Annotated in this window: 51 protein-coding genes and 2 pseudogenes (1 of these 53 running past the window's edge); 30 read left to right on the forward strand and 23 right to left on the reverse strand. The window is 61.8% G+C overall.

The features are described 5' to 3' along the window. Window positions 1–1746 (forward strand): hydantoinase/oxoprolinase family protein (locus tag FJ426_RS28850; protein ID WP_140825668.1); only part of this gene is annotated, 1746 nt, incomplete at its 5' end. Window positions 1747–1810: 64 nt separating this feature from the next. Here FJ426_RS28850 and FJ426_RS31920 read toward each other — a convergent pair. From FJ426_RS31920 to FJ426_RS28865, 3 genes and pseudogenes are all read right to left on the reverse strand, one after another. Beyond that, window positions 1811–2066, reverse strand: a pseudogene (locus FJ426_RS31920) (zinc-binding dehydrogenase); the annotation flags it as partial. Between the two features lie 74 nt (window positions 2067–2140). Continuing rightward, the gene (locus FJ426_RS28860) at window positions 2141–3196 is read right to left on the reverse strand and encodes a hybrid-cluster NAD(P)-dependent oxidoreductase (protein ID WP_181176998.1); all 1056 of its coding nucleotides are present in this window, start codon (window positions 3194–3196) and stop codon (window positions 2141–2143) included. A gap of 89 nt (window positions 3197–3285) precedes the next feature. Next, entirely contained in the window at window positions 3286–4143 is an 858-nt protein-coding gene (locus tag FJ426_RS28865) for a LysR family transcriptional regulator (RefSeq protein ID WP_140649345.1), read from the reverse strand. Window positions 4144–4267: 124 nt separating this feature from the next. Here FJ426_RS28865 and FJ426_RS28870 point away from each other — a divergent pair, with 124 nt between their 5' ends. The 5 genes from FJ426_RS28870 (at window position 4268) to FJ426_RS28890 (ending at window position 9565) form a co-directional block, all read left to right on the forward strand. After that, the gene (locus FJ426_RS28870; protein WP_140500737.1) at window positions 4268–5350 is read left to right on the forward strand and encodes an amidohydrolase family protein; all 1083 of its coding nucleotides are present in this window, start codon (window positions 4268–4270) and stop codon (window positions 5348–5350) included. Window positions 5351–5359: 9 nt separating this feature from the next. Beyond that, a complete protein-coding gene (locus FJ426_RS28875) occupies window positions 5360–5713 on the forward strand; it encodes a Rieske (2Fe-2S) protein (RefSeq protein ID WP_140500687.1) in 354 nt (117 codons plus the stop codon). Between the two features lie 99 nt (window positions 5714–5812). Continuing rightward, window positions 5813–6847, forward strand: coding sequence for a glycine betaine ABC transporter substrate-binding protein (locus tag FJ426_RS28880; protein WP_140763594.1), 1035 nt, complete (start codon window positions 5813–5815; stop codon window positions 6845–6847). Between the two features lie 86 nt (window positions 6848–6933). Next, complete coding sequence (locus tag FJ426_RS28885) at window positions 6934–8064, forward strand: betaine/proline/choline family ABC transporter ATP-binding protein (RefSeq protein WP_318013590.1); 1131 nt, start codon at window positions 6934–6936, stop codon at window positions 8062–8064. Next, window positions 8051–9565 (forward strand): ABC transporter permease subunit, encoded by a 1515-nt coding sequence (locus FJ426_RS28890; RefSeq protein WP_140825669.1) that lies wholly within the window; start codon window positions 8051–8053, stop codon window positions 9563–9565. The genes FJ426_RS28885 and FJ426_RS28890 overlap by 14 nt, the downstream gene beginning before the upstream one ends. An 80-nt stretch (window positions 9566–9645) precedes the next feature. Here the strand turns inward: FJ426_RS28890 and FJ426_RS28895 are convergent, their stop codons facing one another. The 3 genes from FJ426_RS28895 to FJ426_RS28905 are packed head-to-tail and all read right to left on the reverse strand — an operon-like array spanning window position 9646 to window position 16126. Next, on the reverse strand, window positions 9646–11202 hold the full coding sequence (locus FJ426_RS28895; protein ID WP_246675626.1) for a trimethylamine methyltransferase family protein: 1557 nt from the start codon (window positions 11200–11202) through the stop codon (window positions 9646–9648). Between the two features lie 14 nt (window positions 11203–11216). Continuing rightward, window positions 11217–13682, reverse strand: a complete 2466-nt coding sequence (locus FJ426_RS28900) for an FAD-dependent oxidoreductase (protein WP_140521274.1) — start codon at window positions 13680–13682, stop codon at window positions 11217–11219. Beyond that, window positions 13679–16126, reverse strand: a complete 2448-nt coding sequence (locus FJ426_RS28905) for an FAD-dependent oxidoreductase (protein WP_140825670.1) — start codon at window positions 16124–16126, stop codon at window positions 13679–13681. Before FJ426_RS28905 ends, FJ426_RS28900 begins: the two co-directional genes overlap by 4 nt. 119 nt (window positions 16127–16245) lie before the next feature. On the opposite strand from FJ426_RS28905, the gene FJ426_RS28910 reads away from it, so the two are divergent. The 23 genes and pseudogenes from FJ426_RS28910 (at window position 16246) to FJ426_RS29015 (ending at window position 39982) form a co-directional block, all read left to right on the forward strand. Beyond that, window positions 16246–17223: a LysR family transcriptional regulator gene (locus tag FJ426_RS28910; protein ID WP_140500683.1), complete on the forward strand. Its 978-nt coding sequence runs from the start codon at window positions 16246–16248 to the stop codon at window positions 17221–17223. Window positions 17224–17320: 97 nt separating this feature from the next. Further along, complete coding sequence (locus FJ426_RS28915) at window positions 17321–18652, forward strand: aspartate aminotransferase family protein (protein WP_140500682.1); 1332 nt, start codon at window positions 17321–17323, stop codon at window positions 18650–18652. A 154-nt stretch (window positions 18653–18806) separates the two neighbouring features. Then, a pseudogene (locus tag FJ426_RS31925) lies at window positions 18807–18917 on the forward strand (integrase); the annotation flags it as partial. Between the two features lie 223 nt (window positions 18918–19140). After that, entirely contained in the window at window positions 19141–20622 is a 1482-nt protein-coding gene (locus tag FJ426_RS28920; RefSeq protein WP_140500681.1) for a PLP-dependent aminotransferase family protein, read from the forward strand. Window positions 20623–20751: 129 nt separating this feature from the next. Continuing rightward, window positions 20752–21516, forward strand: coding sequence for an ATP-binding cassette domain-containing protein (locus FJ426_RS28925; RefSeq protein ID WP_140500680.1), 765 nt, complete (start codon window positions 20752–20754; stop codon window positions 21514–21516). Window positions 21517–21541: 25 nt separating this feature from the next. Next, window positions 21542–22333, forward strand: a complete 792-nt coding sequence (locus FJ426_RS28930; RefSeq protein WP_181172169.1) for a transporter substrate-binding domain-containing protein — start codon at window positions 21542–21544, stop codon at window positions 22331–22333. 77 nt (window positions 22334–22410) lie between these two features. Beyond that, window positions 22411–23109 (forward strand): ABC transporter permease subunit, encoded by a 699-nt coding sequence (locus tag FJ426_RS28935; protein ID WP_140500678.1) that lies wholly within the window; start codon window positions 22411–22413, stop codon window positions 23107–23109. Continuing rightward, window positions 23106–23840, forward strand: a complete 735-nt coding sequence (locus FJ426_RS28940; RefSeq protein ID WP_140500677.1) for an ABC transporter permease — start codon at window positions 23106–23108, stop codon at window positions 23838–23840. Before FJ426_RS28935 ends, FJ426_RS28940 begins: the two co-directional genes overlap by 4 nt. Beyond that, entirely contained in the window at window positions 23827–24636 is an 810-nt protein-coding gene (hisN, locus tag FJ426_RS28945) for a histidinol-phosphatase (RefSeq protein WP_140500676.1), read from the forward strand. Before FJ426_RS28940 ends, hisN begins: the two co-directional genes overlap by 14 nt. Window positions 24637–24656: 20 nt before the next feature. After that, complete coding sequence (locus FJ426_RS28950) at window positions 24657–25781, forward strand: aminotransferase class I/II-fold pyridoxal phosphate-dependent enzyme (protein ID WP_140500675.1); 1125 nt, start codon at window positions 24657–24659, stop codon at window positions 25779–25781. A gap of 11 nt (window positions 25782–25792) precedes the next feature. After that, complete coding sequence (locus FJ426_RS28955) at window positions 25793–26779, forward strand: ornithine cyclodeaminase family protein (protein ID WP_140558732.1); 987 nt, start codon at window positions 25793–25795, stop codon at window positions 26777–26779. Window positions 26780–26793: 14 nt separating this feature from the next. Further along, a complete protein-coding gene (locus FJ426_RS31560; RefSeq protein ID WP_181170980.1) occupies window positions 26794–26955 on the forward strand; it encodes a hypothetical protein in 162 nt (53 codons plus the stop codon). Window positions 26956–26966: 11 nt separating this feature from the next. After that, on the forward strand, window positions 26967–28226 hold the full coding sequence (locus FJ426_RS28960; RefSeq protein WP_140500672.1) for a cysteine desulfurase-like protein: 1260 nt from the start codon (window positions 26967–26969) through the stop codon (window positions 28224–28226). Window positions 28227–28237: 11 nt separating this feature from the next. Then, window positions 28238–29359, forward strand: a complete 1122-nt coding sequence (locus FJ426_RS28965; RefSeq protein ID WP_140565706.1) for an aminotransferase class I/II-fold pyridoxal phosphate-dependent enzyme — start codon at window positions 28238–28240, stop codon at window positions 29357–29359. A gap of 937 nt (window positions 29360–30296) precedes the next feature. Beyond that, window positions 30297–31442, forward strand: a complete 1146-nt coding sequence (locus FJ426_RS28975) for a glycosyltransferase family A protein (protein WP_181165248.1) — start codon at window positions 30297–30299, stop codon at window positions 31440–31442. Further along, window positions 31439–32455, forward strand: a complete 1017-nt coding sequence (locus tag FJ426_RS28980; protein WP_140521285.1) for a glycosyltransferase family 2 protein — start codon at window positions 31439–31441, stop codon at window positions 32453–32455. The genes FJ426_RS28975 and FJ426_RS28980 overlap by 4 nt, the downstream gene beginning before the upstream one ends. After that, entirely contained in the window at window positions 32452–33444 is a 993-nt protein-coding gene (locus FJ426_RS28985) for a glycosyltransferase (RefSeq protein WP_140517477.1), read from the forward strand. The genes FJ426_RS28980 and FJ426_RS28985 overlap by 4 nt, the downstream gene beginning before the upstream one ends. Beyond that, window positions 33428–34531: a Gfo/Idh/MocA family oxidoreductase gene (locus tag FJ426_RS28990; protein ID WP_181165249.1), complete on the forward strand. Its 1104-nt coding sequence runs from the start codon at window positions 33428–33430 to the stop codon at window positions 34529–34531. The genes FJ426_RS28985 and FJ426_RS28990 overlap by 17 nt, the downstream gene beginning before the upstream one ends. Further along, window positions 34528–35622 carry an NAD-dependent epimerase/dehydratase family protein gene (locus tag FJ426_RS28995; protein ID WP_181167683.1) on the forward strand — a complete coding sequence of 365 codons (1095 nt, stop codon included), beginning with the start codon at window positions 34528–34530 and terminating at the stop codon, window positions 35620–35622. The genes FJ426_RS28990 and FJ426_RS28995 overlap by 4 nt, the downstream gene beginning before the upstream one ends. Further along, a complete protein-coding gene (locus tag FJ426_RS29000; protein WP_140517474.1) occupies window positions 35619–37190 on the forward strand; it encodes a glycosyltransferase in 1572 nt (523 codons plus the stop codon). The genes FJ426_RS28995 and FJ426_RS29000 overlap by 4 nt, the downstream gene beginning before the upstream one ends. Window positions 37191–37231: 41 nt before the next feature. Continuing rightward, window positions 37232–38176 carry a polysaccharide deacetylase family protein gene (locus FJ426_RS29005; protein WP_181176999.1) on the forward strand — a complete coding sequence of 315 codons (945 nt, stop codon included), beginning with the start codon at window positions 37232–37234 and terminating at the stop codon, window positions 38174–38176. Further along, window positions 38169–39047, forward strand: a complete 879-nt coding sequence (locus FJ426_RS29010; protein WP_140825672.1) for a glycosyltransferase — start codon at window positions 38169–38171, stop codon at window positions 39045–39047. Before FJ426_RS29005 ends, FJ426_RS29010 begins: the two co-directional genes overlap by 8 nt. A gap of 14 nt (window positions 39048–39061) precedes the next feature. Continuing rightward, complete coding sequence (locus FJ426_RS29015) at window positions 39062–39982, forward strand: glycosyltransferase (protein ID WP_181177000.1); 921 nt, start codon at window positions 39062–39064, stop codon at window positions 39980–39982. 9 nt (window positions 39983–39991) lie between these two features. Here FJ426_RS29015 and FJ426_RS29020 read toward each other — a convergent pair whose 3' ends face one another. Further along, the gene (locus FJ426_RS29020) at window positions 39992–41221 is read right to left on the reverse strand and encodes an ABC transporter ATP-binding protein (RefSeq protein WP_140825674.1); all 1230 of its coding nucleotides are present in this window, start codon (window positions 41219–41221) and stop codon (window positions 39992–39994) included. Window positions 41222–41224: 3 nt separating this feature from the next. Further along, a complete protein-coding gene (locus FJ426_RS29025) occupies window positions 41225–42034 on the reverse strand; it encodes an ABC transporter permease (RefSeq protein WP_181177001.1) in 810 nt (269 codons plus the stop codon). Between the two features lie 629 nt (window positions 42035–42663). On the opposite strand from FJ426_RS29025, the gene FJ426_RS29030 reads away from it, so the two are divergent. Further along, window positions 42664–43653 carry an NAD-dependent epimerase/dehydratase family protein gene (locus FJ426_RS29030; RefSeq protein ID WP_140825676.1) on the forward strand — a complete coding sequence of 330 codons (990 nt, stop codon included), beginning with the start codon at window positions 42664–42666 and terminating at the stop codon, window positions 43651–43653. A 337-nt stretch (window positions 43654–43990) separates the two neighbouring features. Here FJ426_RS29030 and FJ426_RS32100 read toward each other — a convergent pair whose 3' ends face one another. The 15 genes from FJ426_RS32100 to cyoA all read right to left on the reverse strand — a co-directional run. Then, window positions 43991–44116 (reverse strand): hypothetical protein, encoded by a 126-nt coding sequence (locus FJ426_RS32100; protein WP_263486168.1) that lies wholly within the window; start codon window positions 44114–44116, stop codon window positions 43991–43993. 226 nt (window positions 44117–44342) lie between these two features. Further along, entirely contained in the window at window positions 44343–44729 is a 387-nt protein-coding gene (locus FJ426_RS29035) for a c-type cytochrome (RefSeq protein WP_226880554.1), read from the reverse strand. 1 nt (window position 44730) lies between these two features. After that, a complete protein-coding gene (locus tag FJ426_RS29040) occupies window positions 44731–45609 on the reverse strand; it encodes a cytochrome c oxidase assembly protein (protein ID WP_140825677.1) in 879 nt (292 codons plus the stop codon). Next, a complete protein-coding gene (locus tag FJ426_RS29045) occupies window positions 45606–45947 on the reverse strand; it encodes a hypothetical protein (protein WP_140500656.1) in 342 nt (113 codons plus the stop codon). Before FJ426_RS29045 ends, FJ426_RS29040 begins: the two co-directional genes overlap by 4 nt. 1 nt (window position 45948) lies before the next feature. After that, window positions 45949–46554, reverse strand: a complete 606-nt coding sequence (locus FJ426_RS29050) for a cytochrome c oxidase subunit 3 (RefSeq protein ID WP_140500655.1) — start codon at window positions 46552–46554, stop codon at window positions 45949–45951. After that, the gene (gene ctaD / locus FJ426_RS29055; protein WP_140728355.1) at window positions 46551–48521 is read right to left on the reverse strand and encodes a cytochrome c oxidase subunit I; all 1971 of its coding nucleotides are present in this window, start codon (window positions 48519–48521) and stop codon (window positions 46551–46553) included. The genes FJ426_RS29050 and ctaD overlap by 4 nt, the downstream gene beginning before the upstream one ends. Beyond that, a complete protein-coding gene (coxB, locus tag FJ426_RS29060; RefSeq protein WP_140728356.1) occupies window positions 48518–49531 on the reverse strand; it encodes a cytochrome c oxidase subunit II in 1014 nt (337 codons plus the stop codon). The genes ctaD and coxB overlap by 4 nt, the downstream gene beginning before the upstream one ends. Further along, a complete protein-coding gene (locus FJ426_RS29065; protein ID WP_140500652.1) occupies window positions 49528–50061 on the reverse strand; it encodes a c-type cytochrome in 534 nt (177 codons plus the stop codon). The genes coxB and FJ426_RS29065 overlap by 4 nt, the downstream gene beginning before the upstream one ends. Further along, window positions 50058–50927, reverse strand: a complete 870-nt coding sequence (locus tag FJ426_RS29070; RefSeq protein ID WP_140728357.1) for a substrate-binding domain-containing protein — start codon at window positions 50925–50927, stop codon at window positions 50058–50060. The genes FJ426_RS29065 and FJ426_RS29070 overlap by 4 nt, the downstream gene beginning before the upstream one ends. Continuing rightward, a complete protein-coding gene (locus FJ426_RS29075) occupies window positions 50908–52668 on the reverse strand; it encodes a methanol/ethanol family PQQ-dependent dehydrogenase (protein ID WP_348640081.1) in 1761 nt (586 codons plus the stop codon). The genes FJ426_RS29070 and FJ426_RS29075 overlap by 20 nt, the downstream gene beginning before the upstream one ends. 122 nt (window positions 52669–52790) lie before the next feature. Beyond that, a complete protein-coding gene (locus FJ426_RS29080; RefSeq protein ID WP_224519043.1) occupies window positions 52791–53513 on the reverse strand; it encodes a heme-binding protein in 723 nt (240 codons plus the stop codon). Window positions 53514–53942: 429 nt separating this feature from the next. Continuing rightward, complete coding sequence (cyoD, locus tag FJ426_RS29085; RefSeq protein ID WP_140558713.1) at window positions 53943–54353, reverse strand: cytochrome o ubiquinol oxidase subunit IV; 411 nt, start codon at window positions 54351–54353, stop codon at window positions 53943–53945. Continuing rightward, complete coding sequence (gene cyoC / locus FJ426_RS29090; protein WP_140500647.1) at window positions 54350–55024, reverse strand: cytochrome o ubiquinol oxidase subunit III; 675 nt, start codon at window positions 55022–55024, stop codon at window positions 54350–54352. Before cyoC ends, cyoD begins: the two co-directional genes overlap by 4 nt. After that, the gene (cyoB, locus tag FJ426_RS29095; RefSeq protein WP_181165253.1) at window positions 55021–57024 is read right to left on the reverse strand and encodes a cytochrome o ubiquinol oxidase subunit I; all 2004 of its coding nucleotides are present in this window, start codon (window positions 57022–57024) and stop codon (window positions 55021–55023) included. The genes cyoC and cyoB overlap by 4 nt, the downstream gene beginning before the upstream one ends. 2 nt (window positions 57025–57026) lie before the next feature. Then, window positions 57027–57671, reverse strand: partial view of a ubiquinol oxidase subunit II gene (gene cyoA, locus FJ426_RS29100; RefSeq protein WP_348640075.1) — the 3' portion only. The gene runs 447 nt beyond the window's last position; the window shows 645 of its 1092 coding nt (coding positions 448–1092); the start codon falls outside the window, past its right edge; the stop codon is at window positions 57027–57029.

Below are 57671 nucleotides of genomic sequence, written 5' to 3' on the forward strand. Positions count from 1 at the left end.
CTGGTGATGATCGGCTTCACTGAAGCCGACCTTGCCCGGAACGGATTGTCAAAAGCCCTTGGCTCCGATCCCGTGATCTTTTGCCCGGGCGGACATGACGTCCACGGAGATCCGCGTGAGCTGGTGCTCGACGCTCTCGTGGCTGCGCTGCCGTTTCTCGCCGACACGGTTTCAGGCGTCGCCGTGGCCTCCTATTTTGCCGTTCGCAATCCCGAACACGAAATCGCGGTACGTGACGTCATCCGCGAGCGCATCGGGCTCCCGGTGACCTGTTCGCATGAATTGTCGTCGAAACTCGGCGGCCCGCGTCGGGCGCTGACCACGCTTCTCAACGCCCGGTTGATCTCGATGATCGATCGCCTTGTCGACGCCACGGAGGGATTTCTGGCAAGACGCGGAATCGTCGCTCCGCTCATGGTCGTGCGCGGCGACGGCGCGCTCATTACCGCAGAATTCGCCCGCGCTCGGCCGATCGAGACCATTCTGTCAGGACCAGCGGCAAGCCTGGTGGGGGCGCGGTACATGACCGGCATCGATGATGCGGTGGTGTCCGACATCGGCGGCACCACCACCGACATCGCAGTTCTGGACGGCGGCCGCCTGCGGCTCGATCCGGAAGGCGCCACCGTCGGCGGAATGCGAACCATGGTGGAAGCCGTGGCCATGCGCACCTTTGGCCTTGGTGGGGATTCGGAAGTTTCGCTTCATGAGCAGTCGTTGGCTTCGACGATCGTGCTCGGGCCCCGGCGGCTGGTACCGCTGGCGCTCGCCGCGGTGAAACACGGCGATACCATATGCCAAGGTCTCAACCGGCAATTGCTCAGTCCCAACACCAGCCGGCTGGACGGCCGCTTCGCATTGCGCACAGGTGTGCCCGAACGTCTAGCCGCAGGCCTGACGGTTACCGAGACGCGGCTCTATGCTGACATTTCGGCAATTCCCGCCGCGCTCGACCGGCTGCTCGTATCGACGTCACAGGTCGCGACGCTCAATCGCCTCGTCGCACGTGGCCTGGTGCATATCGTCGGCTTCACGCCATCCGATGCAGCCCATGTGCTCGGCCGGCAAGGGAACTGGGATCCTGTCGCGGCTCGACTGGGCGCCGAATTGTTCTCACGCAAGCGCGACGGCCAGGGGCATCGTGTCGCCAAAGGCGCAGAAGCGTTTTCCGAGATGGTTCTTGCCGCCGTCACCCGGCGTTCTGCCGAAGTAATTCTTGAATCGGTATTTGCCGAGGACGGGCTGGAGGGCGGCGTCTCCGTTGCCAACCCGCTGGTTCAGCGGGCGGTTGGCGGGCGAGGCGGCATGGCGCGGCTGTCGATCGCGCTCGACCGGCCGGTGATCGGCCTCGGGGCGTCGGCTTCGCTGCACTTTGCCGGGCTGCCGCAATTGATCGGCAATGAATGCAGCATTGCCGAACACGCCGATGTCGCAAATGCGTTGGGCGCCGTGGTTGGACAGGTGCGAATGTCAGCGGAAGCGCGCGTCAGCCAACCGGAGATCGGGCTTTTCCGTCTCAATTCCGGTGAGCGGCTGGACGACTATGACACCGAGGACGAGGCGATGGCCGCAGCCGAAGCCCACATTCGAGTCTTGGCGGCAGGTCTTGCCGAGCGCGCCGGGACCGATCAGGCTCGGATCGAGATCACACGCGACATAAGAGTTGCTACAATCGAAGGCGAGCGCAGTTTCGTGGAAGCCATCGTCGTCGCGACAGCCACCGGGCGACCGCGAATCGCGTCGTGACATGCACGCGTTGTTGTGGTGGAGCGTTGTCGGGTGACAATGCTCTGACAGTATTTTTTCCTGAGGCGGCGATCGCCTCGTCGAGATCGCGACCTTGCCAATGTTCATCCGCAGCCGCCCGTTCCGCACCTGCTGGACGATCTCGCTCAACTGGCCACGACCGGACTCGACGACGAAATCGACCGCCAAGCCATCCGCGGGCTGCGCCTCGGCTGGTCCGACGACGGTCACCAGCATACCTCGCCCCGGATCAGGGCTGCAGACCGCTTCTGGATGTTGCCACCGATGACGTCGAACACCAGATCGATGCTGCCGACGTCTTATCGGTGCCTTCCACGACAATATCGGCACTGAATTGCTTTGTGATTTGCACGGCCGCGGTGTGCGCCTGCAGTTACAAGTCTATCGACACCGCTCCCATGGGATGAGTGCAGCAGGCGAGCACATATCCGGCGTCCTTCTCCTGTGCGCTGAGTCCGCCGAAATCAGCCATTTCCACGTCGCCGCTGACCTTCAGCACACGACAGGTCCCACAAATCCCTTGCTGGCAAGCGCTTGGCAGGTACAGACCAACGCTTCGAGCGATTTCGAGCAGGGTCTGTGTCGAACGGCATTGGTGGGTGACACCTGTGCGAGCAAAACGCACGGAAGCGGCCTGGGCTGTTTGCAACACCGGTGCAGGCTTCAGCAGGCCGCCAAAGCTCTCCTCATGGTACCGACCAGGATCCAAGCCGATGCTGTTGAGGGCGTTCCGGACTGCGTTCATGTAAGGCTCGGGCCCACAGGCATAAACGGTGCGCTCCCTAATGTCGGGAGCAAACTTCAGCAACATGGACTCACCAACCAATCCAGTTGGACCGGCCCAATTATGCACAGCTTCGGCGCAGACGACATGGACGTGAAAATTGCGATGGTCCCGTGCCAGGTTGTCAAGCTCGTCACCGAAGATGATGTCCTTCGGCGAGCGTGCGCTATGAATGAAGCAGACATCCTTGTCGGAGCCACTGTCGGCGAGCGTGCGCAGCATCGACATCACCGGTGTTATGCCGCTGCCGCCGGAGAGGAAAAGCGGCCGGTCGCTCCGCAGGTCATCCCAGTTGAAGCTGCCGGACGGGCCGTCGATCTCTATTTCGCTTCCCTGTTCGAGATTGTCATGCAGCCAATTGGAAGCGAGGCCGCCGGGGACGCGCTTGACGGTTATCCTGAGGTCTCCCGCCCGGGTTGGCGGCGAAGAGATCGAGTAAGTCCGGACGGCCGGAGCGCCGTCGATCACGAGGTTCAGAGTGATAAACTGCCCGGCTTTGAACTGGCCGGCCTGCCCGCGCTTTGGACAAAAGACGAAGGTCTTCACGTCGTGCGTCTCCTGAACGATGCCGCGACAGATCAGCGTGTGACGTCCGCTGACGCGGTCGGATCGGCAGGAGGGAGCGAAAGAAACGAGGGCGTTCATCATCTGGCTCCCATTAAGGGGCCAAGAATGCCAGCAGGCCTACGTTCGATACAGGAGGAACCTCAAGCATCTATGATCGACAATATCGATCAACCTTCCAGCGACATGACCGCAAGATGAAGCGCGCGAATGCCTTTCTTTATGATTGGCTCATGCCGGCGTCGCGCGAGAATTGCGGTGTAGACGGGCTGATGCAGAGTTGGAGCACCTTCCACAATGTGGGAGGGTTGCTCGGCGGCGAAGCGACGCGCATCGTCGGCGCGCATGTAGCAGGTGCCGCCTGCGCGTCTCAGCATATTGTCGGCCAGCGTTTCGGAGCCCATCGAAAGCCGGCACGCAGTCAGATTTGGCAACGCCTCGGCATGAGCCTTCTCGAGCGCAACGGTGTAACCCGGCCGGATGTAATTGTCCGGGCTTACATCGCTAAGCCGGCGTGCCTTGGTCGAGACCATTGTATATTCCTCGACCATCAGTTGGTCATATGTGATCTCGGGCAGGTAGCGTGGAGCATAAATAACAGCAATATCGAGGTTTCCCAGGCTCAGATCAGATATCATCTGCGGCGAGTAGTCGGATTCGACATGGATCGAGGACCGCGGCAAGACTTGCAGCAGCATTTCCAACCAACCCGGCAGGATCGAGCGGGTCATTCCAACCTGGGCAGCGACCCGAAGGCTGCCTTCGAATCTGTTAAAGGCGCGCACGTCGTGACGGGCCTGGGACCAGGTCGACAGCATTGACCGCGCGTAAACCTCAAACCGCCGCCCTGCCGCGGTCGGCTCGGCACCGGCGCGGCCGCGATGGAAGAGCTCGGACCCCACGGCGGCCTCCAGGTTCTTGACACGGGTGCTGACCGTCGATTGCGTCAGTCCGAGGCGCTCCGCCGACCGGTTGAAGTTTCGCGATTCAATGATGTCGAGAAACGTCTCTATTTGTTCCAACTGCATAGGCGAGCCATCGATTTTTGCGATCGTATCTAGCTGTTCATACGCTTGATCCGAGCACTATCAAAGCGGAAGTTCGGTGCAGAAGCCACGGTCTGTGACGGCCGCATCAAAGGGAGAGGGAAAAGTGTTCATAGTCGATTGCGATTGCCACAACTATTGGTCCAACGCGACGGTGCTGGAGCCCTACCTGTCCGGTGTCTGGAAAGACATGTTCATCGAGGGCGAGAAGACCGGCCCGGTCGGCGCTTTTCCGCACGGCCATCGCCCCTGGTTTCATCCGCAGGATTTCTCCCGCAAGGATGTGCGACCGAAGGTGGAGGCGGACAACTACCTGATCATGAAGGAGAAGCACCTCGATAAATACAATGTCGGAGTGGCAATCCTAACTGGCGACGAGCCCATCGAAGCGTCGACACTCGCAAATCCCTATTACGCTAGCGCGCTGGTAAGCGCCTACAACGACTACCAGATCAATGAATGGCTGCCGAAAGACAGCCGCTTCATGGGCTCCATCATCATCGCACCGCAAGACCCGCGCCTTGCGGCGGCGGAGATCCGGCGCCTCGGCGAGCATCCCCGGATGGCGCAAGTTCTGGCCTCCCAAGGCTCTGTGCGGCCGTATGGCGACCCGTTCTATCACCCGATCTTCGAGGCCTGTGCCGAGGTCGGTTTGCCGTTCGCCATACATCTTGGTGGACATGGCGGCATCAACTGGAACGCTGTCGCGCCAGCGCCCACCACTTTCTTCTGGGAGACCCATGCGATCCTGCACATGTCGGCCATGTCGCATGTGGCAAGCATGATTGCCCATGGCGTTTTTGAGAAATGGCCGGACCTCTACTTCGTGATCATCGAGTGCGGCGTCGCCTGGGTCCCGTCGGTCCTGTGGCGCCTGGATGCCGACTACAAAGCACTGCGAAAAGAGACGCCATGGCTGAAAATGCTGCCGTCGGAATATTGCCGGCGCAACATCCGCTTTTCCACCCAACCGCTGGAGCAGCCTTCGAATGTCAACCACCTCTGGGCGATCCTGGAGGCCATGGACGGGGAGAACACGCTGCTGTTTGCGTCCGACTACCCCCATTGGGACTACGATGACGTCAACACTTTGCACATCCCGCCGGAATGGCGCCGCAAGGTGCTCGGCCAGAATGCGCTAGACGTTTACAAGCGCATTCCCCGCCCGCAAGCCGCTGCTGCAGCGTGACGACCTGACATGGCTGAGAAGACATATATTTGTCGCGCCGACGAGATCCAGGTCGGAACGCCGTTCATCGCCAAGGTGCGCAGCCTGTCGATCGGCGTGTTCCGGATCGGCGATAGTTTCCATGCGCTGCTGAATGTATGCCCGCATCGAGGGGCCCCCCTTTGTGAGGGACCGCAATGCGGAACGACTGCTCCCGTCGAGCGAGCCGAATTCATCTATCACCGTGAGAATGAAATCGTTCGCTGTGCCTGGCATGGGTGGGAATTCGACATCAGGTCGGGCGCAGCATTGGTCAACCCGTCCGTTCGCGCGAGGACGTTCCCAGTCTCCGTCGAGGCAGGGAGCATATACGTGACGGCCTGAGCATGGAGACACCCTCTGCCTACAGAGCGGGTATCGGAATCTCAACGACCGCCTAATGCGCTTCATCGTTTTTGCTAATGCGGCACAATTTGGGATGGATTGCCTGCACGTTTCGCTAATTTGACCAATAAGCTGAGAAAAATCAGCGCAACTCAACTGGGGAACGAAATGAAAAACCGACTTCTTGCACCATCTCTCGGCGTTCTATTGTTGGCGCCGGTATCGTCGGCGTTCGGTGCAGACGTGACTATGCCGGATCCAAACTACGCTACCGCAACGGCGGTCATGAACGTCATCAAGAACGCGGCCGAACAGGAGCTTGGGCTCGACGTTTCCACCGTCACCACCACCGCAGTCCCAGTCATTTGGGAAGCCATGGATCGCAACAAAGGGGAGGTCGACATCTGGCCAGATGTCTGGCTGCCGAACCAGCAGGGCCTGGTAGACAAATATGTCAAAAGCGCCGGCACGGTGAAACTCGCGCAGAACGGCTACGAAGCCAAGCAAGGCTACTGCGTCACCCAGGTCACGATCGACAAATATGGCATCAAGGATGTCGCGGATCTCACCAATCCGGACAACGCCAAGATCTTCGACACCAATGGCGACGGCAAGGGCGAAATCTGGATCGGCGCGTCAGGCTGGCAGTCGACAAACATCGAAAAGGTGCGGGCCCGCGACTATGGATTCGCCGATTTCTTCGATCTCCAGGTGACCGACGAAGCGGTGGCCGCGGCATCGCTCGACCGGGCCGCGAAGGCAGACAAGCCATGGGTCGGCTACTGCTACGGCCCGCACCAGAATTTCGCCCGCTACAAGCTTGCCTTTCTCACAGAACCGAAACACGACCCAGCCAAGTTCGTGATGCTGCAGCCGAGCGAGGATCCTCAATGGTTCGAAAAATCGAAAGTGTCGTCGGCATATGCTGACACCACCGTGCACATCGCCTATGCTGCTTCGCTGGCCCAGCGGGAACCGGAACTGACCGCCGCTTTGGATCGGATTACTTTCAATCCGGACGACATCAGCAAATGGGCCTATGCAATCATCGTCGACAAGAAGCCGGCAGGCGATGTGGCGAAGGAATGGATCAAAGCCCACCCCGACGACGTGGCGAAGTGGTTCGGTCATTGAAGTCCAGGGCCGGCATTGCAGGCTCTGAACCGGCCTGCACTGTTGTCCGGCCGTTCAAATCCCTGATCGGACGGGAGCGGTAGCCGGTGGACACCGCACCGATCATTGCGCCGGGAGGAGCGGGCCTGGCGGACCCCGGAGACGCGGCAAGCCACGGTGCCGCCATCACTTTGAAGGGCGTCTGGAAAATCTTTGGCGCCCGCGCGCCAGAGGCGATTGTGGCGGTTTTGCGCGACGGCCTCGACAAGGACGAAGTGGCCAGGCGCTTCGGATGTGTCGTGGGCGTCGCCAACGTCAACATTTCGGTTCGGCCGGGTGAAATCTTCTGCGTCATGGGCCTGTCGGGCAGTGGCAAATCGACATTGATCCGCCATATAAACCGCCTACTCGAGCCGTCCGCCGGCGAGATTTTCGTCGACGGTGAAAACGTCATGGCCAAGTCGCCCGCTGAGTTGAGGGCATTGCGGTCTCGCAGGATCGCCATGGTGTTCCAGAGCTTCGGTCTGCTTCCGCATCGCACCGTACGCGACAACGTCGCGCTCCCGCTGGAGATCCAAGCCGCGACCAAGCAGCGGAGATTTGACGCCGCCGAGACGGCACTTGCCAAGGTGAACCTGTCGGGCTGGGGGGATCGCTACTGCCATGAGCTCTCAGGCGGGATGCAGCAGCGCGTCGGCCTCGCCCGCGCTTTGGCTGCCGATCCAGCGATCCTGCTCATGGACGAGCCATTCAGCGCGCTCGATCCCTTGATAAGGCGGCAACTTCAAGACGAGTTCCTGGCCCTCTCACGCTCGATGGGAAAGACAGTGATCTTCATCACCCATGACCTCGACGAGGCGATCCGGATCGGCGATCGCATCGCGATCATGAAAGATGGCGTCATCGTCCAGACCGACACGCCCGAGGAGATCGTCACATCTCCGAAGCACGACTATGTCGCGAAATTCGTCGCCGACATCTCGCGCCTGAAGGTGATCACCGCCGGGCGCATCATGGAGTCGGTCGAGAGTTTCAAGAGCCGGTCTCATCCGGAATTGGACGTCGAGCGGTTGCACAGGGTGGATTCTCGAGAATCCCTGGCCGAACTCGTCGAACTCGCGGCACGGGATGCCGCACCGCTTGCTGTGACAGATCCCGGTGGGTCTGTCGTCGGCATCGTCGACAGGCAGATCCTGCTCCACGGTCTGCGAAAGGGCGAAACCCGTGAACGCCCATGATCCTGTCGCTGTGCAATCGCAACCGGCAGAGGAAGGACTCGTTCGGGAATTCGTCCTCCGCAACCCCGATTACTATATCGATGTGTTCGCCCGCATCCGGCGGGCGTCCGGTGCCGTCTGGCCGTTCAACCTGGCGGCCGCACTGCTTGGGCCGGTCTGGGCCGCTGCCCGAGGCATCACACTTCTGTTCTGGCTCATCTTCTTCCTGGAGACGCTTGCGGTGGTTCAGATCGGCGTCGGCGCGGCTGGTAACCTCGGCGCCGCAGAGCAAGCACGAGCCGAACGCGTGACCAAGCAGGCACAGGCGCGCGCGGAACAGGCAAAAGCCGCCGAGGCAGCGGGGGCGGACAATGCAGCTGGCCTGAGATCATCAGCGGCCGCTCTGGAGAAAGCTGCCAACACGGCCAGAATGCGGGCCGACGCCGCAAAGGCGAAGGCGCCGGTTGTAATTGGGTCCGGTATTGTCACTTTGCTCTTCGCCAGGCTGATCGCCGGTTTCCTCGCCAACCGGATGCTGGAGCGGCGCTTCGCGCGCTGGCGTTCGAATCCGACGCTTCAGCGCGGGCTCAATCATCCGCTGGCGCTATGCGCCCTTGCCTTCTGCATCGCAGCCTATGGGCTTTCGGTCTATCGCTTCGCCGCGCCGACACCAGCCGTCTGGCTGACTGCCGCGCCCTCGAATCGCGAGTGGCAGGCCGCGTTGTCATCGGGTCTGGACAGCCTGATGGGAGCGGTGTCGCATCTCGGGGAGGGCTTTTTCGGCGGCATCACAGGCGCAATATCGTTGGTGCTCGATGCCTTGGCCTATGGACTGACGGGCATGCCCTGGCCAGTGACAATGGCGATCATTCTAGCCCTGGCCTGGCAACTGGCGGGGCCGCGCGTCGCCATCTTCACCGCGGCTGCGCTCGCCTATCTTGCCGTGCTTGGCTTTTGGGAAAAGAGCCTGGAAACAGTCGCCCTGTTGGGCACATCGGCCATTATCTGCCTCGCGATAGGAATCCCGCTTGGGATATGGTGCGGACGCCGACCGCGCGTCTATGCCGCCGTGCGGCCGGTGCTCGACTTCATGCAGACCATGCCGGCATTTGTCTATTTGATCCCGGTGATCGCATTGTTCGGCATCGGCAAGCCGCCCGGCGTCATCGCCACGCTGATTTTCGGTACTCCGCCAGTGGTGCGCCTGACCGCGCTCGGCTTGCAGGGCGTCCCGCCGGCCATTAGAGAGGCCGCGCAAGCCTATGGTGCAACAAGATGGTTTCTCCTGACCCGGGTCGACCTCCCGCTAGCGATGCCTTCCATCATGGCCGGCATAAACCAGACCATTTTGATGTGCCTTTCAATGGTGGTCATCGCTTCCCTGATCGGCGCCAAAGGGTTGGGAGAAGATGTCCTCAATGCGCTTCAATACGCAGCTGTCGGGCAGGGACTGCTCGCGGGCTTCGCCATACTTCTCTGCGCCATGATCATCGACCGTATCGTGCAAGGACGAACCAGATAAAGCCGTTTGGGAACGATCTTCTCGCGGAGCTCGGCCGGTCAACATTCCACGAACGGGCCATCAAAGATGCGGTGCCGGCTCTAGAAATAAGCCTGGTCCGGCTCGCTGGCCTTGCGGTTGGCGATGAAGGCCCGGAGCGCTTCGTCGATCGCCGGATCGAGCCCCGGATCCTGGTAGTCGTCGAGCAGCCTCTTCCATTGCCGGTTGGCGCGTTGCGCGGCGTCGAGCCGGCCGTCCTCGTTCCATTGCTCGAAGGAATTGTTGTCGCTGCTGGTGGAGCGATAGAAGGCCGAGAGGAAATTGGACTGCGTATGCGCACTGCCCAGGAAATGCGATCCCGGCCCGACCGCTTCGATCGCCTCCATCGCCTGCGCATTGAGCGACAGATCGATGCCTTCGAACAGGCTGGCGACCTTGCCGCAGAGATCGGCGTCGATGACCGTCTTTTCGAAACCGGTGACCAGTCCGCCCTCGAGCCAGCCGGTGGCGTGGTTGATCACGTTGGCGCCGGCAAACATCGACATCAATATGCCCCATGTCGCTTCCTGCTCGGCCTGTGCGTCGGGAAGCTTTGAGGCCGACAGCGAACCGACGGTGTGGAACGGCACGCCGACGCGACGCGCCAACTGCCCGCAGGCGAGCACCATCTTGCCCGCTTCCGGCGTCCCGAATGTCGGCGCTCCACTCTGCATCGAGATCGTGCTGGCAAAGCTTCCCATCAGGCAGGGCGCGCCGGGGTTGATCAGCTGTACGAGGCTGAGACAGGCGAGCGCCTCGGCCAGCACCTGCGCCAGCGTGCCGGCGACCGTGCACGGGCTCATCGCGCCGGCCAGCGTCCATGGCGTGCAGGCGACCGGCTGGTTGTTGCGGGCGCAGACCTTCAGCGAACCCGACATGTTGGCGTCGAGCACCAGCGGCGCATTGGTGTTGGAGACGTTGTAGAGCACAGCGTTGTTGGCGACGAACTCCTCGCCGAAGACGATCTTGGCCATGTCGACCGCGTCCTGTGCTCGCCTCGAACCGATGAACGCGCCCATGAAGGCACGGTCCGAATGGCGGATGTGGGTGTAGAGCATGTCGAGATGACGCTTGTTGGCCGGCAGGTCGACAGGCTCGCAAACGACGCCGCCCGAATGATGTAGATGCGGGATCATCTGATGGATCTTCACCAGATCGCGGAAGTCCGCGATCGTGGCGTAGCGCCGTCCGCGATCGAGATCGTGGACGAAGGGCGGTCCCCACGACGGACACAGCACGGTGTTGTCGCCGCCGATCACCACCGTGTTGGCTGGGTTGCGAGCGTGCTGCTTGAATTGCGAAGGCGCGGTGGCGCGGATGATCGTGCGGCACATGCCGGGCTCGAAGCGAACCCTGGTGCCCTGCACGTCGGCGCCTGCATCGCGAAAGATGTCGAGGATCTCGGGATCGTCATGGAACTCCATGCCGACCTCCTTGAGCAGCCGGTCGGCATTCGCCTCGATCAGGCTCAGGCCTTCCTCGTCGAGGATATTGAACGTGCCGATCCGCCGGCTGATGTAGGGACGCCGCGGCGCCTGCTGGGCCAGGCGCTGGCCTTGCCTTCCCGCTCGGCCCCCGCTTCGTGGCGCTGGAGCGTCGATCATCGCGTCCTTGTCCATTTTCGTCTCCGTGATCAGGCAGGCATGAAGGCGGCCGGCGCATCGGCCTGAAGGCCGCGCAGCCGCAGATTGTCCGGATCGTAAGGCGCTTTCTTCAGCTCCCGCGCCGTCAGTTCCCTGCCGAGGATCGAGACGGTCAGGCCTTCAGCCGCAACACCGGGTCGCAGATAGGCGAGCGCAACGGTCTTGCCGGTGCGGAAGCCGTGGCTGCCGGAGGTAACGACCCCGACCGGGCGCCCCGCCTGCATCACGGCGTGGGCGTAGAACGGCAGCCTCTCGCCGTCGTCATCGATCTCGAGCAGCAGCATGGACCAGGCGCTTTCGCCGATGCGCTCCAGCATCGCCTCACGGCCGACGAACGTCCGGTTGTCAGTCTTGACCAGCGCACCCAGCCCAGCCTCCAGCGGCGTACGTTCGGTGGTCAGGTCGGCGCCCCAAGCACGATAACCTTTTTCCAACCGCATCGCGTTGAGCGCGTAGATGCCGAACGGACGCAGGTCGAACTGCGTTCCGACCTTGGTGATCGCTTCGTAGAGCTTGCCGAACTGCGCCAACTGAACGTGCAGTTCCCATCCGAGCTCACCGGCATAAGAGACCCGGAGCGCTGCCGTCTTGATGCCGGCCACGCGGATGATCTGCGCGGAAAGCCAGGGGAATGCAGCATTCGATAGATCGGCTTCGCAGATCTTTCCCAAGAGGTCACGGGCACGCGGCCCCATCACGCCGAGCACGCCGCGCCTCTCGGTGACGTTGTCGATCGTCACACCTGGAAAGGCTGCGGCGCGTGAGCGTAGCAGACCTTCGTCATGTCGCTCCGCAAGTGCTGCGCTGGTCAGGTAGAACCCATCGTCGCCGAGTCGGGTCACGGTAAATTCCGACGCCACGCCGCCCTTTGCCGTCAGCGCGTGAATGAGCCCGATGCGGCCGTGACGTTCCGGTGGTCGGTTGGCGCCGAGCGAAGCCATGAAGGCGCTGGCGCCTGGTCCGCCGATCTCGAATTTGGAGAAGGCCGAAAGGTCGATGGCGCCGACGCTGGCCTGCACGTCACGGCACTCGCCGCGCACCGCGTCGAACCAGCCGGGCTTGCGGAAGGTCAGTGGCGGGTCACGGTCGGCGCCGTTGGCAGCGAACCAGTTCGGCCGCTCCCAGCCATAGGCGGCGCCCAGCACTGCCCCCTGGCTTCTCTGAAGTTCGAGCGCCGGCGTCGTGCGGCGCGGGCGGCCGGCCTCGCGTTCCTCGTTGGGATAGTGGATGCCGAATTGCAGGCCGAACCCTTCCACCGCCTTGTCGATGCGATAGTCGCGGTCGGCATAATTGCCGAAGCGGCGTGGGTCGATGGCAAGCGCATCCATTGGCGGTGATCCGTCGACGATCCAGTCGGCGAGAAAGCGACCGGCGCCGCCGCCTTCCATCACGCCCATGCTTGAGCCGGTGAGCAGCCAGCCATTGCCGAGGCCGAATGCCGGACCGACCAGCGGATTGGCATCCGGCGTGAAGGTGATCGGCCCGTTGACCACCGTCTTGATGCCGGCATTGGCGAGTGCCGGGACACGCTCCATCGCCAGCGCGATGATGTGCTCGACCCGATCCAGGTCGGGCGGCAGCAAGTCCATGCCGAATTCTGGTGGCACGCCATCGACCGCCCAGGGGTGAGCCGACTTTTCATAGGGGCCGACGATAAAGCCGTCGCGCTCCTGGCGCAGATACCAGCTTTCTTCCGGATCGCGGATGATCGGCAGTTCCTTGGCGCCGGCGGCGATCCGGTCGGCAATCTCGGGGACGGTATCGGTCACGACATATTGGTGCAGCATCGGCACCACGGGCAGGTCGAGCCCCATCATGGCGCCAATCTCGCGGCACCATGTGCCGGCCGCGTTCACCACATGCTTCGCGACAATGTCACCCTGTTGTGTGCGGACCAGCCACTCGCCCGATGGCTTGCGCTCGATTGCCAGGACCGGATTGTGGCGCACGATCTCGGCGCCGCGCGAGCGCGCGCCGCTGGCCATTGCGTTGGTCGCCAGCGTCGGATCGACATGACCGTCATTGGGCTCGTAGATCGCGCCTATGATGCCGTCGGTATGGCAGAGCGGATAGATCTGCTTGAGCTCATCGGGACTGAGAATGTGGAAGTCATGGCCGACGAACCGGCCAAGCCCCTGCACATGGCGGAATTCGTCCATGCGCTCCGGCGAGCGCGTAATGCGCAATGCGCCGCTTGGGTGGAAACCTGTCGGCAACCCGGTCTCGGCGGTCAGGATTTCGCGATAGAGCCGCACCGAATGCGCGCGCATCTCCATGATCGTCGCATTGTGGGCGAAATGCGTGCAGAGCCCGGCGGCGTGCCAGGTCGAGCCTGCTGTCAGCTCCTGCCTCTCGACGAGCATGACATCGCTCCAGCCGCGCTTGGCCAGGTGATAGAGCAGCGACACGCCCATGGCGCCGCCGCCGATAACGACCACGCGGGCCTGTTGTCTCATGAATTTTCCTCCGCGCTTACGCGCATGCGCGATCCGGTTGGGTCATAGGGTGGCTTGTCGAGTGGGCGCAGCCTGTAGCGCGCACCGGCCACCGCGATCTGGTAGTCGCAGGCAAGCAGCTGCGTTTTCGTCTCGCCTGGATCACAGGCAACGTAGCCCAGGCAAAGGCTGAGCCCCGTGCGAACGCCGAGGCCACCTGACGTCGTCAACCCGGCAAGTTTGCCGTCGCGATAGATCGGTTCGTCATGCAGCAGAAGCGGATTGTCGCCGTCGACGGCGAAATGCATGAGCCGGCGCTTCAGGCCATCGGCCTTCTGCTTCAGCAGGGCATCGCGGCCGATGAAATCATCCCTCTTCCAGGACACCGCGAAGGACAGGCCCGCCTCCAGCGGCGTGTCCTTCGGCCCGATATCATGGCCCCAATGGCGATAGCCCTTTTCCAACCGGCAGCCATCCAGCGCGTAGTGGCCACAAAAGGTCAGGCCATGGGCGCCGCCCGCTGAGACGATCATGGCAAGCAGGCTCTCGCCGTGTTCGACCGGCACATAAAGCTCGAAGCCGAGCTCGCCGACAAAGCTGACTCGGGTCGCCCGCACATTCGCGGTGCCGATGTCGATGCGGCGCGAAGTCGAGAACGGGAAGGCTGCGTCCGAAAGATCGACGTCGGTCAGGCTCTGCAGCAGCGCCCGCGAATTCGGCCCCATGACCCCGAGAACGGCCTCCGCGGACGTGGCGTCGAAGACCGAGACGTTGAGACCAAGATCCTCAGCATGGCGCGCGATCCAGTCAAAATCTTTCTGTCTGGTCGCGGCACCTGAAATAACCCGGAAGCCGTGCTCGTCGACTCGCGTGACCGTCACATCGGCCTCGATGCCGCCGCGTGCGTTGAGCATCTGCGTATAGACGGCGCGGCCTTCGGGCCTGTCGACGTCCCCCGCGCACAGGCTTTGCATCAGCTGGATCGCGTCGCGTCCACGCACATCGATCTTGGTGAAGGGCGAAAGCTCGAACAGGCCAACGCCTTGCGCCATTCGATCGGCTTCGGCCCTGGCCGGGCTCCACCATTTCTGAGCGCCGACGGAATAGCCGCGCGTCTCCGTGCCGCCGAACCAGAGCGGTCGCTCCCAGCCGGTCGGCGCGCCGAACACAGCACCCGCTTCGGCGAACGTACGGTGAAAGGCGGAACGCCGCACGTCGCGCCCGGCGGCGGCCTGCTTGTAAGGCCAATGCATGCGGAAGAGGTCGGCAACCGCTTCCTCCATCCTGGCGCCGACGAAAGAGCGCGCCGCGGCGGCGCGGTCGAAGCGGGCGATGTCAAGCGCCCACAGATCGAGGCTGGGCTCGCCGTCGACGATCCATTCGGCCATGGCCTTGCCGGCGCCGGCCGACGACATCATGCCTGTCGAGTTGAAGCCGGCGGCGACATAGAAGCCGCGCAGATAGGGCGACTCGCCCATCAGCGGCCGCGTGTCGGGGGTAAAACTCTCCGGGCCATTCATGAAGTGCCTGATGCCGGTCTGCGACAGCGCCGGCAGGAGTTTCAGTCCGGCCGACATGAAAGGCTCGAACTGCTCCCAATCCTCGGGCAGTTCGAGGAATGGCCTGTCGCCAGCCGGTCCGCGAACATCGAAGAGCTTGGCGTTCGGCTCGAAGCCGCCCAACACCAGCTTGCCGGAATCGCCCTTGATGTAGATGCCTTCGTCGAGGTCGCGCAGGATGGGAAACGGATCCTGCAGACCGGCGATCGGCTCCGTCACGACATACATGTGCTCGACGGCCTGCAGCGGCACAGGAACGCCGGCGTGCGCGCCGATATCGCGCGCCCAGGCGCCGGCACAGTTGACGACGGTCTCGCAATCGATGGTGACGCCGGAGGCCAGCTTGACGCCAGCGACCCGGCCGTTGCGGGTCACGATGCCCGAACAGGCTAACCCCTCGAGGATGCGGATACCGGCGGCGCGGGCCCGTTTTGCATAGGCCGCACAGATATCAACTGGATTGGCCTGGCCGTCTTCCTCGACCCACAGCGCGCCCTCGACGCCATCGGTGACGATGCCGCGCACGTGCTCGGCCACGCCCGCCTGATCGACAATCTCAACGGTGAGGCCGCAGACATCGCCCAAATGCGCGATGCGCTTCAGTTCGTCCATGCGCTCCGCACGTCGCGCCAGCCACAGGCCGCCGGTGCGGCGGTAGCCGGACGCCTGGCCCGTCACTTTCTCGAGGCGTGGAAACAGCTCGGTCGCATATTGCGCCAGCCTTGTCAGGTTGAGGCTGGCGCGTAACGGACCGACGATTCCGGCGGCGTGCCAGGATGTGCCGCTGGTCAGTTGGTGGCGCTCCAGAAGGACGACATCGCTCACGCCCAGTTCGGCAAGGTGATAGGCTATGCCGAGGCCAATGACACCGCCGCCAATGATCACGATGCGTGCGCTGCCATTCACCTTGTGGGATACCTTCGCTGGATTGGAACAGCGCGATCTTTTCCCGCTAAACCACTTGCGCTCAACCCAAATTTCGCAACATTAGGAAAACTTATGATGCTTCACGGGCGGAGTTGCGGGTGAAGAGCGGCAGTTTCGATTTCAACCTTTTCCGATCGATCGAGGTTTTCGTCGCCATCGTCGAGACCAGGCACGTCACCCAAGCGGCACAGATGCTGGGCATGACGCAATCGGCCGCTTCGCAGCACCTGAAGAACCTGGAAAGCGCGCTCGGCGTCAGCCTGATCGATCGCAATTTGCGGCCGATCGAGCTCACCAAAGCCGGCATCGCGCTGCATCGCCGCGCCGTTGCCATACTCGCCGAGGTCGAGGGCCTGCGCACCGACGCGCGCCGCGTCAATGCAGCACCGCTGCCGCTGTTGCGCATCGCGCTTCTGGCGTCGATCGCGACCACGCTGGCGCCGGCGCTTTCGGTCCTTGCCCGCAAGGGTTTCGGCATTCCCGAGCTCAGCCTGTTCGCGGGTTTGGCGACCGACCACGTCGCCTTGCTGCGGGCCCGCCGCGCCGACCTCGCCGTCACCTCCGGCGAGCTGTTCGAGATCGAGGGACTGACGCGTTATCCTGTGATGACCGAAAAATTCCTGCTGGTGACGCCAAAGGGTTTTGCCGGCGATGTCGGTGACATCGTCAAGCTCTCCAAGAAGCTCGCCTTCGTGCGCTTCTCGCGCGAGACGCCGGTTGGCCTGCGCGTCGACCAGCATCTGAGCCGCCTGCGCATCGAGATCCCGCGTGCCATGGAAGGTGACCGCTCCAGCGTGGTGATGGCGCCGGTCGCGGCCGGCATGGGCTTTGCGATCCTGACGCCGACCCTGCTCATCGACGGGCTGGCGGAGGGTATGGAGATTGACGTCCATCCCTTGCCGTTCACCGGGCTGTCGCGCAACATCCTTCTGGTCGCGCGCGAGCGGGAGCTCGGAAACCTCCCCGAGGCTTTCGCCACGCGTACCGCGGAAGTGCTGACCAACGCGATCAGCACCCGCCTGCCTGGCCTTCCCGCCGACTGCTATGCCGTCGATCGCCCCTCGTCGCATGACTAATCAACTCCATCAGTTATCCTGATAAGGAGGTTTGGCGGTGTGCGCGCCGCGCATTCCGTGTTTTCAATCCAGGAGTTCGCAACACGGGAGACACGGCATGAACGCTCCGCACGTCCATTCCAACCTGGACATCGACTGGTCGACCGAGGCCATCGTCGATCGGCGGAACCGCTTCTATTCGGCCACGCAGCGCAAGTTCGTTCCTTACAAGGACCCGCTGATCCTCAAGCGCGGCAAGGGCCAGTATGTCTGGGACGAGAAGGATCGTAAATACATCGACCTGCTCGGCATGAATCTTTGCATCTCGGTCGGCCACGCGCATCCGCAGGTGGTCAAGGCGGCCACCGAGCAACTGGCGGAACTGACGCATTGCACGACGATGTTCTACCACCCGGTTCCGGCTCAGTACGCGGAGGAACTGGTGGCAACGATGCCGGCCGGTCACGATTGGGTCGTACATTTCACCAACAGCGGGGCCGAAGCGATCGATCTTGCGCTGCTGATGGCGCGCTCGCATACCGGCAACATCGACATGCTGGCGCTTGCCTCGAGCTATCACGGCGCCACTTTCGGCGCGCAGTCGGTGACCGGGATAGCGGGTTTTCGCCATCCCGTGCCCCAGCTTGGCGGGGTCACTTTCGTGGCCGAGCCCAACCAGTATCGCGGCATTCATGGCGAAGGCTTGCAGCCCTATCTCGACGAGGTCGAGCGCGCCATAGCGAGTTCAACCAGCGGCGGGCTGGCCGGCATGATTATCGAGCCGGTGCAGGGCTATGGCGGCATCGTGCCGATGCCGCCGGGCTACATTGCCGGCGCTGTCGAGCGTGTCCGCGCGGCCGGCGGTCTCTGTATCATTGATGAAGTGCAATCCGGTGTCGCCCGAACCGGCGATGCCTTCTGGGCGTTTGAATCCCATGGCATTGTGCCCGATATCGTCGTCATCGCCAAAGGTGTGGGCAACGGCATCCCGCTCGGCGCGGTCATCGCCAAGCGAGATGTCGCTGAATCCATGGCCGATAAATTTCTGTTCCACACCTATGGCGCCAATCCGGTGGCATGCGCGGCCGGCCGAGCCGTGCTAAAGGTCATAAAAGAGGAACGACTCCAGGAGAACGCCCGGGATGTTGGCGCGGTGCTCAAGGGTCGCCTTAACGACATGAAGGAGCGCTTTCCAATCATCGGCGATATCAGGGGCCGTGGGCTTATGCTTGCGATCGAACTCGTCAAGGACGGCGCGACGAAAGAGCCGGCGCCGGAGGAGACGCTCGCCATTTTCGAGGAAACGCGCCGCAACGGGCTCGTCGCCAGCCGCTCGGGACCGTACCGCAATGTCATCCGCATGTGTCCGCCGCTTTGCTTAGCAATGTCCGATATCGAGGATGTCGTCGACCGCTTCGAAAAAAGCTTTGCGGCATTCAGCGGTCAATAACGGTTCCTGTGCTCGGAGGGGCACAAACCTTTGGCGGCGGCTGAGCAGCAGAGAGAATCATTCGGAAAGGACCGGGCCCGCCCAAACCGGCTCTGTCGACGTGCGGAGGCTGAGCTGTCAGAAACATGCTTGTTGGATTGAGGTCAGTTATCCTCTGGGAGCCATCCAGTCTTTGCTCGGTCATAGCAAGATCGTGAACACGGTCCGCTATCTGGGAGTCGATGTAGAAGATGCTCTCGAACTTGCCGAGGCAACTGAGGTGTGATCAAGAGCGGCTCCACTTCACGAGTGGAGCCGTGAACAATTTGCGCGTGCATCTCGGCCATTTGGTGAACGCTGCCAGTGGCTGAAAGCTGGCATTCGACGCATGCAGAGAAGGCTTTCTGCTCATCGTTCGTCATGTGATAGGGTGATTTCAATTCGATAGGAAGATCATCCTTATGGCTGCGTCGCCGCTCGTGAGGTCCCGCCGTAGCCGGTGAACAGACATGCACGCTTTCAACTATCCCAGCTGGAACAGGATCGTCTTCGACCGCAGCCGTGGCACGCCGTTGAACGAGCAACTTTTCGAGCAGTTACGCCGCTGGATACGGGATGGCATCGTGGCGCCAGGAGCGCGCCTGCCGCCAAGCCGCGTCATGGCCGAGGAACTCGGGCTCTCGCGCAACACCGTTGTCCTCGCCTATGAGCGACTTGCCACGGAGGGCTATGTCGCACGTCGGATCGGCGCCGGCACCTTCGTCGAAACCATGCTGCCGGAAGACAATCACCCCCGAGCCGAGACGGCGGTCATACCGGTGTCAGGTCCAAATGCGCTCCCGGCACCCTCGCGCCGCGGCCAGGCGCTGCTCGACATGAACCTGCCAGCCGAACGCATCGAGACCTACGATCTCAGCGCCGGCGTGCCGGCGCTGAACGAGTTCCCCTATGACGAGTTCGCTCAGATCGCTAGCCGCCGCTGGCGCGAGCACGCCAGCGCCCACACCGGCTATGACTATTCGCGCGGCGCGCCACTGCTGGCCACCCGCATCGCGGGCTATCTGGCGGAGGCTAAAGCGATCAACTGTCGTCCCGAACAGATCATCGTCATCGGCAATACGCTGCAAGCGGCCGCTCTCGCGTCTCATGTTCTGCTCGACCGCGGCGACACCGTTCTGGTCGAGGATCCTTGCCACATGCCCGAGATCGCCACGCTGGAAGCCTTCGGCCTTGTCACCGTTCCCGCCCCGCTCGACAGGCAAGGCTTCGATACAGAAGCCGCCGGCGTGATGGTCCGAGAGGCGCGTATGGCCGTTGTCTCCCCGACCGAGCAATGGCCGTTCGGCTGCACGATGACGTCGGATCGCCGGCAAAAGCTGCTTGATTGGGCGGCGGACCGGCCCGGCTGGATATTCGAGGATGATTCCAATAGCGAGATCCGCTGGTCGGGCGAAGCGCAGACGACGCTCTACGCGCGCGATCCGCGGCGGGTCATCTATGCCGGCTCGTTCAACCGCATGCTGGCGCCCGGCCTGCGGCTCGCCTATTTGATCGCGCCGATGCCGCTGGTCGAGGCGTTCGCCCTCGCCCAGCGTATTTTCTCCTTCTACGCACCGCTACCGGACCAGGCGCTGGTCGCCGACTTCATGGACCAGGGGCGACTCGCCTCGCACCTTCGGCGTATGCGCACCATCTACCGCGATCGCGCCGCCTGCCTGACACAATGCCTGCGCGCAAAGCTGCGAGACGGCTTCGACGTTCCCGACGTTCACGCCGGCCTGCACCTGACCGTCCACGCACGCGAACCGTTTGACGACGTGGCCGTATCGCGAACACTGCTCCAGAAGGGGCTGGACTGCCCACCACTCTCGCGCTACGCACGCCGGGAAACCAAGCCGAGGGGTCTTGTGCTGGGCTTCGGCAACACGTCGGTCCGCCGCATCCCGCGTTGCGTCGACATCCTCGCGCAGACTATCCTCGAACACGGTTGACGACGCATTCACAGCCCACGGGACTGGAATTGGTCCGCTGTCCGTCGGCGAAATTGGCTCTTTGGGCAGCCGCGCTTCCGGGACAATCTCCGTGTCCAGCCGATCGGGAGGCAAGGGCACCAAGTGGACATGGACCAAAACACCGTCCTGCGGGCAAATAACATCCGTAAGAGCTTCGGCGCTCTGGAAGTCTTGAAAGGCGTCGACCTGGTCGCCCATGCCCATGACGTGATCACCATGATCGGCGCCAGCGGGTCGGGCAAGAGCACCTTCCTGCGCTGCATGAATCTTCTGGAAATTCCCGACGCCGGCACGATCGCGGTGGAAGGCGAGGAATTGACGCTGGATCGCAGTTCGGGGCGCGCGAAGCTGAATGCGCGCCAGATCAATCGCATCCGCAGCCGCATCGGCATGGTCTTCCAGAGCTTCAATCTGTGGAGCCAGCGCACCGTGCTCGACAACGTGATGCTTGCACCGATGAAGGTGCTCGGCCTGTCCAAACAGGAGGCCCGGCAGCGAGCCGGGGCCTATCTCGCCAAGGTCGGGCTGTTCGAGAAGCGCGACCACTACCCCGCGCATATTTCCGGCGGCCAGCAGCAGCGCGTCGGCATCGCCCGCGCGCTGGCGATGGAGCCGAAGCTGATGCTGTTCGACGAGCCGACCTCCGCGCTCGACCCGGAACTGGTCGGCGAGGTGCTCTCGGTCATGCGCACGCTCGCCGAAGAAGGACGCACGATGATCGTCGTCACCCATGAAATAGGTTTCGCGCGCGAGATCTCGCGCGAGGTGCTCTTTCTCCACCAGGGCATGGTGGAGGAGCGCGGCCCGCCGGGACAGGTTCTCGGCGATCCGCAATCGGCGCGCTGCCGGGCCTTCCTGCAGCGCGTTCTTTGAACAGGACAAACAACAGGGGAACATGATGAAAAAACTTGTCTTGATGCTTGCGGCCGGCCTCGCCGCCTTCGCCACGCAGGTCTCGGCGCGCGACCTGCGCGTCGGCAGTGAATGCACATACCCGCCGTTCAACTACAAGGACGCGAACGGCGAGTTGCGCGGCTTCGACATCGATGTCGCGAAGGAAGTTGTCAAGCGCCTCGGCGCCGACGCCTCCTTTGTCTGCATGCCTTTCGATTCGCTTATTCCGGGCCTTGTCGCCGGCAAGTTCGATCTTCTCGCCGCGTCGATGTCGATCACCGACGAGCGCAAGAAGAGCATCGACTTTTCGATCCCGTACCGCTCCTCCACCGCCCGGTTCGTCGGTCCGGACGGAAGCGATGCCAAGCCGCTGACGGACGACGGCAAGCCCAACCCCGATGGTCTCAAGGGCAAGACCATCGGGATCGAGCGTGCCTCAACTTACGAGAACTACATGCGAGACAACTTTCCTGAGGCCACGATCCAGCTCTACGACACGGCCGACAACATGCTGCTCGACCTGACCTCCAAGCGGACCGATCTCGTCTTCGCCGGCCCGATCAAGCTCGCCAACGACTTCCTCAACAAGGACCGAGGCAAGGGTTACAAATTCATCGGTCCGGAGATCAAGGACGTGAAGTATTTCGGGCCAGGCGTGGGCATCGGCATGCGCAAGGACGATGCCGGCCTGCGCGACGAGCTCGACAAGGCGATGAAGGCCATGATCGACGACGGCACGTTCAAGACCATCAACGACAAGTACTGGACGTTCAGCGTGCTGCCGGCATCGAACTAGGCCGAGCCGTACGGTTCATCGCCGGCCATTTCACCCGATGGCCGGCGTCTTTCTTCTTGCCACCGCAGGAGCGGCAGATGGACATTTTCCAGGGATGGGGTTTGGAGGTCGCGCGCGGGCTCATGACCACCGTCGAGGTCGCGCTGCTGTCGCTGGCGGTCGGCCTCGTTTGGGGCATTCTCGGCGCGCTGGCACAGCTCTCCTCGAACTGTGTGCTGCGCGCCATCGGCCGGGGCTTCACTCTGGTCGTGCGCGGCACGCCCGAACTCCTCATCATCCTCATCGCCTATTTCGGCGGCACGGTGGCCCTGACCGGCTTGGCGAAGATGATTGACCCCAGCATCCGCTTTCTCGAAGTGCCGGCGATGCCGGCCGGCGTCTTCGCGCTCAGCCTGGTCTTCGGCGGCTACGCGGCCGAGGTGCTGCGCGGCGCCTATCTCGCCATCCCCAAGGGCGAGATCGAGGCGGCAGATGCCTTCGGCATGTCGGCCGCGACCAGCTTCATCCACATCCGCCTGCCGCTGATGTGGCGCTACGCGCTGCCCGGCCTCGGCAACAACTGGATCTCGCTCATCAAGGACACGTCGCTTATCTCCATCGTCGGGCTGGAGGAGCTGATGCGCATCTCCACCATGGCGACGCAGGTCAATGGCGAACCCTTCCGCTTCTACCTCGCCGCGGCGCTGATCTACCTCCTGCTCACCATACTGAACACCTCGATTGTCGACGCGCTGGAACGGCGTGCGACGCGCGGCGAGAGGAAGCTGGCGCGATGAACTTCGAGCTTATGGTCGAGAGCCTGCCGGCGCTGCTGTCGGCCACCGTCACGACGATCGAACTGCTCGTCGCCTCACTCTTCTGCGGCATGGCGGTGGCACTTCCCGTCGCCATCCTGCGCGTCAGCGGCCCGGCGCCGGTGCGCCTCCTGCTGCACTGGTATATCTACTTCTTCCGCGGCACGCCGCTCCTGGTCCAGATCTTCCTTGTCTATTACGGTCTCGCCCAGCTCGAGGTCGTTCGCGACAGCTTTCTGTGGCCATATCTGCGCCAGGCCTGGGTCTGCGCCATTCTGACCTTCAGCCTGAACACGGCCGCCTACACCGCCTACATCCTGCGCGGCGCCATCGAGGCGGTGCCAGCCGGTGAGATCGAGGCGGCGCGTGCCTGCGGCATGTCGACGGCGTTGACCTACCGCACGATCATCCTGCCGGGCGCCTTCCGCATCGCCCTGCCGGCTTACGGCAACGAGGTGGTCAGCATGCTGAAATCCACATCACTCGCCTCGACCATCACCGTCATGGAGCTGACCGGCGCCGCCAACACGATCGTCGCCCGCACCTTCGCGCCCTATGAGCTCTTCATCACCGCGGCGCTTATCTACCTCACCATTACCTACGTGCTCACCACGGCGTTGCGCGCCCTCGAATACAGGCTTTCACGACACACGCGTCCTCTGGACGAACCCGCAACCCCACTCATAGAGGGAGCCGACAATGCCGGCATCTGACCCCAAGACCTTTACGGCTTTCGCCGGTTCGCTGGCAGACGTCAGCCGGGCGACAATCCAGGAAGCGCTCAGCGAGCAACACGGCTTCGTTTCCAAGGGCGATGCAAGCCCTGTCACCGCGGTAGACCGGGAGGTCGAGGAGAGGCTGCGCGCGCGCATCCAGGAGGCGTATCCCGACCACGGCATCCTCGGCGAGGAATTTGGGTCCGTCGGCCTCGACGCGGAATGGGTCTGGGTCATCGATCCGATCGACGGCACCAAAGCCTTCATCACCGGCATTCCGACCTTCGGCACGCTGATCGCGCTGGCCCGCAACGGCGTTCCCATGCTCGGGGTCATCGACAATCCCGTCACCAACGAGCGCTGGCTGGGCGCCGACGGTTCGCCGACCACCCTCAACGGCAAGCCCGTACGCACGCGCGCCTGCCAGGACCTTAGCGAGGCCCTTGTCGGCAACGGCAACCCGGAATCCTTCGACGACAAGGATACGGCCGCCTACAAGAGGCTGCGCCGCCAGGTGCGCTGGAGCGTCTATGGCGGCGGTTGCCATGCCTATGGCCGCGTCGCCGACGGCGCGCTGGACATCAATGTGGACGGGGGGCTGGACGCCTTCGATTATTGCGCACTGATCCCGATCGTGCGTAACGCCGGTGGCGTCATGACCGACTGGCAGGGCGGCGAGCTGACGATCCGTTCCGGCCGCCGTTCCGTCGTGGCCAGCGCCACACCTGAGTTGCACAGAACTGTGCTAGGCATCCTGGCCAACGCGACCTCACCGGCCCGCGCGGCTTCCTGAAGAAGAGGAATCGTACACACATGCAGATCGAAGAATTCACCCTCGAACGCATCCAGTCGCTCTACGAGAACATCGTCGAGTACAACCTCTCCGATAGCGGGGTACACCCCTATTCGCTCAACGAACTGCTGAGCCCGGAGGAACGCGAAAAGGTGCTTGCCGCCGAACTCGGTTACGGCTGGACGAACGGTGCCGTCGTCCTTCGCGAGGCGATCGCGGCCACATACAAGAATCGTACGGCCGACGAGGTGATGGTCACCAACGGCTCGGCCGAAGCCAATTTTCTGATGGCGATGACGCTGCTGGAGCCGGGCGACGAGATCATCGTCGTCGTCCCCAACTACCTGCAGATCAGGGGATGGGCGAAGGCGCTCGGCGCGGTGGTACGTGATGTGCCGCTGCGCGAGGAACTGGGCTGGCTGCCCGATCCGGCCGACATCCGCGCGGCGATTTCGCCCCGCACCAAGGTCATCACGCTCTGCACGCCCAACAATCCGACCGGACGCGTGGTGCCGGCGGACCTGCTCGGGGAAATTGTGGCCATCGCACGCACCAACGGCATCTGGCTACATACGGACGAGGTCTACAAGGGAGCCGAATACGGTACCCTCGAGCCGCCGAGCAGCGTCGACCTTTATGAGAAAGCCATCGTCACCAGCGGCTTGTCGAAGGCGATGGCGATGCCGGGCCTGCGCATCGGCTGGCTGGTCGGCCCCGCTGCCGAGATCTATGCCTCCTGGCAGCGCAAGGACTATACCTCCATCACTACCGGCGCGGTCAGCGAACTGGTCGCGTCGATGGTGTTGCAGCCGGCGCGCCGCAAGGCGATCCTCGACCGCAGCCGGGACCTCCTGTCACGCAATGTCGACATGATGGTGCGCTGGGTCCGCGCCAACGAGGGGCTGGTCTCGCTGGCGCCGCCGCAGGCAGGCGGCATGGCGTTCGTGCGCTATCACTTGCCGATAAATTCGACCGAGCTGGCGCATCGCGTCAAGGACGAGCAGGGCGTGCTTGTCGCGCCGGGCGACGTCTACGGCATGGACGGCTATTTCCGCGTCGGCATCGGCGCGCCGGCGCATGTCCTGGAAGGCGGGTTGGAACGTGTGCAGCTCTTCCTGCGCGGCCTTGCCCGCTCGGCGGCCTGAACGGAACGACCATGGCTAGGTCAGCCGCAAACATGCCGGTCATCCTCGACCGGGCGGAGATCCTGCGGCGGCTCGACCACGCCGCCGGTATCGCGGCCGTTCGCGAAAGCCTCGTCGCCTACAGCGCCGGGGCAGTCCAGCAGCCGCCCGTCGTGCATATGGGATTCGCGGCGGCGAACGGCGACTGCCATGTGAAATGCGCCCATGTGCCGGGCGCGCCGATCTTCGTCGTCAAGGTCGCGACTGGGTTCTACGACAATCCGACCAAGGGCCTTCCAAGCGGCAACGGCATGATGGTGGCGCTGTCGGCCACGACAGGCGAACCGGTAGCGCTGCTGTTCGATCAAGGCATGCTGACCGACTGGCGCACTGGCTATGCCGGCGCGCTGGCGACCCGGCTGTGCTGGCCTAAGGGCGCGACGCGCCTCGGCATCGTCGGCACCGGAACCCAGGCACGCATGCAGCTACGCGCGCTGCGAGCGCTGGCTCACGGCGAGCCGCTTTCGGTCGCGGTATGGGGCCGCTCGCCAGCGGCAGCGGGACGCTTCGCCGCCGACGTGGCCGATCTCGGTCTCCAGGTATCGCCAGTCGGCTCGCTCGCCGACCTTTGTTCCGATTCACAAGTGATTGTCACCACGACGCCCGCGACCGCGCCGCTGGTGCGCGCTGAATGGATCGCGCCCGGCACGCACATTACAGCCGTCGGAGCCGATGCGCCCGGCAAACAGGAATTGGAGAATACGTTGGTCGCGCGTGCCGACACGTTGCTCGCCGATTCGGCCCTGCAGAGCATCGACCATGGCGAGTTCGCTCATGCCATCGCGGCCGGCCTCGTCGAGCCAGAGCGGATCGGTGAGATCGGCGTATCGCTGCGGACTGGCTCATTGACGCGCAAGCCTGGCGACATCAGCATCGCCGACCTGACCGGCCTCGGCGCAGAGGACGCGGCAATCGCCGGCGCCATCCTCGCGAGCGCCGGCACAGCCGCAACCTCTTGACCTAGGGCAGAACCATGTCGAACGAAGGTGACATCGCCGCCGCTGCCGCGCGTTCCGTGCGGGCGCATGCCCGCATCCGCGGTCATATCGCGAAGACGTCGCTGCTGGGCGCGTGCGGCGGGAATTTCGACTACGACGAACTGACGGCCGCGATCGCGGCGGTGCGACCGACCTGAAAGGGAATTCCATGACGACTGGACGATGGGACATCGAGGCGGTGCGCGGGGCCTTCCCGGCGCTGGCGATCACCGACGACGGCAAGCCACGTATCTATCTCGACGCGCCGGGCGGCTCGCAAGTACCGGCACGCGTGGTCGAGCGCATGAGCGAGGTGATGCTGCGAAGCTGCGCCAACGAGGGCGGTGCCTTCCACACCTCGCGTGATAGCGACCGCATCTTGGTGGGAGCGCATGCAGCGGCGGCCGCCTTGCTCGGTGCACAGCCGGACGAGATCGTCTTCGGCCTCAACAGCACCTCGCTGATCTTCCATTTTTCGCGCATGGTGGCACGCGACTGGAAACCGGGCGACGAGATCGTGCTTACCCGCATGGACCATGATGGCAATGTCGGCCCGTGGATCATCGCAGCCGAGGAACGTGGCGTCACCGTCCGCTGGCTCGAGTTCGATACCGAAACCTTCGAATATCGCTACGACATGCTGGACGAACTGATCGGCCCGCGCACGCGTCTGGTTGCCTGCAATCACGCGAGCAACATCTTTGGCACCGTCAACGACGTTGCCCGTATCGTGGCTGCTGGTAAAGCTGCCGGCGCCGTCACCATGGTCGATGCCGTGCAGTCGGCGCCGCATTTGGCCCTCGACGTGTCGGCGATCGGCTGCGACCTGCTCGCATGCTCTGCCTACAAGTTCTTCGGTCCGCACGCCGGGGTCATGTATATACGGCCGGAGCTGCGCGACCGGCTCACGCCGCTCAAGGTGCGGCCCGCCTCCTTCGACATGCCGTGGCGCCACACCCCCGGCACTCCCTCCTTCGAGGCGCAGGCCGGCACGCAGGCGGCGATCGAGCACATCGCTTGGCTCGGCGAGCAGTGCGCCGGCGTCGACGTTGCCGCGCCGCTGCGCCAGCGCATCGTGGCGGGATTGGAGGCGGCGACCGACTACGAAGCCGGACTGATGGACCGGTTCCTGGCGGGTGTTGCCGGCATTCCCGGTTTCAAGCTCTGCGGCATCGCCAGCCGCAACCGGCTGGACGCCCGTGTGCCCACCTTCAGCTTCCGGCTGGCCAAGAGGTCGCCGCAGGAGATCGCAGCCGCGCTGGCGGGCGAAAACATCTTCGGCTGGGCCGGCGATTTCTACGCTTATGAAGCCTCCGGCCTGCTCGGCCTGCGCGAGCAAGGCGGCGTCGCTCGGCTCGGCCTATCGCATTACACCACAGCAGACGAGGTCGACCAGGCCGTTTTGGCCGTCGCCCGGCTGGCAGCCTGACGGGGGAAAGCATGGACTACGCACGCATGGTGATCGAGAAGGAATCACCGGAGGAATACGGCTATGACCGCATTCGCTTCAACCTGTCGGAAAGCTCCGTACGAGACCGTAAGCTGTCCGATTTCCATCTCTCCGTCCCTGACCTGCTGCTGCCCTATGGCGAGCATCGCGGCGACCCTGAGCTTCGGGCGTTGGTAGCCGCGCAGGGCAAGGGCCTCGGCCCCAACAACGTTTTGGTGGCCGCCGGCGCCGCTGGCGCGCTGTTCATCATCGCCACCACGCTTCTATCGCGCGACGACCATCTTGTCGTGGTGCGGCCGAACTATGCCACTAACATCGAGACGCCGCGCGCCATCGGCTGCGGCATCACCTTTATCGACCTCAAATTCGACGATCGGTTCGGCCTCGACATCGATGCCGTCGCCAGCGCTCTGCGCCCGAACACCCGCTATGTCAGCATCACCTGCCCGCATAACCCAACCGGCACGATGATCGGCCGCCCTCAACTGGACGCGCTGATCGCCTTGGTCGAAAAGGCGGGATGCAGGCTACTGGTGGACGAAACCTACCGCGACCTGACCCATGGCGAGATGCTGCCCCCCGCCGCCTCGCTCAGCCCCGCCGCGATCAGTGTGGCTTCGCTGTCCAAGGCTTACGGCGCGCCGGGCATCCGCGTGGGCTGGATCATGACGCGCGACGTGCACTTGATGGAGCGCTTCCTGGCGGCGAAGGAGCAGATCGGCATCTGCGGCAGCGTCGTCGACGAGTGGATCGGCGCCCGCATCCTGGAAGGCCGCGACGCCTTCCTCGCCGCGCAGGCGCCAGTGCTGGCCGGACGCCTTGCCATCATGCGCGATTGGATTGAGAGCGACGAGCTGATCGAATGGGTCGAGCCCCAGGGCGGCGTGGTCTGCTTCCCCCGTTTCCGTCATGGTCCGGGATTCGATTTCGACGACTTTTACGCCGACCTGCTGGAAAGCTATGGCACCTATGTCGGTCCGGGCCACTGGTTCGAGATGCCGCGCAACCACATGCGTATCGGCTTCCTCTATCCTCTTGAGGACGAACTGCGGGGTGGCCTGGCGGCGATCTCCGCAGCGATTCGCAAGCATTCTTCCCGGCAAAGGTCGTGACATATACGGCGAGGTCCTGCCGCCGAAGGCAGATGTAGTCCCGCCTCTGGGACGTGGCACGCTTTTCAGAGCCCTTTGGAAACTCGATCCAAGGCTTGTCGGCCTACCAGCCGCTCCAAGGCTGCGATCCGCGCTCATACGTCTGCATCGTGTCAGCCGCCGCCACGTCTCGTCGAAGGAGCCGGCCTCGTAATTCAGGACCCAGATGCGGATCAGGTTTACGCGGCAGTTCGTGCCGCCTGGCGAGACCATGCAGCGTCTCGCCAGAGAGGAACTCCTGCACTACTTGACGTTTGAACTCGATGCTGTGCGTGCGATAAGTCACCATCGCTTCCATCCTTCGAAAGCCCGGCTTCCAAGTCAATTCTGCTGTTCAATTTGTCCGGTCCCAGGGGCGAACTCCAGATGGAACGCGAATTTCCGCAGCCTTGGGTGCGATTCAGTCAGCTCGTGACATTCGTGAACGCGCTCAGCAAAGAGACCGTTTATTCTCGGGGCATCCCGAAACGGTCGCGAATTGTCCTTAACGGGTACCGCTTTTGACGATCTATCTACTCGCCATCCAGGAGCATAGATTGCAGGAACGGCAGATACTCTCGGATCCGCCACTCTGCGTGTGCAGCTCTACGCACGGGCGAGATCATTTCGGGTCACTTAGGCAGGGGGCGGCGTGGCTATTGCGTGAGTTTTCGAACACCAAGTCCGCCAGGGGCGAAAGGAAAATACGCTATGGGCTGTCGCACAAGGAGAATGGATCGGCCACCTAAGAAGGCCGCGCGAGGGCCGTCCAGTGTGCGTGGCCCCAAATGTTAGTGAGCCGGACAGCGGCCGTTTAGCAGTACATGCAGGGCTCAGAGGCCGGGTGACAGTGAAGGGAAGTGGCCGCACCAAGGGGAGTTGTTCTACGAGCAACTCACAATGTCCTACTCACGCATTTGTGGCTGTCATTATCCCTGCCTACAACGCAGAACAATTTATCGAACGCACCTTGGCGTCGGTGATAAACCAGACCTACAGAAACATCGAAATAATAGTCGTTGATGACGGTTCGACTGATGAAACTGCATCAATCGTCCGCCGACTATCCAATGACGACCCGCGTATCAAGCTGCTCCAACAGAAGAACAGTGGCGTCGCGTCGGCGCGGAATACGGGGATACGTGCAAGCAAGGGTATCTATATAGCACCTATAGACGCCGACGATCTCTGGCACCCAACCAAACTCGAAAAGCAGCTGCGTGTTTTCGCTGCTGCAGGCAATGATGTTGGGCTTGTCTATACGCTTTACCGGACGATTGATGCCGATGATAAGGCGATCATTACGCCTAAGCGCATGCACCCGCACGGATGGGTATTCATGCAGCATCTCGGACAGAACTTTATCGGTCACGGAAGTTCGGCAATGTTCCGGCGCGATGTCTTACTCGAAATGGGTGGCTATTCCTCGCGACTGCGCGAAAACGGTGCGGAGGGTTGTGAGGACTTCTTCCTCCAATTGAGTATCGCCTCGAAATACCGATTCGATGTCGTCAAGGAGCACTTGGTCGGATACCGCCGAACGCCAGGAGCCATGTCGCAAGATTTCGTCCGAATGCTCATCTCGCGTCGGATGGTGCTCGAGAGCCTCTTTGCTCGCTGCAGCGAGATGGTGAGCCCGATCCTATCGGATGTGATGTTCCGTAACGATGTCGAGATCGCCAGGCTCGGGCTTAAAAGGCGCCGCTTTGCTGCCGTCGGCATGAACTTCGCCAGAGTGCTCTGGCGATCGCCCTCGCAGTTCGCGAAAGTCGTCGGTGCGACGCTTGCCATTTTCCGGCGCAAGGCGAAACAAGGAACCAAACTGGAACGCGAAGGCCGCAGCTCGGGGATCGGGAAACCGTTCTGGGACTACGCTGTCGATGAGCTTTTCGATCGCGGCGAGAATACCGATTACCGTGCCTTGCTCAACAATCTGGCTGCAATGGACAGCAAACTTGGACCCTGCGGAGGCTATTTGGCGCAGCATCCCGAACGAGGAACCTTTGCAATGCCCCAAGAGGGCAGCGGCTCAGACAGCCCGTTTCTCCTTAGAGGCTTGGAATGAAGAAGCTGCTGCTGTCGGAAGAGCAGATGTCGTCGGGCCGCAATTTGGCTCAGACGGCAGAATGCACTTTTGAGCGGACAGTGAATGAACCGACGGTCAGTGTGACCGTGCTCATTGTCACCTACAATCACGCTCGCTATGTAGCGGCAGCGATCGACAGCGTTCTCATGCAAGATACGGAATCCGGTGTCGAGATCCTGATCAGCGAAGATTTTTCGACGGACGGTACCCGGGAGATCGTGGAGCGGTATGTATCCGATTATCCCGAAAGACTATCGGCGATCTATTCTGGCAGCAATTTGAGATCCAACGAGGTCGTTGCGAGAGGACTCCGGGTTGCGCGCGGGCGCTATGTCTCGATCCTTGATGGCGACGACCTGTGGACATCCAAGACCAAGCTGCGAGATCAGGTGGCCCATCTTGACGCGCATCCTGAGCTCTCGGCCATATTTTACAATGCGCTCGTGGCGCACGGCGACGAGATCACGTCGCGGCGGTGGACGCCACGGGATCAGAAGCCCTTAATCACACAAAGGGAAATTTGGGAAGGCAATCCCTTCGCCACTTGCGGCGGTATGATGCGAACCGCGTGCGTTCGGGATGTACCGTCTTGGTATGCAGATTTCTTTCCGATTACTGATTGGCCGCTGTATGTGCATTGCGCAAAGACAGCAGACCTCGCCTTTGTCGACGAGGTGGCAGGTATCTATCGTCTGCACCCGGGTGGGCTTGTATCGGCGCTGCCAAGCCCGCTCAGGCTTGATGCGATCGAGGGATTCTACCGGCGAATGGCGAATGTCATGGATGCCCGTGGGGCACAGTTTGCCCGTGGCGGCTGTTCCCGCTACTTTTACGAATGGTCGAAGCAGTATCTGAACGGAGGTGACTTGCCGTCGGCCAGATCGTGCTTCCTACGATTGCTGCGAAGCGGCACTGGCGGAAACAACGTGCCGAAACGCGATATCGCGCGGTTGGCACTGCTCCTGCTGAAATCCTCGGTGCTCGGGAGATGACGGCTTTCCGCAACTTCGAGAATCGCGATCCGGTCCCGTCATTGCCACAGGCGGCTGTTCGTCCGAAGTGGTCGGTGATGATCCCCGTCTATAATAGCGCCCGCTTTCTTGCCTCAACGCTGCAAAGCGTGCTCGCGCAAGCCCCTGACCCGGCTCATATGCAGATCGAAGTGGTTGACGATTGTTCGTCCGACGATCCGCAAAAAGTCGTGAACGAAATCGGGGGAAGGCGTGTCGGCTTTTTCCGCCAGCCGCAAAACCTCGGCCACATCGGCAACTTCCATACCTGTCTGAGCCGAGCCCAGGGGGAACTTGTCCATCTCCTGCACGGCGACGATGCCGTCCGACCAGAATTTTACGAATTGCTCGGTCGGGGTTTCGATGCGGATCCGAGAGTAGGAGCGGCGTTCTGCCGGACGGTCTTCATGGACGCCCACGGACAGGAGTTGTCGATCGAACCTGCAATGCAGTCAGTCTCCGGAAGGCTTGAGAATGCGGTGATCCGATTGGCGCTCGAACAGCGCATCATGACGCCGTCCATCGCGGTCCGACGCGCGGTCTACGAAGAACTCGGCGGCTTCGACCGGCGGCTGAAATGCAGCGAAGACTGGGAGATGTGGATACGCATCGCTTCTCGTTTTCCCGTCTGGTACGAACCGCAAGCCCTTGCGCTTTATCGGATGCACCCGCAATCGAACACAGGGCGCCATATCCGGAATGCCGCGGACATGGCCTACACGCGAATGGCGATTGATATTTTCAAGAGCTATCTTCCAAGCGAACTCGCGGACGATGTCGCCGCATCGGCTCGGCGGACCTATTCGCAAAGCGCTCTCGAAACCGGACGGCGGCTGCTTGGCTCTGGTGATTGGGCTGGATGCCTCGCGCAAATGAGTGAAGCCTTCCACCTCGATCCGTCGCTCAAGACAATTGGACGTATGCTGTGGCTCGTTGCGAAGCAGGGAGGCGAGATTGTCCGCCCAAATTGAAACTGTGCAACGGCAGCCGGCACGGCTGCGGCAAGGTGAGCCTGTCCGTCTCGTTTTGGCCGGATGTGGCGCCGTCACGAAGCTCTACTATGCGGAAGCGCTGTCGCGCCTTCAAGGCAGAGGCCAGATCGCAGTCGCAGCCATCTTTGATCCCGAAGCGAAATCCGCCGCGGTCGTACAGGCGCGGCTGCCCGGAGCGAAGGTTGCAGCCAGTTTCGACGGCCTTCTGGCTGTGGGCGCCGATGTGGCGATCATCGCTTCCCCGCCTCGATACCATCTTGATCAGTCGATGCAGGCGTTGCGGGCCGGCATGCATGTTCTGTGCGAGAAGCCGATGGCCACGAGCAGCTCCGACGCAGACCTTATCCTGGCGGTAGCGGCAGCCAACAATCTGCATGTGGCAACAGGCCTCGTCAGAAGGCAGTTCCCTGCCACCCGATCGATAAAGGCCATGGTCGAGGGCGGATTGATCGGAAAAATTCAAGGTGTCTGTTGTTTTGAGGGTGGCCCTTTCCAGTGGCCTGTCGCTTCGACGAGCTATTTCAGCCGCGCGGAATCCGGCGGTGGCGTGCTTCAGGACATAGGCACGCATTGCCTTGACCTCCTGACCTGGTGGTTCGGAGAGCCCCATGAAATCCACTACGCCGATGACGCAATGGGCGGCGTCGAGGCGAACTGCCTTGTCCGGTTAGGTTTTGGCGGCTTCGAGGCAACGGTCCGGCTGAGCCGTGATTGGGCTCGTCCGAACCTTTACCGTCTTGAGGGCGAACGTGGCTCGATTTCTTGGGCAGTCAATGAGACGGAGCTTGTAGAGATCGCCTTGAAAGGATGCCGCACGGCAGCCACCGCCTCCTTCACCAACACCGACGACCGGTCGCGCGATTTCGTCGACGCGTTCTGCGATCAGATTTCGGACTTGGTCGACACGGTCCGAAATGGAACCCTCCTTTCCGGGTCAGCCACAGCGGGGCGCAACGTGCTCAAGCGAATCGAGGAATGCTATGCCAGACGGAAACGGCTGGACATGCCTTGGCTCGGAGCAGAAGACTTTCGCCACGTCATTGCTTCCGCCGAGACCAGACAATGACCGGCACTGTTGCCGTGCTTGGCGCCAACGGCTTCATAGGTTGCCGGACAGTGGAGTTGCTGCATCTTTCCGGCTGGGCTGAGGTGAGGCCGATCGTTCGCAGGCCGAGTGCTTTCGCCAGCCTGTCCCGCTTTGCGATCGATGGAAGGGTGGCGGACGCGCATGACGTTCCGGCTCTTACTGCGGCCCTTCTTGGCTGTCAGTCCGTTGTTCATGCAGTTGCCGGTGATAGTCGCACGATCGTCGATGCCGTCGAGCCTGTCTATCTTGCCGCCGCCGCTGCGGGCGTCGTTCGCCTGGTCTACCTCAGTAGCGCATCCGTTCATGGCCAATCGCCGCTGCCCGGAACGGACGAAACGAGCGCGCTGCACGACGGCCAGACGGTCGAGTACAACAATGCCAAGGTTCGTGCTGAACGTCGTCTCGGGGAATTGTCACGGGACGGTGCAGTCCAGGTGGTGGTGCTGCGGCCCGGAATTGTCTTTGGCCCGCGCTCCAGCTGGACGGGGGGCTTCGCCAACGATCTCCTCGACGGCTCTGCCTATCTGGTGGATGGCGGCCATGGCATCTGCAACAGCGCTTATGTCGACAATGTCGTTCATGCGATCAAGCTTGCCATCGAAGTGCCCGAGGCGGCTGGGCGAACCTATCTGGTCGGGGACCGCGAAAGGATAAGTTGGGCAGATCTTTGCCGCCCGATAGCCGAGGCATTGGGCTTCGACCTGGCTGCGATTTCGGTTTCCGCGCCATTGTCATTCGCGCCGAACTGGACACAATGGCTGAGAGATGGCGACCTTTACCGGCGGCTTGTCCGAAGCCTCCCGAGACCCGTTCGTAGCGGACTAAAGGTAGGCTATGCCGAGTGGCGGAAATCAGGGCTCGATCAGAGGCCGCCTATGGCTCCAAAGATCAAGGTATCTGAAGAACGTGCGCTGTTGCACCGGTGTCGGGTGAAACTCCCGTCGGCCAAGGCCGAGCGCGAGCTCGGATACCAGCCGGTGGTCGGCTTCGAGGAGGCATGTCGGCGCTCAGTCGCATGGCTAACCTTTGCCGGCTACCCGACTGCGCAGAGCCAAGTGGGCGAAAGATGACCGTCAGACCCGCCGCAGCCTGTGTCTCGGTTGTCATTACGACCTATAACCATGCTCGATTTCTCGCGGAAGCGATCGACAGTGTCCGGAACCAGAGCGTGCGGCCCGATGAGATCATCGTTGTGGACGATGGTTCGTTGGACAATCCCGAAAATGTTGTTCGCCGGTATGTCGACGTCCACTACATCCGCCAAGAAAACCAGGGTTTAGCCGCTGCCCGCAATACGGGAATGAAGGCAGCACGTGGCGAATTCATCGCGTTCCTGGATGCCGATGACAGGCTGCGCCCGACGGCGCTCGCTACCAATCTTGCTTTGTTCCATGACAGTCCGGATTGCGCCTTTGTCTATGGAGCCTATTGCTACATCGATGAGGCCGGCGCAGTCAGGAATTCAGTTCCGCTGAGGCCGGTGGGAGAGGACCCGTATGCCGGATTCTTGACCGGCAACCTGATTGGAATGCATGCGACAGTGCTCTATCGGCGTAGCACATTGGAGGCTGCTGGCGGATTTGACCGATCCCTGCGGGCTTGCGAGGATTACGACGTCTACCTTCGCCTGTCTCGGGCAAACAAGGCCGCATGCACCCCGGAGTGTCTCGCAGATTACCGCAGGCACGCAACGAATATGTCCAACAGCAATCCGATGATGTTGCGCGCGGCGCTCAAAGTCCTTGGCCGGCAGAGGAATCTTGCGCGGACCAATCCAGACTGGACGGCCGCCTACCATCAGGGCGTCGAAAATTGGAAACGCTATTATGCGCACATGCAACTGGGACAGCTTAGTACAGCGGTTCGATCCCGTTCTTCGCTCGGCGGTCAGCTCCTGAACACCATTGCCGTTTCGCTCGCAGCGCCATTGCAGACCACCATGATGCTGCGGCAGCGTTTCAAGGGCTGGTCAAGTCGGCGCCGATCGGGCGTCCGGTTCGGTGACCTCAGCCGCCCGCTGCCCTTCAGTACAAATTTCGGTTTTGATCGCGGCAAGCCAGTGGACCGCCGCTATGTCGAGACTTTCCTCGCATCATGTTCGCTGAACATATCCGGCAGGGTTCTGGAGATCGGGGACAACGCCTATACGACCCGCTTCGGAGGCAGTCGAGTTGCCAGGAGCGACGTTCTAAACCGATATGAAGGCCACCCGCTGACGACCTTCGTTGGCGATCTGGCCAACGGCGACGACCTGCCGCTCGAGACATTTGACTGCATCGTGCTCACCCAGACCCTGCACCTCCTTTTCAACATGCCTGTCGCGGTTGCAACCCTATGGCGGATGCTGAAACCGGGAGGCGTGCTTCTGGTCACGGTCCCTTGGGTAAGCCCGATTGACCGAGGAGAATGGGGCGAGAGCTGGTTCTGGTCGATAACCCCGGCGGCGCTGGGCCGGCTTCTCTCAGACAGGTTCGGGGTGGAGAATGTCGAAGTCCGCCACTATGGAAACGCCTATTCGGCTACCGGGTTTCTCTATGGCTTGGCGGAGCATGAGCTGAATTCGGCAATGCTCGATGTGCATGACCCATGTTGCCCGGTGATTGTCGCCGCGCGCGCTTTCAGGCGACGAGCGGCGTGACAGTGCGTCAAGCTCTTAGCAAGCTCCTGCGACGGGGCCGATTGCTTGCCGGTTACAACCGGCCGCTCGTGCTGATGTATCATCGCGTCGGAGAACCACGCGTCGATCCTTGGGAACTCTCGGTCTCGCCACAAAATTTCGCACGCCAAATCGAAATCCTGACAAAGGCGCGCGATATTGTTCCCCTGCAATGGCTGGCACAACGGCTTCGGGACGGAAAGCCAGCGAGAAATGCCGCGGCAGTTACCTTTGACGACGGTTATGCGGATGTCGTGCAAAATGCCGTGCCGATCATGCTACGCATGAACGCTCCTGTGACCGTCTTCGTCACCACCCACGCGCTCACCGACCCCTCAGTGTTCTGGTGGGATATTCTGTCGCGCATCACTTTGGAAACGCCTGCTCTCCCGGAGAGGCTCGCGATCCAGATCGCAGGCCGAAACTATGATTGGCTCGTGACGGAGGACGCCACGCGCGCGAAATCGAATCTCGTCATCAGCCGCACGGCGCTCCATTTCGGCTTGCACGCACTGCTGAAGCCGTTGAGAGTACACGAACGGAGGAGGGCGCTGCAGCAGCTGGCAAGATGGGCAGGAACCGACGCCAGCCCCCGAAGGCGTGACCGCGCCATGACTCATTCGGAGCTGCGGCATCTCGCCGACACCGATGGCGTTTCGATCGGTGCCCACACCTGCACGCATCCATCCCTGCCGTTGCTGAAACGGGACAGTCTTGAACGCGAGATCTCCGCTAGCCGCCAACAATGCGAAGAGATCACAGGGCGGAGGGTGGCGGGATTCGCATACCCCTTCGGAGACTTCGATGACAGCACCGCCGAAGCGGTAAGATCTGCTGGCATGGACTATGCAGTAACCACCCTGCCGCGTGAAGCTGGGCTCAGGGTCGACCCCTTCCGACTGCCGCGGGTCACGGTCGCTGATTGGGGTGAGAGAGAGTTCCGGCGCGCGGTCCTTTGCCATGGCTGACCCTGCATGCCGAGAACCGCGCGTCACGGCAATCATCGTCGTGTTCAACGGCGAGAGATACCTCCGGGAAGCTATTGACAGCGTTGTAGGTCAAAGCTTCACTGACTGGGAACTCCTCGTCGTCGACGATGGCTCGACGGACCGTTCATCTGTCATCGTGCGCGACTATGCGCAGCGCCTGCCAGGCAAGGTGCGACTACTCTCCCATCCCGACAAGGGCAATCATGGTATCAGCGCGTCGCGCAACCGCGGGCTGGCCGAGGCGCGGGGCGCCTATGTCGCGTTTCTCGATGCAGACGATACATGGCTGCCCGAAAAGCTGTCCGAACAAGTCTGCATCATGGAAAACGATCCGACGCTCGGTCTAATCTACGGCCGGACGTTGATCTGGCATAGCTGGGCAAAGCTTGCTGGTCGTGCGGACTACTATTACCCGCTCGGAGTCGAACCGAACGCCCGATACGATCCGCCCGTGCTGCTGGAACTGCTGCTGCAGAACCAAGCCCAGACGCCGACAACTTGCAACGCCCTGATGCGTTCAAGTTTGTTGGCAACGCTCGGGGGATTCGAGAACAGCTTCCGCCTGATGTTCGAAGACCAGACCTTCTTTGCGAAGGCGCTCGCATTCGCGCCCGTCTACGTGTCCGGCCAGACCTGGGCGAGATACCGCCAGCACGTCGAAAGCTGCTCTGCCGCTTCTGCCAGGGCAGGCGCTGACGAAGCCGCGCGTATCACGTTTCTCAGATGGCTGAATGGGGTGATGGCGGATCAGGGCGCCTCCTTCCGCATTCGTTCCGCAATCTGGAAAGTGCTCGCGCGCGAAACCTGGAAGACGAGCAAGCGAAGCATCGTAAGACGGCTGCAGCGATGACTTCCGTGCCGCGGGTGACGATCATAACCCCCTTCCTCAATGCGGCGTCAAATCTGGGCGAAGCGATCGCCAGCGTCCGGGCCCAGGCGATTGCAGATTGGGAACTCTTGCTGGTTGACGACAATTCGACGGACGACAGTATCAGGATCGCCAATGATGCCGCGGCAATCGATCCTCGAATTAAGGTGCTGCGCAGGCCTCCCGGATCCAAGCGTGGCGCCGCGGCAGCGAGAAACGCCGGAATAGCCGCCAGCTGCGGCGATTTGCTTGCCTTCCTGGATGCAGATGATTTGTACGAGCCGCATATGCTGCAGACGGTCCTGGCGGCAGCCGATGCCAACCCGGATGCCGCAATGATTTTCGGGCCGACCAAATGGTGGTATCCGGATGGAGCGCGCTCCGACTGGGTCGAGCCGACAGATGGACTTGCCGCACGCTTACATCAGCCCCCCCGGCTTTTGGGTCGGCTGGTGCTGATGCAGGACGGCCACGTTCCGTGTACCTGTTCCGTGCTCTTGCGGAGAAGCGCGGTTAGCACGGTTGGTGGCTTTGAGGAGCACTTTGAGCTCTATGAAGACCAGGCTCTGTGGGCGAAGCTATTCCTGCGATTCCCAGCCTTTATCACTCCTGTAACTCTCGCACGTTACCGGCAGCATTCCAGTTCGGCCTCGGCGATTGCCACTCAGCGAGGGCTCTACGATCGGATGGGGAAACACCCCGCCCGCGCCGCTTTTCTGGACTGGATCGCGGAGCATATGATGGAAAGTGGAACGCGGGATTTCCGCCTCCAATTGGCGCTGCGGCTGGCACGCGCGCCCTATGTCACGCCTGCAACGATCGGAAGCAAAGCCAAACGGCTTGCCCTGAAGATCATGATGTGGACAGCAAAGCAGCGGCGCAGGATTCGGCGACAGCTTGCGCACGTGGCCAGGTGAAAACAGGCGTCACTTCCTGACCACCCATCGATGCGGGAAGCTGACATTGCCAAAGCCAGGCTGGGCGCTGACCGGTCGATCGTCGAGCAAACCGGGCATGACATCGAACACAGCGGCCGTCTCGACATGGTCTTCGACCACCCTGTCGTCCGCCACCAGCGCTACGTCAATCCTGTAGCGCCCTGGTCTCAGCATAAGGCTGTCCACATGTACCGTGTAGACTTCGCCGTGACGGTCATGCAGGGATTGCTCCCGGCTATCAAATGAGGTCACAGGATCCCCGAGATCATCAATGATAGTCACAAGGCACTGCAATGTTTCGCGCGGCCCATCAACCTGAAGCCGAAAAGTTGCCGGCTGCCCGGACGCGACGGGACCCATTTCATTGAAAACTTCGATGCCGACCACACGGAGGCGGCCGCGCCCGGTGCGCGTGGATCGCACACTCAGATCGGTTCCTGCGCGGGCCTCAAGCGTCTGGAGATAATCCCGGACCACGTCCTGAGTCGGACCGTCCGCCTGGACCATCCCGCCGTCGACAAGGATTGCGCGGGTGCAAAGTCGCTGCAGAACCGGCATCTGGTGACTGACGATCAGCACGGTGCGGCCTGTCCCGGCGATGCTCGCTGCCTTGGCGATGCATTTCTTCTGGAACGTGGCATCGCCGACGGCCAAGACCTCATCGACCACCAGAATGTCGGGATTGACGTGGGCGGCAATCGCGAAGGCCAGACGCAAGTACATGCCGCTTGAGTATCGTTTGACAGGCGTATCGAGAAACGGCTCGACCCCGGAGAAATCCACGATCTCGTCAAGCTTGGAATTGATCTCGATGCGCCGCATGCCGAGTATGGCCCCGTTGAGATAAATGTTCTCACGGCCGGTCAGTTCGGCATGGAACCCCGTGCCGACCTCCAGCAAAGCTCCCAGCCGTCCATGTATCGTCGCGCGGCCGGAAGTCGGCTCCACGATCTTCGCCAGTATCTTGAGAATGGTGCTCTTTCCTGCACCGTTGGGACCGATCACGGCAAGGACTTCGCCTGCGTGCACCTCGAAGGAGACGTTTTTCAACGCCCAGAACGGCTCGTCCGCACCTTTGCGGTGGCTTGTATCGGCCTCCCCGCGAAGACCCCGCCTTTTGCTGGCGAGCGCGTCTCGCAGCGTGGGGAAGCTGTTGTTCGCCACACCAAGTCTATACGCCTTGGAGAGATTGGCAGCCTGGATCACGATGTCGGTCATCACTCAGATCAGGTCCGGAAACGCGCGTTCGGATTTTGAGAAGATAGTCAGTCCGGCAACGAGAAGGGCTAGCGAGGAGAGCGTTGATATCGAGATCATGAGCCAGTCCGCAGGCGTGCCCAGCATGCTCCAGCGGATGGCCTCGACTGTCCCAACCATTGGGTTCAGACTATAAAGCGGCCGCCACAATTGAGGGACGAGATTGGCTGGATACACGATCGGGGTCATGAACAGAAGTATCTGAAGGCTGAACGGCAACAGATAGCCCACATCGCGAAAGCGAACGTTGATCGCCGACAATGCCACGCCCACTCCAGTCGCTGACGCAGCCATTACGAGCACGAACAGCGGCAAGAAGACTGCTTGTGGTGCCGGCCAGCTTCCGAATGCCAGCATGGCGGCGAACAAAAGAGCGAAGCCGACGAGCATATCGGTCAGGCATGAGGCCATCGTGGAGATGGGAATGATCAGACGCGGGAAATAGACGCGTTTCACCAGTTCCTGGTTTCTGACGAGGCTGCCCGTCATGCTGGCGACGGCTCGCGAAAAAAAACTCCATGGCACAAGCCCACACAGAACAAATAGCGGGTATGGCGCGCCGTTGGACGAAATGCCTGCGAGCTTGCCGAAGAAGATGCTGAAGACCGACATAGCAACGAGCGGCTGCAGCATTGCCCAAAGGATGCCCAGATAAGTCTGCCGGTATTTGACCTTGAAATCACGCCAGGCCAGGAAGAACACAACTTCCCGATATCGCCAAAGCTCGGAAGGTTCGAACAGTCCTCGCTTGCGGGACGGATCGATGATTGTCACGACAGCTGATTGCGCGCCTGTCCGATCTGACACGATGATGGCGTCCGCCTCCCTTGACAGCCCCATTGAGGCCTACATTTCCGCGCAGTGCAATCAGCACTTTTGATGGTGCCTGCCGTTCCACGAACCTCACCATTCGAGAGCGCAAGCAGCCGCCCTTAATGCTCGACCAGATCCTCCGGGGGCGCGAGATCGCGCCACATATCCCCGTTGTTCGATAAGAAGGAGGGCATTTCTCGCACACGGACTTTACGTTCGATCCGGATGCGAACGAACACCTGCCCGGGCCGTCTGAGTTTCTACCGCTACTCTCCCACCTGTGCTGGGTTTGTCGAGGATACATTTCCCATTGAACTTGTGGTGATGTTATGCCCATCGAAGATAGTCAGGCTACAGAAATCTGTCGTTTTTACAGTGTAGTGTATGCACTGCACCGCTGGTGACAGGGTCCTTAAGATGTGCCATTGTCCAATGGGGTGGTACTATTTGCGCGGATTTGGGTTGTTCGGGCGATGCGCGTTGCGCGAACCATCATTGCGTGGAGGGAGTGACATCTCATTGGCAATTCAGACGGCTTGACGAGTCAGCGTTCATAGCTCCTGAGCAAGCTGCAAAGCTTTGGGTCGGAAATGAAAAGTGTTCTTGTCGCGGGAGCAGCCGGGTTCATCGGATCCCACCTGGTTGATCGACTGTTGTTAAGGCAAGAAATCAATCGAATTGTTGCTGTTGACAATTTCTGGACTGGTACTCGTGCCAATCTGGATCATATCGCCGACCCTCGCTTGGTCGTGGTAGATGTGGCTGTTGAAGATTTTCAGCAGGGGAGCCTTTTTGACGAGATCTATCATCTCGCCTCGCCTGCTTCGCCTCCCTGGTATATGCAAGATCCGGTACGAACCATCTCGGCCAACGTAATAGGAACTATGCGGCTTCTGACCCTTCTTCGCGCCGGGGGCCGTTTCTGTTTCACGTCCACGTCTGAGGTTTACGGCGATCCGCTGGTAACGCCGCAACCGGAAACTTACAGGGGCTCCGTTGATTGCACGGGGCCGCGTTCATCGTATGATGAAGGTAAGCGTTGCGCCGAGGCCCTGCTTTTTGAGAGTAACCGATTGAGCGGGCTCGACATTCGAGTTGCAAGATTGTTCAACGTCTACGGACCTAGGACACGACCTGACGATGGACGTGCAGTATCAAATTTCATCACGAATGCGCTGTTCGGCAAACCTATAATCGTTTTTGGCGACGGCTTGCAGTCGCGGAGTTGGGGATACGTCAGCGATATCGTGGACGGCCTAGAACAATTCTTCTGGGGGGAGGAGCATGGTTATATTGGTCCCCTGAACATCGGAAACGATCGTGAGATTTCCGTTATCGATGTTGCCCGTTACGTCGCAGGCTTGGTGCCAGGCACCAAAATCGTGCATGTTGATCCGATCCCCCAAGATCCGACGAACCGCTGCCCGGACTTAACTCTAGCGCGGAGGATCATCCCCGGCTGGGCCTGTCAAATACCTCTTGAAGAGGGTGTGCGCCTCACCCTGGGCTGGTTTCGCCGCCAGCAACAGAACGACTTGTCCAGTGTTTCCTCGGACTCGATGGTTGCCGCATCGGTGTGAGTGGGATCCGCCCCGATAAAATGTGACCGAAAAAGGGAGAAATGTGCTCGCCGCAATCCGGATTCTTCGACCAACGTCGCGGTATGCTCAACCGGCCAGTTCGATGCTGTGAACGCGCGCTTCCGCGCATCGTTCAGGGCCCACCAAAGGCGACATACAAGTGCGGAAGGCTCCTCCGCGGCAATGCATGCTCCCAGCAACTCCTCCAACGCGTGGTCGGCAACCTTATGGGTGTTCGAGCGGCGCGGATGGCCTCGGCGACGATTCCAGTTCGTGATGGTCACTCACATCTTGCGCTGGCAGGTAATAAAGCCCGTACGATCGGAAGGCTGGGCGATCAGAGGCAGTGGCATGTCTTGATCAGGAAGATTACTCCCACGGAGTAAGGCAGGGCTAAAAGCCCCAAGGCGATCCAGAAGCCGGGTTCGGCCATTGCGGCGAGATCTGACAGAAGTTGCTTCATGTCGCCTCAGTCCTCGCCCCTGATCGCTCCGCATCCGATCCACAAGGAAAGAGCCCGCTCTTGAGGGAGGGGGAAGCGGGCTCTTGGCTGGGGCTTATGACCCAGCAGCACGGCGGACTTGAATTTGTACTGCGCCGGCTGCTGTCCAAACCATAATCGGGCAGCTTTGTTCCCCGTCGTCGGCTATGGTCCTGGGCGCAGCCCGTGGTCCCGCCGAGGCGGCGGTCTATCTCAAAGCATAGAGATAGGCGGCGATGTCACGCGCTTGCTGCTCGGTGATGCCGGTGGAGGGCATGGCGGTGTGCGGATTGATGTCCCTTGCTGACCGTATCCAGTGGATCATGTTCTCCGGATTGTTAGCCAGCACACCGCCAACATAGATCCTGTCAGATAGACTGGCGTCCAGGCGTGGGCCGACGTGGCCTACCGCACCGGGTACACCGGTGATGGTGTGGCAGCCGGCGCAGCCATTCGCCAGCATGATCGGTATCGCACGTGCACCGACGCCGCCGGTAGCGGCATCCGCCTCTTGCTGCACCCGACGGGCTCGGTCGGCCCACAATGCGAGCGCGCCGCCCGCGACGACCAGCAGAATGCACACGGCGATGATCAATTTAGATGGGCCAGGGCGCATGCGCGACCTTCCTGGTTCCGCTCGTTGTTATCCAGAGGCCGGCCAGCAATAGCGCTGCCCCGCCATAGATAAGGCCGGCCGGGACCCACATAACGAGCCCGGCAAGCTGCTGGTCCTCGATCGGGCTTAAATTCCACACTGCCGCCCCGGCAGCATTCTCCGGGTACCAGAGCTTCGGCGATAGAAGAAGCAGGACGCCGAGCAGGCCGGTGTGCAGGGAGGTGAAGAAAAGATGCATCACGGCATTTCCATAGGTCTGCTGTTGGCTTGGGCGCGGCAGCAACGCCCACCAGAAGAGCAGGCCTGTGCTGAGGAAGCTCGCATGTTGGGCATAGTGCAGCACGCCATGCTCGAGCGCTGCCTCAAACAGGACCGGAATGTGCCACACCCATATCGCGATCCCGTGAACAATCGTTGCGGTGACAGGCCGGCTCGCAAAGGTCCAGAGCGCTCGCAGCGATTTGCCATGCCCAACCATACCCAGGGCACGCCGAAACGTTACGGGAAATGCCCACAGCAGAGCAGGGGCGGGGCAGGCGATGACCAGCAGCGGCGCCGCCACTGCCATCAGCAACTCGTGCTCGATCATGTGCGCGACAAACAGCCGCTCGCCGAGAGCATGGATCGGACTGACCAACGCTGCCGTCAGTACGCTCCAGCCGGCGGCAAACAGCAGCGCCTGACGCATCCGTAGCGGACGGCCGCGAGTGCTGCGGCGCCACAGCCGCATCGCACCGGCCATGTAGATGAGCGCGACGGCCGTCAGCGGGGCCGTGATGGGAAGCGCAAGTGTCCATCCGGCCTCGGGCGCGCCGGAGCCATAGCAGATCGAGGTGGAGAAGAGAGTGGCCAGGTTCATCGCAGACACTCGTCCAGGATAAGTGCGGCGCTTCCCTGCATGATGATGACCAGTGCAAACAGGAGAGCCGCCAGCATGCCGAGATCGGCGACGAAATGCTCGGTACCGCGCGTGCGTTCTGCTTTGAAAGCAGCGCCGCCTTGCCGCTTTGCCTGCCAGGACAGAGCACCGCCCAGAAGCGAGAACAAGGCCAGCAGCAACGCTAAGGGAAGCACGACCGGCACCTGGTGATTGCATTGCCAGGGAACCAGCGAGTAGTTCAGTTGCGTCGAGACCGCCCAAGCCAACGGGCCCGACAAAAGCCCACCCCAGGAAGTTCCCAACCGGACCGCGCGCATGTCAGCCGAGCCTCGGTACCCAGTAGATCAGCAGATAGATCGGAAGCCAGGTTGCGACCACGAAATCCCAATAGAAAACATTGTCGCCGACGTCGCCGAAGCGTCGCCCGCTATAGCCATGGCGCGTGAACATCAGCACCGTCAGCACGATCGTATCGCCGACATCTGTTATCAGATGCGTGGTGTGGAGCCCGAGCAGCACCCAAAGCATCGAGCCGTAGGCGTTCGTATCCCAGTAAACGTTCAAGGCCGGAAACTCGAACCAGCGCACAAGGAGCGGGGCGAGGCCGAGCAGCGACATGACAACCAGTCCGATCCGCACCGGCACGATGGCGCATTGCTTGGCATACCGATCGAGGATGTGGTTCGGCACCAGGCTGGCGATCAGCAGCAGCGTGACGATCGTTCCTGGCCAATGGTTCGGCTGCGGTGCACTCAACGGCCATTCAGGCCAAGAGACCGCCAAGTAGAGATAGGCGGCTGCGGCGAGCGCAAAGCCGGTGCCCTCCAGAGCCATGAAAGCGAGCGTGCCCCACCAGGTCGGGCTGCGCGGACCATGCCCAAAGGTGGGGAGACCGGAAACATCTGTGACGGGACGCTCGTTCATTCCTCGTCCTCCGGATCACCTTTTGGCCAGAACCAGCCGATCAAGGTGACGGCGATTGGCAGGGCGCCCCACACGATGGCCCAGGGGGTGAAGATCGAATAGAGAAACGTGCCGCCTACGGCGAACGCTGCAAAGAGCGGCCAGATCGACGGTGTCGCCGATTTCTCGCGAATGTCGGGATGGGCTTCAGCGACTGTCGAGACCAGCAGCTCGCGCGCGTCGACGCGAAGCCCGGTCGCTACGGGAAGAGCGTCGCGCTCGGCCCAGAGTGGCTCCGCGTTGGTGACGACCGGAATGCGCGCGAAATTATAGCTCGGCGGCGGCGAGGGCGTTGCCCATTCCAGGGTGCCGGCCTCCCAGGGATTGTTGCCTGCCGCTGCGCCTTTCAACGCGCCATGCACAAGATTGAAGGTGAACAGGACGAAACTCAGGAAGAAGACCACCGCGCCTGCTGTTATGAACAGGTTGATGTTCCCCCAGCCAAGCTCGGCCGGATAGGTGTAGACCCGTCGCGGCATGCCCCACAGCCCCACGATGTGCATCGGGAAAAAGGCGGCGTTGAAGCCAATGAAGGCCAGCCAGAAATGCAAGCGGCCCAGGCGCTCGCTCATCATTCGGCCGGTGATTTTAGGAAACCAGAAATAGGCCGCACCCAGCAGCGGGAATACCGATCCGCCGATCAGCACATAGTGGAAATGCGCGACGACGAAGTAGGTGTCGTGCACCTGCAGATCCAGCGGCACGGAGGCCAGCATGACGCCGGTGAGACCGCCGATGACGAAGATGAAGAAGAAGCCGAACACGAACAACATTGGCGTGCGGATCACCGGTCTGCCGTCCCACATCGTTGCCAGCCAGCAGAAGATCTGTACGCCGTTGGGAATAGCGATCATCATGCTGGAAGCGGTGAAGAAGCTGGCGCCGAGCTTGGGCAGGCCTGTCGCGAACATATGGTGGACCCACAGGCCAAAGGACAGGAAGCCGACCGCGATCAACGACAGAACCATGCCGAGATGGCCGAACACCGGTCGGCGGGCGAAAGCCGGGATGATCGAGGAGACCATGCCGGTCGCCGGCAGGAAGATGATGTAGACCTCGGGGTGACCGAAGAACCAGAACAGATGCTGGAACAGCAAGGCATCACCGCCTTCGGCCGGGTTGAAGATGTGTGTGCCGACCAGCCTGTCGAGGATCAGGAATGTCGAGGTGATCATCACCGCCGGCATTGCGAAGACGACGACAAAGGAGGTGACCAGCATCGCCCAGACGTATAGCGGGATCTTGTCCAGCGACATGCCGGGAGCACGCTGCTTCAAGATCGTGACGATCGTCGCCACTGCCACAGCCAGTGAAGACACCTCGGTATAGGTAATCATCTGCGCCCAGACGTCGGCGCGCTTGCCAGGGGCGAATTCGGGACCGGACAGCGGCACATAGGCGAACCAGCCGACGTCCGGCGCCATGTTGAGAGCGAAAGACACCCAGGCGAACAGGCCGCCCGAAACATAGACCCAGTAACTGAACGCATTCAGCCGCGGAAACGCAATGTTGCGGGTGCCGACCATCAGCGGCACGAGATAAATGCCGGTCGCCTGCACGATCGGTACCGCGAACAGGAACATCATCGTGACGCCGTGCATGGTAAACAGCTGGTTGTAGAGGTCCGGCCCGATCAGCCCACGCTGTGGTCCCGAGAGCTGAACACGCATAGCCACTGCGTTGAGCCCGCCCAGACACAGAAAGACAAAGGCAGTGATCAGATAGCGCCTGGCGATCACCTTGTGGTCGACGCTCGACAGCGCGCCGATGATGCCCGGGGGCGTACGCCAGGTGCGCTCCAGCCACCGCTGGAGATCGGCTTGCTCCATGCCGGTATCGCGCGGTCCGTCATGCTCGGGAGCGAGATCTCCCTTTGCTTGCGCCTCCGCCCGCAGGTCACGTCCGCTCGTCAGGTCGGCGCTGGTCATTTCAGCCCCTCGAGGTAGGCAATGATGGCATTGAGCTCGTCGCCATTGAGAGCCGTTACAGGCATGTGGGAGCCGGGCTTGATGCCTTGCGGGTCGGTGATCCAAGCGGCGAGATTGCCGCGGCTCATCGTCAGCGTTCCGGCTGCGAGAGTTTGCCGGCTGGCTATATGGGTAAGATCGGGCGCTACCGTGCCGCCTGCGGGTGTGCCGCCGATCCTGTGGCACATCACGCAGGGCCGCTGGAGGAAAAGATCCGCGCCGGCCTTGGCTTCGGCATTGGTCGGAGCGGCGGCAGGCCGCAACTGGTCGTCCAGCCAGGCATCGAACTGCGGCCGCGGCTCGGCAATGATGAAGGTGCCCATGTTGGCGTGCTGCGCGCCGCAGAACTCAGCACATTGACCACGATAGACGCCTGGCTTGTCAGCCCTGATGTCCAGCACATTCATATGTCCGGGGATGAGGTCGAGCTTGCCGGCAAGGCTCGGCACCCAGAAGGAGTGGATTACGTCTGTTGAACTCAAAAGAAGCCGAACCGGCTCGCCGGCCGGAATATGGATCTCGTTCGCCGTCGTCAGGATGCGGCTTGGCTGAGCATTCTCGTAGCGCACTTCCCACCACCATTGGTGGCCGGTCACGCGGACCGTCAGCGCCTCGTCCGATCCGATCCCGGCAAGGGTCCGGTTGGCGAAGAAGCTCAGCAGGGTCAGCCCAATTAGGATCGCCGCAGTCACCCCAACCGCGGTCAAGACCACGCGCATTTTGCGATGTTCGGAAGCGAGGTCGAGCACGAGCGGATCTTTTCCTGTTCGAACTCGCTGGAACAGGGTGGCGACCAGCACGACCATCACCAGCATCCACACGGCCGCGCACAGGGCAGTGAAAAACCAGATCAACCAGGCGAGCTCGCCCGCGGCCGGGCCTTTCGGATCGAGAGCGGACTGCCAGCCGCTGCAACCTGAAAGCGCCAGGAGAGCGGCTGCGCAACTCGCTTTGGGAAAAAATCGTTTCACGGCGATTTCCCCAGCGTCGCGGCATCGGGGAGGCGATTTTCCGACGGATGGACCATCATGTCGTCGTTACGCTGCGGTGCGGCGGAGGAGGGGGCGTTGCCGCTCAGCGAACGTACGAAGGCTGCAAGCTCCCAAATCTGATCATCGGGTATCTTGTTTCGGAAGCTAGGCATGCCGTTAGGCCGCCCGTCCCGGATCGTTGCGTGGATACTCTCGATCGAGCTGCCGTAAACCCACTTCTCATCCATCAGCGCCGGTCCCATGCCGCCGCCGCCATTGGCATGGCACCCCGAGCAATTGAACCAGCTGAACAGGCGCTTGCCCTCGCTGAGATGAAAGGCGTTGGCCTCGAAGCTGGCAGCCTTGTTGTCGCTCGGGAGCGGCCTTTGGCCGCCTGGCTCCAGCGCAGTCACCGGCGTTGGCTGTTGGCCGGACCCAAGGGCCGATTGCGGACGTGTGTCGCGCTCTTCCCGCTGGCAAGCGGCAAGGGCCAGCATCGCCGACAAGAGCACGGTGAGGTTCCGCCTCATCGGTCCGCGCTCCCGCCGGTATCAAGGCGCGGCACACCGTATCGGGCCAGGGTCGCGTCGATCTCAGCCTTGTGCTTGGCAAGGGCTGCATCCACTTCGTCGCGCAGCGCGTCGTCCCCGCGTCGGACGCCCATGGAGATGTCGTAGACCATTGGCAATTGAGGCCCGTCGATTCGAGGTGTCACGGGCGTGATGCGCAGCGGTGTCTTCTGCTTGGCGGCGAAATAACCGGCGAGCGGGCCCCAGACGACGGCAACATCGATCTCGCCGCTGGCCACCGCCTCGACAATGCGCGCGGGCGGGTTGGGAGCCGAATAGTCGCCATAGACTGGATAGCCGACGAGATGACCGACAATGCCGCGGCGGCCGAGTGCCTGGGCCGGTGGGGAGTTGGCCCCGTCATCGCCGATGAGCTGCACGCCGATGCGCAGAGTGCGCAGGCGTGGATCGTTGAAAGACGTGATCTCGGGACTGTCCCGCCGCGTCACGAAGACATAGGTCGAGCGGTAATAGGGAGCGGTGGCGCGGAGAATTTCGAGATTGGCGGGAGTGCCAGGTATGAGATCGCACAGGCCTGCCTTGAGCGTGTTGCGAACGAAACCGCGGCGTTGGGCCCACCAGGTATAGGAAAGTCTTGCATCCAGCTCTTTGGCGATGATCTGGGCAATCTTGTTTTCGAAGCCCTGTCCAGCGGCGTTGGAAAACGGCATGTTGTTAGGGTCGGCACATACCTTGAGTTCACGTGCGTCGGCGGCAACCGCGAAGAGCAGCGAGGCAAACGCTACCACCGCGACCACAAGACGCCCGTTCGCCTCGCGTCTTCGAACTGCCTTCAACTCGAAAGCATCAGGGGAGCCGGAACACATAGAGCGTGCCTCCCGCCGTGGTCGCGTTCTTCAGGTCTTTCATCGCATTGACGAAGCCGAGCGCGGCGGTAGCGTCGCGCGGGTCGAGGTCGCCCGATACGATCGCGCCGGCCCAACCGCCGACGCCCGACAGGATCGCGACGTATTGGTGCCCGTCGGGGCCGCGATAGGTGACCGGCTGGCCGATGATCCCGGACGAGGTCTTGAACTGCCAAAGCAATTCCCCTGTCCTTGCGCTCACAGCTTTGAACCAGCCCTCCATTGTGCCGTAGAACACGACGTTGCCGGCGGTGGCGACCGCGCCACTCCACACCGGAAAATTCTCTTTAAGGTTCCAAGCTGGCTTTGCGGCCGCGATGTCCCAGGCGGTGAAGGCACCGCGGTTGCCACCCGGGCCCGGGATCATGCGCACATTCATGCCGACATAGGGGGTGCCGGCGATGTAGTTCACCTCGAGGCCTTCTTCGTCCATGCACAGATTGTTGTGTGGGATGTAGAGCAGTCCTGTCTTCGGCGAGAACGCAGATGGCTGCCAATCCTTGAGCCCGGATGCTGTCGGGCAGATATCCCGGATCACCCTGCCGGTGCCGGTTTTCTTGTCCGGGTTTTCGATCAGGCGCCCGGTTTTCAGATCGACGCCCTTGCTGGAATTGACGACCCCATAGGGTGTCGCTGACAGGACTTCCCCGGTGGTCCGATCCAGAATGTAGAGATAGCCGTTGCGCTCCGGGCGGACGAGCACTTTGCGCGGCTTACCCTGCCAATTCATATCGAGCAGGATCTGCTCGTTGATGCCGTCGTAGTCGTGCAGGTCGTGCGGGCTCCATTGGTAGAACCATTTCGCGGCTCCGGTATCGGGATCGCGCGCGAAAATCCCGGAGGTCCATTTGTTGTCGCCGGGCCGAAGGTCCGGATTCCACGGCCCTGGATTGCCGGTCCCGTGATAGATCAAGTTGAGGTCCGGATCGTAAGAGATCCAGCCCCACATGTTGCCGCCGCCGATCTTCCAGGCTTCCGGCGGCCATGTGGTCACGCCAAGGTCCTTGCCCCTGTCCATGTCGTAATGCGGCTTGAAATCCGGCCCGATCAGCACGTCCTTGTCCGGTCCGGTGCCGTAAGCCGTCCAGACGACATGTCCGTCGCCCGCGTCCAGCGCCTTGACCCAGCCGCGCACACCCATCTCGCCGCCGGAATTGCCGACCAGCACTTTGCCCTTCACCACAAGCGGCGCCATGGTTATGGTCTCGCCGATATTGATGTTGCCGACATGCGCGTTCCAGACCGGTTGGCCAGTGGCGGCATCCAGCGCGATCGTGTGACCATCCAGCGTGTTGAAGAAGAGGCGCCCGTCGGCGAAGACCGCACCGCGGTTGACCACGTCGCAGCAGGCAACGCCCTGCGCGGCAGGCTCAGGATTTGGCTCGTACTTCCATTTCATCGGCGCGCCCGGTTTGGAAAGATCGAGCGCGTAGACGATGTTTGGAAAAGGTGTCACGATATACATCGTGTTGCCGACGACGAGTGGCGCCGCTTCCTGACCCTTGTTCACTCCGGTCGAAAAAGTGAAGGCAACTTGAAGGTTCTTGACATTGTCCTCGTTAATGTCCGCCAGTTCGCTGTAGCGCGTCGAGGCATAATTCTTAGCCGGCATTGTCCATTGGCCGTCATCAGGTGGCGCGGCCGCGGCGGGCGGTGTGATGGCAGGTGTCACCGCGGACTGCGCGGCCGCGGCGTTCAGCAATGAGCAGCCTGCGGCCAGCACCAGCCACTTCAACGGCCTAAAGTCGAAACCGCGGCCCCTTTCCGCTCCTCGGCCGTCTGGTGTCGCAGATGCGTATTTCCCCGCCACTTTCAGAGATCCCCTCATTTGCGGATCGAACCTCCCACTCCGGCGCCGAGTTCGGCCGCGACGTCCGCCTCGGTTCCCGCGCACAACGGATGACCCCAGCCGGAGGCGCTCTTTCCGCCAGGATCGAGATCGTAGACGATGGCGTCCTTGGCGTTGGGGTTGACGCCCGCCGGAACCTTGTCCAGGCCCAGGGCCGCACGCAGGCGCCAAGCGACATTGTGATCGGCGCAGGAGGAGTCGCCGCTGATGCCAAGCCCGCCGACAATCGTTTTGCCGTCGTAGAGAGCAAGGCCGCCGCCAAATGCCACGACGCCGCCGATCGGCTTGCCAATCAGCGGATCGCTCGCACTCCCAAAGGTCTTGCTGTCGCCGGCATAAGCGGCTGCCTGGTTGACAGGATTGGTAAGCTGCAAGCCGAACAAGGGGCCACCCGGCTGAACAGAAGCATATAGATTCGCCGTCGAGAGAGCCATCTGGGCAACGCTGAGCCCGTTGGCCGTGCTGGCCTTTTCGGCTGCGATCAGCCGGCTGCCGGGCCACTGCGCATCGCTGGTGGGGCCGCTGAAAGCAACGGCGCAAACTGTCCCGTCACGCGTAACGATCGCCGCCCATTCATTGGTCTCGAAGCCGCCATTGGCGGGGCCTCCGCTTGCTTTGACGTTTGCCTTGAGGGCAGCCAGGAGCTTGGCGTGGTCGGCGGGGCAGGGTAGCTGTGCCCAGGCCCTGCTTTGCAGCAATGCACAATTAACGAGTACCAGGAGGCTGAAAGCCAGGGAGGAAAGCTGTGGGCGACCCATGATCCGGAGCATTCGTTGAACACAATGTGGAAAGTGGGAGCGCTCACAGAGCAAGGAATCCTCGCCAGATCCCTTGGCAAACTGAGCTATGTTCCCACGCTTTCAATGGAACTCGGACGAGGCCCCTATGTTCCTAGTTCCTGAAATTATGATGGAAGGCACAGACGTTGCGACCATGGGCAGCAGTTCACTCTGCTGCCGACCGTGAGCGGGCCGATATAGACATTGCCGGGCCAAACAGCTCGACTAGTTCCTCACGGCTCTTCGCACCTATGGATTTTCGACGCCTGAAAGTGCGGACGCTATGCGCAAGGTAACCGAACCGATGGACAGGCGGTTTTGCGCCCAGGCCACAGACCTGGAACAGCGTTATGGCATCATGTGAGCCTGATGCGCATCCATCGCTCCCATGTTCTGGCTGAGATGGTTCATGATCCACACCGAGCCCAAAACGACCAAGGTCACGATCAGCACACCGAAAGCGAGCGCGAGCACGTTGTTGGTGTTGTCAGGTCCTGTCGTCAGGTGCAGGAAAAAGACGAGATGGACGCCCATTTGTGCGATGGCAAGCACCGTCAGGGCCGAGATCACGGCCGGCTGGTAAATTAGATCGGTTTGTGCCGCAATGAAGGACGCCACTGACAACAGGATTGCCAGGCCAAAGCCCAGCAGATAGCCGGAAAGGCCTCCCGCCACCTCGTGTTCCTCGCTGCGTTCTTCGCCTGGTGCGGAATCGCGGCGGTCAAGCATGTCCTCGTGCCGGCTGTCCATTTCGCTCATGATGACGCTCCCAGCAGATAGACCAGGGTGAAGATGGCGATCCAGATAATGTCCAGCGCGTGCCAGAACAGGCTGAAGCAGTGAAGCCGGCGCAATATGTCGGGACGAAAGCCTTTTATCCAGAGCTGCGCCATCATGGTGCCGAGCCAAAGCAGGCCAAGTCCAACATGGGTTCCGTGGCAGCCCACAAGGGCGAAGAACGCGGACAGGAAGGCGCTGCGTGATGGGCCCGCCTGCTCATTCACCATGGCCGCGAATTCCTGCACCTCCAGGAACAGGAAGGCTGCACCAAGCAGGCCGGTCACCAGCAACCAGAACTGGGTGGCGGCCATTGACCGGCGGTGGGTCGCGAGCATCGCAAGGCCGCCGGTGAAGCTCGAGGTGAGCAGCAGCGCCGTCTGTGCCGCGACGCGCGTCAACTCAAACAGCTCCTTGCCTGTTGGCCCGCCCGCCGCCGAATTGGACAGGACGGCATACGCGGCGAAGAAAGCCGAGAACATTATGATGTCCGACAACAGGAAGATCCAAAAGCCGTAGGCAACCGTGACGAACTTCGAGGCCGGGCCTCCCTCGCCGTGGCCGGTCGCCGAGAACACGTGATGGCCATGCCCTGCGGTGCGGCCCAGCCGGTAGGGATCGCGCGTTGCGGTGCCGGCGGGGATGTCGCTCATGCCACACGCTCGCGTCTACGCATCCAGGCACGCTGGGCTGCCTTGCGGTCAAGATCGATGCGGCCGACCTCGTCGGCAGGGATCTCGTAATCGCCATGCTCGCGCCAGGCGAATACAACGAAGGTGGCATAGGCCCCGATGAAGCCGACAATCGCCAACCACCAGATGTGCCAGATGAGCGCGAAGCCAATCAGAGTGCTGAAGAAGGCGGTGACGAAGCCTGTGGGGCTATTACGCGGCATCTCGATCGCCTCGTAGTCCTCTTCGGTCTCCTGACTCTGCTCGTCCATTGCCCTTTGCTTGATGGTCCAGTAGGGCTCCTCGTTTTCGACATGCGGCAGCCGCGCGTAGTTGAAGACGGGCGGCGGCGAGGATGTCGACCATTCCAGCGAGCGCCCGTCCCAAGGGTCGCCGGTCTCGTCGCGCAACTCGTCGCGATGCCTGATCGAGACGACAAGCTGCGTGACCTGGCATGCGGCGCCGACGATCATCACCACGATTCCGAAGGCCGCCACGACAAGCCACGGCGCCCACATATCCATGTCGATATGCTGAAGGCGGCGGGTCATGCCGAGAAGGCCGACGATATAGAGTGGCACGAACACCAGAATGTAGCCGGCAAGCGTGACCCAGAACGCCGCCTTGCCCCAACCTTCATGCAGCCGGAACCCGAAGGCTTTCGGGAACCAGTAGGTGAAGCCGGCAAAGGCCGCGAACAGCACGCCCGAGATGATGACGTTGTGAAAATGCGCCACGAGAAAGAGCGAATTGTGCAGCATGAAATCGGCCGGCGGAACGGCGAGCAGCACGCCGGTCATGCCGCCGATGATGAAAGTGGTGACAAAGCCTAGCGCCCACAGCATTGGTGTTTCGAAGCGCACGCGCCCGCCATACATGGTGAAGAGCCAGTTGTAGATCTTGACCCCGGTGCCGACGGCGATAACCGAGGTGGCGATGCCGAAAGCCGCATTGACATCAGCGCCGGCGCCCATGGTGAAGAAGTGGTGCAGCCAGACCATGAAGGAGACGATGCAGATGAACATCGTCGCCGCAACCATCGAACGATAGCCGAACAGCGGTTTCGACGAGAAGGTCGAGAAGATCTCCGAATAGATCCCGAAGGCGGGAAGCACGAGGATGTAGACCTCGGGGTGACCCCAGGCCCAGATGAGATTGACGAACATCATCTGGTTACCGCCGGCTTCGTTGGTGAAAAAATGGAAGCCGAGATAACGGTCGAGGGTTAGCATGGCGAGGGTTGCGGTAAGGATAGGGAATGCGGCGACGATGAGCATGTTGGAGGCAAGCGAGGTCCAGCAGAACATCGGCATGCGCAGATAGCCCATGCCTGGCGCGCGCATCTTGAGGATGGTGGTCGCCAGGTTGACGCCCGTGAGCAGGGTGCCGACGCCGGAGATCTGGATCGACCACAAATAATAATCGACGCCGACGCCTGGCGAGTAGGTCGTCTCCGACAGCGGTGCATAAGGTAGCCACCCGGTGCGCGCGAACTCGCCGACGACGAGCGAAATGTTGACGAGCAGCGCGCCGGTCGCGGTCAGCCAGAAGCTCACTGAGTTCAGCGTCGGGAAGGCGACGTCGCGGATGCCGAGCTGCAGCGGGATGACGAAATTCATCAGCCCAATGACAAAGGGCATCGCGGCGAAGAAGATCATGATCGTGCCGTGGGCCGAAAAGACCTGGTCGTAGTGCTCCGGCGGCAGGTATCCCGGCCCGTGGATGGCGAGCACCTGCTGGGTGCGCATCATGACGGCGTCAACGAAGCCGCGCAGAAGCATCAGCGCCGCCAGCACGATATACATGACGCCGATCCGCTTGTGGTCGACGGAGGTTATCCACTCATGCCAAAGGTAGGGCCAGTAGCCTTTGATCGTTACCCAGATCAGAACGGCGGCGGCGGCCAGGAAGACGATCAGGGCCGCGCCGAGCGGAATAGGCTGGTCAAAGGGAACGGCCGACCAGTCGAGCTTGCCGAGCATCGTCATCCTCCTTCATCGTGCTGGTGAGCCATGGGCGGCGCTCCCGCCTTGGGCTCAGCTTTCGGGCTCACCTGCGGCTCTCCGGCGGCGGTTCCAGCAGGTCCCGGCCCCGGAGGTAGCGTCTGGTGCACGACCGCATCGAACAAGCCCGGCTGCACATGGCCGAACGAGGATGCCGGCGCGTTGATGCTTTGCCTGGCAAGCTGGCGATAGGCGCTGGCGTTGAGCACGCCGCCTCCGCCATGCAAGGAGGAGGCCCAACTGGCGAAGGCGTCAGCCGAGATTGCCCTGACACGGAAATTCATGTCCGAAAAGCCATCGCCACTGAAATGCGCCGACAGGCCGAAGTACTCGCCCTCGCGATCAGCCTGCAGGTTGACCTCGGTCTGCATGCCGTTCATGGCATAGACCATGCTGCCGAGCTGGGGCACAAAGAAGGTGTTCATGACGCTGGCCGAGGTCAATCTGAAACGCACCGGCATGCCGGTTGGAATAATCAGCTGGTTGACCGTTCCGACACCTTGATCGGGATAGAGGAACAGCCACTTCCAGTCGAGCGCCACGACTTGGATTTCGAGTGGCGGCCGGCTGGAGTCGATCGGCTTGCGAGGATCGAGATGGTACGATCCATAATAGATCAAGCCACC

This window comes from Mesorhizobium sp. B2-6-4 (assembly GCF_006441495.1).
GTDB lineage: Bacteria > Pseudomonadota > Alphaproteobacteria > Rhizobiales > Rhizobiaceae > Mesorhizobium.

Bases quoted from the DNA above. Each gene is read 5' to 3' on its own strand.
- FJ426_RS28935 (WP_140500678.1), top strand. From the start codon at position 22,411: ATGGACATTTTCCAGGGATGGGGTTTGGAGGTCGCGCGCGGGCTCATG.
- FJ426_RS28920 (WP_140500681.1), top strand. From the start codon at position 19,141: ATGCACGCTTTCAACTATCCCAGCTGGAACAGGATCGTCTTCGACCGC.
- FJ426_RS29000 (WP_140517474.1), top strand. From the start codon at position 35,619: ATGACCGTCAGACCCGCCGCAGCCTGTGTCTCGGTTGTCATTACGACC.
- FJ426_RS29030 (WP_140825676.1), top strand. From the start codon at position 42,664: ATGAAAAGTGTTCTTGTCGCGGGAGCAGCCGGGTTCATCGGATCCCAC.
- FJ426_RS31560 (WP_181170980.1), top strand. From the start codon at position 26,794: ATGTCGAACGAAGGTGACATCGCCGCCGCTGCCGCGCGTTCCGTGCGG.
- FJ426_RS32100 (WP_263486168.1), bottom strand. From the start codon at position 44,116: ATGAAGCAACTTCTGTCAGATCTCGCCGCAATGGCCGAACCCGGCTTC.
- FJ426_RS28940 (WP_140500677.1), top strand. From the start codon at position 23,106: ATGAACTTCGAGCTTATGGTCGAGAGCCTGCCGGCGCTGCTGTCGGCC.
- FJ426_RS28925 (WP_140500680.1), top strand. From the start codon at position 20,752: ATGGACCAAAACACCGTCCTGCGGGCAAATAACATCCGTAAGAGCTTC.
- FJ426_RS29050 (WP_140500655.1), bottom strand. From the start codon at position 46,554: ATGAACGAGCGTCCCGTCACAGATGTTTCCGGTCTCCCCACCTTTGGG.
- hisN (WP_140500676.1), top strand. From the start codon at position 23,827: ATGCCGGCATCTGACCCCAAGACCTTTACGGCTTTCGCCGGTTCGCTG.
- FJ426_RS28980 (WP_140521285.1), top strand. From the start codon at position 31,439: ATGAAGAAGCTGCTGCTGTCGGAAGAGCAGATGTCGTCGGGCCGCAAT.
- FJ426_RS29065 (WP_140500652.1), bottom strand. From the start codon at position 50,061: ATGAGGCGGAACCTCACCGTGCTCTTGTCGGCGATGCTGGCCCTTGCC.
- FJ426_RS28895 (WP_246675626.1), bottom strand. From the start codon at position 11,202: ATGGACAAGGACGCGATGATCGACGCTCCAGCGCCACGAAGCGGGGGC.
- FJ426_RS28995 (WP_181167683.1), top strand. From the start codon at position 34,528: ATGACCGGCACTGTTGCCGTGCTTGGCGCCAACGGCTTCATAGGTTGC.
- FJ426_RS28915 (WP_140500682.1), top strand. From the start codon at position 17,321: ATGAACGCTCCGCACGTCCATTCCAACCTGGACATCGACTGGTCGACC.
- FJ426_RS28930 (WP_181172169.1), top strand. From the start codon at position 21,542: ATGAAAAAACTTGTCTTGATGCTTGCGGCCGGCCTCGCCGCCTTCGCC.
- FJ426_RS28875 (WP_140500687.1), top strand. From the start codon at position 5,360: ATGGCTGAGAAGACATATATTTGTCGCGCCGACGAGATCCAGGTCGGA.
- FJ426_RS29045 (WP_140500656.1), bottom strand. From the start codon at position 45,947: ATGCGCGCGGTCCGGTTGGGAACTTCCTGGGGTGGGCTTTTGTCGGGC.
- cyoC (WP_140500647.1), bottom strand. From the start codon at position 55,024: ATGAGCGACATCCCCGCCGGCACCGCAACGCGCGATCCCTACCGGCTG.
- ctaD (WP_140728355.1), bottom strand. From the start codon at position 48,521: ATGACCAGCGCCGACCTGACGAGCGGACGTGACCTGCGGGCGGAGGCG.
- FJ426_RS29070 (WP_140728357.1), bottom strand. From the start codon at position 50,927: ATGTGTTCCGGCTCCCCTGATGCTTTCGAGTTGAAGGCAGTTCGAAGA.
- cyoD (WP_140558713.1), bottom strand. From the start codon at position 54,353: ATGAGCGAAATGGACAGCCGGCACGAGGACATGCTTGACCGCCGCGAT.
- FJ426_RS28955 (WP_140558732.1), top strand. From the start codon at position 25,793: ATGGCTAGGTCAGCCGCAAACATGCCGGTCATCCTCGACCGGGCGGAG.
- FJ426_RS28900 (WP_140521274.1), bottom strand. From the start codon at position 13,682: ATGAGACAACAGGCCCGCGTGGTCGTTATCGGCGGCGGCGCCATGGGC.
- FJ426_RS28865 (WP_140649345.1), bottom strand. From the start codon at position 4,143: ATGCAGTTGGAACAAATAGAGACGTTTCTCGACATCATTGAATCGCGA.
- FJ426_RS28965 (WP_140565706.1), top strand. From the start codon at position 28,238: ATGGACTACGCACGCATGGTGATCGAGAAGGAATCACCGGAGGAATAC.
- FJ426_RS28950 (WP_140500675.1), top strand. From the start codon at position 24,657: ATGCAGATCGAAGAATTCACCCTCGAACGCATCCAGTCGCTCTACGAG.
- FJ426_RS29010 (WP_140825672.1), top strand. From the start codon at position 38,169: ATGGCTGACCCTGCATGCCGAGAACCGCGCGTCACGGCAATCATCGTC.
- FJ426_RS28960 (WP_140500672.1), top strand. From the start codon at position 26,967: ATGACGACTGGACGATGGGACATCGAGGCGGTGCGCGGGGCCTTCCCG.
- cyoB (WP_181165253.1), bottom strand. From the start codon at position 57,024: ATGCTCGGCAAGCTCGACTGGTCGGCCGTTCCCTTTGACCAGCCTATT.
- FJ426_RS28860 (WP_181176998.1), bottom strand. From the start codon at position 3,196: ATGAACGCCCTCGTTTCTTTCGCTCCCTCCTGCCGATCCGACCGCGTC.
- FJ426_RS29040 (WP_140825677.1), bottom strand. From the start codon at position 45,609: ATGAACCTGGCCACTCTCTTCTCCACCTCGATCTGCTATGGCTCCGGC.
- FJ426_RS28985 (WP_140517477.1), top strand. From the start codon at position 32,452: ATGACGGCTTTCCGCAACTTCGAGAATCGCGATCCGGTCCCGTCATTG.
- FJ426_RS29020 (WP_140825674.1), bottom strand. From the start codon at position 41,221: ATGACCGACATCGTGATCCAGGCTGCCAATCTCTCCAAGGCGTATAGA.